At 66.3% G+C, this 57,671-nt stretch carries 51 protein-coding genes and 1 pseudogene (2 of these 52 cut by a window edge); 23 read left to right on the plus strand and 29 right to left on the minus strand.

Features of this window, described 5'->3' with window-relative positions; all coding sequences use genetic code 11:
* The 5 genes and pseudogenes from hcrB to aspS all read right to left on the minus strand — a co-directional run.
* Positions 1-575, minus strand: the 5' portion of a protein-coding gene (gene hcrB / locus IPM60_11715; protein ID MBK8908535.1) for a 4-hydroxybenzoyl-CoA reductase subunit beta. Its footprint begins 418 nt before the window's first position; the window shows 575 of its 993 coding nt (coding positions 1-575); its start codon is at positions 573-575; its stop codon lies beyond the left edge, outside the window.
* On the minus strand, positions 575-2,917 hold the full coding sequence (gene hcrA / locus IPM60_11720) for a 4-hydroxybenzoyl-CoA reductase subunit alpha (protein MBK8908536.1): 2,343 nt from the start codon (positions 2,915-2,917) through the stop codon (positions 575-577). Before hcrA ends, hcrB begins: the two co-directional genes overlap by 1 nt.
* Complete coding sequence (gene hcrC / locus IPM60_11725) at positions 2,914-3,420, minus strand: 4-hydroxybenzoyl-CoA reductase subunit gamma (protein MBK8908537.1); 507 nt, start codon at positions 3,418-3,420, stop codon at positions 2,914-2,916. The genes hcrA and hcrC overlap by 4 nt, the downstream gene beginning before the upstream one ends.
* 232 nt (positions 3,421-3,652) lie before the next feature.
* Complete coding sequence (locus IPM60_11730; GenBank protein ID MBK8908538.1) at positions 3,653-4,450, minus strand: putative sugar O-methyltransferase; 798 nt, start codon at positions 4,448-4,450, stop codon at positions 3,653-3,655.
* Positions 4,451-4,779: 329 nt separating this feature from the next.
* Positions 4,780-6,536, minus strand: a pseudogene (gene aspS, locus IPM60_11735) (aspartate--tRNA ligase).
* Between the two features lie 183 nt (positions 6,537-6,719).
* On the opposite strand from aspS, the gene IPM60_11740 reads away from it, so the two are divergent.
* The 4 genes from IPM60_11740 (at position 6,720) to IPM60_11755 (ending at position 12,911) form a co-directional block, all read left to right on the plus strand.
* The gene (locus IPM60_11740; GenBank protein MBK8908539.1) at positions 6,720-7,349 is read left to right on the plus strand and encodes an HAD family hydrolase; all 630 of its coding nucleotides are present in this window, start codon (positions 6,720-6,722) and stop codon (positions 7,347-7,349) included.
* 90 nt (positions 7,350-7,439) lie between these two features.
* The gene (rnd, locus tag IPM60_11745; GenBank protein ID MBK8908540.1) at positions 7,440-8,612 is read left to right on the plus strand and encodes a ribonuclease D; all 1,173 of its coding nucleotides are present in this window, start codon (positions 7,440-7,442) and stop codon (positions 8,610-8,612) included.
* A gap of 240 nt (positions 8,613-8,852) precedes the next feature.
* Positions 8,853-9,740 carry an SIR2 family protein gene (locus IPM60_11750; protein ID MBK8908541.1) on the plus strand — a complete coding sequence of 296 codons (888 nt, stop codon included), beginning with the start codon at positions 8,853-8,855 and terminating at the stop codon, positions 9,738-9,740.
* A gap of 2,265 nt (positions 9,741-12,005) precedes the next feature.
* A complete protein-coding gene (locus IPM60_11755) occupies positions 12,006-12,911 on the plus strand; it encodes a hypothetical protein (protein MBK8908542.1) in 906 nt (301 codons plus the stop codon).
* On the opposite strand, the gene IPM60_11760 is transcribed toward IPM60_11755, so the two are convergent.
* The gene (locus tag IPM60_11760) at positions 12,895-13,758 is read right to left on the minus strand and encodes an SDR family oxidoreductase (GenBank protein MBK8908543.1); all 864 of its coding nucleotides are present in this window, start codon (positions 13,756-13,758) and stop codon (positions 12,895-12,897) included. The two genes, IPM60_11755 and IPM60_11760, sit on opposite strands and share 17 nt — an antisense overlap.
* A gap of 118 nt (positions 13,759-13,876) precedes the next feature.
* On the opposite strand from IPM60_11760, the gene IPM60_11765 reads away from it, so the two are divergent.
* Positions 13,877-14,425, plus strand: coding sequence for a hypothetical protein (locus tag IPM60_11765; GenBank protein ID MBK8908544.1), 549 nt, complete (start codon positions 13,877-13,879; stop codon positions 14,423-14,425).
* Between the two features lie 31 nt (positions 14,426-14,456).
* Here IPM60_11765 and speB read toward each other — a convergent pair whose 3' ends face one another.
* Positions 14,457-15,416 carry an agmatinase gene (gene speB, locus IPM60_11770; protein MBK8908545.1) on the minus strand — a complete coding sequence of 320 codons (960 nt, stop codon included), beginning with the start codon at positions 15,414-15,416 and terminating at the stop codon, positions 14,457-14,459.
* Between the two features lie 389 nt (positions 15,417-15,805).
* Between speB and IPM60_11775 the strand changes: the two genes are divergently transcribed.
* The 3 genes from IPM60_11775 (at position 15,806) to IPM60_11785 (ending at position 17,809) form a co-directional block, all read left to right on the plus strand.
* Positions 15,806-16,240, plus strand: a complete 435-nt coding sequence (locus IPM60_11775) for a flagellar biosynthetic protein FliO (GenBank protein MBK8908546.1) — start codon at positions 15,806-15,808, stop codon at positions 16,238-16,240.
* Positions 16,237-16,998: a flagellar type III secretion system pore protein FliP gene (gene fliP / locus IPM60_11780; GenBank protein MBK8908547.1), complete on the plus strand. Its 762-nt coding sequence runs from the start codon at positions 16,237-16,239 to the stop codon at positions 16,996-16,998. The genes IPM60_11775 and fliP overlap by 4 nt, the downstream gene beginning before the upstream one ends.
* A 565-nt stretch (positions 16,999-17,563) precedes the next feature.
* Positions 17,564-17,809, plus strand: coding sequence for a helix-turn-helix transcriptional regulator (locus IPM60_11785; GenBank protein MBK8908548.1), 246 nt, complete (start codon positions 17,564-17,566; stop codon positions 17,807-17,809).
* Here the strand turns inward: IPM60_11785 and speE are convergent, their stop codons facing one another.
* The 10 genes from speE to IPM60_11835 form a co-directional block, all read right to left on the minus strand.
* Positions 17,810-18,670 (minus strand): polyamine aminopropyltransferase, encoded by an 861-nt coding sequence (speE, locus tag IPM60_11790; protein MBK8908549.1) that lies wholly within the window; start codon positions 18,668-18,670, stop codon positions 17,810-17,812.
* On the minus strand, positions 18,667-19,104 hold the full coding sequence (speD, locus tag IPM60_11795; GenBank protein ID MBK8908550.1) for an adenosylmethionine decarboxylase: 438 nt from the start codon (positions 19,102-19,104) through the stop codon (positions 18,667-18,669). Before speD ends, speE begins: the two co-directional genes overlap by 4 nt.
* Before the next feature lie 154 nt (positions 19,105-19,258).
* The gene (locus IPM60_11800; GenBank protein ID MBK8908551.1) at positions 19,259-21,568 is read right to left on the minus strand and encodes a hypothetical protein; all 2,310 of its coding nucleotides are present in this window, start codon (positions 21,566-21,568) and stop codon (positions 19,259-19,261) included.
* Positions 21,569-22,676: 1,108 nt separating this feature from the next.
* Positions 22,677-23,402: a hypothetical protein gene (locus IPM60_11805; GenBank protein MBK8908552.1), complete on the minus strand. Its 726-nt coding sequence runs from the start codon at positions 23,400-23,402 to the stop codon at positions 22,677-22,679.
* 20 nt (positions 23,403-23,422) lie between these two features.
* Complete coding sequence (locus tag IPM60_11810; protein ID MBK8908553.1) at positions 23,423-24,289, minus strand: hypothetical protein; 867 nt, start codon at positions 24,287-24,289, stop codon at positions 23,423-23,425.
* 27 nt (positions 24,290-24,316) lie between these two features.
* The gene (locus tag IPM60_11815; GenBank protein MBK8908554.1) at positions 24,317-24,703 is read right to left on the minus strand and encodes a chemotaxis response regulator CheY; all 387 of its coding nucleotides are present in this window, start codon (positions 24,701-24,703) and stop codon (positions 24,317-24,319) included.
* 117 nt (positions 24,704-24,820) lie between these two features.
* Positions 24,821-25,501, minus strand: coding sequence for a hypothetical protein (locus IPM60_11820; protein ID MBK8908555.1), 681 nt, complete (start codon positions 25,499-25,501; stop codon positions 24,821-24,823).
* An 81-nt stretch (positions 25,502-25,582) separates the two neighbouring features.
* On the minus strand, positions 25,583-25,975 hold the full coding sequence (locus IPM60_11825; protein ID MBK8908556.1) for a hypothetical protein: 393 nt from the start codon (positions 25,973-25,975) through the stop codon (positions 25,583-25,585).
* 4 nt (positions 25,976-25,979) lie between these two features.
* A complete protein-coding gene (fliM, locus tag IPM60_11830; protein MBK8908557.1) occupies positions 25,980-27,089 on the minus strand; it encodes a flagellar motor switch protein FliM in 1,110 nt (369 codons plus the stop codon).
* 133 nt (positions 27,090-27,222) lie between these two features.
* A complete protein-coding gene (locus IPM60_11835; protein ID MBK8908558.1) occupies positions 27,223-27,780 on the minus strand; it encodes a flagellar basal body-associated FliL family protein in 558 nt (185 codons plus the stop codon).
* A 286-nt stretch (positions 27,781-28,066) separates the two neighbouring features.
* On the opposite strand from IPM60_11835, the gene flgF reads away from it, so the two are divergent.
* From flgF to flgA, 3 genes are all read left to right on the plus strand, one after another.
* Positions 28,067-28,795 (plus strand): flagellar basal-body rod protein FlgF, encoded by a 729-nt coding sequence (gene flgF / locus IPM60_11840; GenBank protein MBK8908559.1) that lies wholly within the window; start codon positions 28,067-28,069, stop codon positions 28,793-28,795.
* Between the two features lie 61 nt (positions 28,796-28,856).
* Positions 28,857-29,642, plus strand: coding sequence for a flagellar basal-body rod protein FlgG (gene flgG, locus IPM60_11845; GenBank protein ID MBK8908560.1), 786 nt, complete (start codon positions 28,857-28,859; stop codon positions 29,640-29,642).
* Entirely contained in the window at positions 29,629-30,621 is a 993-nt protein-coding gene (flgA, locus tag IPM60_11850) for a flagellar basal body P-ring formation protein FlgA (GenBank protein ID MBK8908561.1), read from the plus strand. The genes flgG and flgA overlap by 14 nt, the downstream gene beginning before the upstream one ends.
* Positions 30,622-30,664: 43 nt before the next feature.
* Here the strand turns inward: flgA and IPM60_11855 are convergent, their stop codons facing one another.
* The 5 genes from IPM60_11855 to IPM60_11875 form a co-directional block, all read right to left on the minus strand.
* Positions 30,665-33,820 (minus strand): efflux RND transporter permease subunit, encoded by a 3,156-nt coding sequence (locus IPM60_11855; GenBank protein MBK8908562.1) that lies wholly within the window; start codon positions 33,818-33,820, stop codon positions 30,665-30,667.
* Positions 33,817-34,926 carry an efflux RND transporter periplasmic adaptor subunit gene (locus IPM60_11860; protein ID MBK8908563.1) on the minus strand — a complete coding sequence of 370 codons (1,110 nt, stop codon included), beginning with the start codon at positions 34,924-34,926 and terminating at the stop codon, positions 33,817-33,819. Before IPM60_11860 ends, IPM60_11855 begins: the two co-directional genes overlap by 4 nt.
* 301 nt (positions 34,927-35,227) lie before the next feature.
* Positions 35,228-36,067 carry an SDR family oxidoreductase gene (locus IPM60_11865; GenBank protein ID MBK8908564.1) on the minus strand — a complete coding sequence of 280 codons (840 nt, stop codon included), beginning with the start codon at positions 36,065-36,067 and terminating at the stop codon, positions 35,228-35,230.
* A gap of 342 nt (positions 36,068-36,409) precedes the next feature.
* Positions 36,410-37,063: a thioredoxin family protein gene (locus IPM60_11870; protein MBK8908565.1), complete on the minus strand. Its 654-nt coding sequence runs from the start codon at positions 37,061-37,063 to the stop codon at positions 36,410-36,412.
* Positions 37,063-39,273: a thioredoxin family protein gene (locus IPM60_11875; protein ID MBK8908566.1), complete on the minus strand. Its 2,211-nt coding sequence runs from the start codon at positions 39,271-39,273 to the stop codon at positions 37,063-37,065. Before IPM60_11875 ends, IPM60_11870 begins: the two co-directional genes overlap by 1 nt.
* A gap of 259 nt (positions 39,274-39,532) precedes the next feature.
* Between IPM60_11875 and IPM60_11880 the strand changes: the two genes are divergently transcribed.
* The 7 genes from IPM60_11880 to lepA all read left to right on the plus strand — a co-directional run bounded on the left by IPM60_11880 (position 39,533) and on the right by lepA (position 45,717).
* Positions 39,533-39,841, plus strand: coding sequence for a hypothetical protein (locus tag IPM60_11880; protein MBK8908567.1), 309 nt, complete (start codon positions 39,533-39,535; stop codon positions 39,839-39,841).
* 187 nt (positions 39,842-40,028) lie between these two features.
* Positions 40,029-40,388 (plus strand): CBS domain-containing protein, encoded by a 360-nt coding sequence (locus IPM60_11885; protein MBK8908568.1) that lies wholly within the window; start codon positions 40,029-40,031, stop codon positions 40,386-40,388.
* A gap of 309 nt (positions 40,389-40,697) precedes the next feature.
* A complete protein-coding gene (locus tag IPM60_11890) occupies positions 40,698-41,015 on the plus strand; it encodes a ferrous iron transport protein A (GenBank protein MBK8908569.1) in 318 nt (105 codons plus the stop codon).
* Positions 41,015-41,248: a ferrous iron transport protein A gene (locus IPM60_11895; GenBank protein ID MBK8908570.1), complete on the plus strand. Its 234-nt coding sequence runs from the start codon at positions 41,015-41,017 to the stop codon at positions 41,246-41,248. Before IPM60_11890 ends, IPM60_11895 begins: the two co-directional genes overlap by 1 nt.
* Positions 41,245-43,566 (plus strand): Fe(2+) transporter permease subunit FeoB, encoded by a 2,322-nt coding sequence (gene feoB, locus IPM60_11900; protein ID MBK8908571.1) that lies wholly within the window; start codon positions 41,245-41,247, stop codon positions 43,564-43,566. The genes IPM60_11895 and feoB overlap by 4 nt, the downstream gene beginning before the upstream one ends.
* A 7-nt stretch (positions 43,567-43,573) precedes the next feature.
* Positions 43,574-43,807 (plus strand): sugar metabolism transcriptional regulator, encoded by a 234-nt coding sequence (locus IPM60_11905; GenBank protein MBK8908572.1) that lies wholly within the window; start codon positions 43,574-43,576, stop codon positions 43,805-43,807.
* 104 nt (positions 43,808-43,911) lie between these two features.
* Positions 43,912-45,717, plus strand: a complete 1,806-nt coding sequence (gene lepA / locus IPM60_11910) for an elongation factor 4 (GenBank protein MBK8908573.1) — start codon at positions 43,912-43,914, stop codon at positions 45,715-45,717.
* Here lepA and IPM60_11915 read toward each other — a convergent pair whose 3' ends face one another.
* On the minus strand, positions 45,718-46,425 hold the full coding sequence (locus IPM60_11915) for a cytidylate kinase-like family protein (GenBank protein MBK8908574.1): 708 nt from the start codon (positions 46,423-46,425) through the stop codon (positions 45,718-45,720).
* A 247-nt stretch (positions 46,426-46,672) separates the two neighbouring features.
* On the opposite strand from IPM60_11915, the gene IPM60_11920 reads away from it, so the two are divergent.
* Entirely contained in the window at positions 46,673-47,281 is a 609-nt protein-coding gene (locus tag IPM60_11920; protein ID MBK8908575.1) for a DedA family protein, read from the plus strand.
* A gap of 5 nt (positions 47,282-47,286) precedes the next feature.
* Here IPM60_11920 and IPM60_11925 read toward each other — a convergent pair whose 3' ends face one another.
* From IPM60_11925 to IPM60_11945, 5 genes are all read right to left on the minus strand, one after another.
* The gene (locus IPM60_11925) at positions 47,287-48,051 is read right to left on the minus strand and encodes an alpha/beta hydrolase (GenBank protein ID MBK8908576.1); all 765 of its coding nucleotides are present in this window, start codon (positions 48,049-48,051) and stop codon (positions 47,287-47,289) included.
* Positions 48,052-48,135: 84 nt separating this feature from the next.
* Positions 48,136-49,947, minus strand: coding sequence for an asparagine synthase (glutamine-hydrolyzing) (gene asnB, locus IPM60_11930; GenBank protein MBK8908577.1), 1,812 nt, complete (start codon positions 49,945-49,947; stop codon positions 48,136-48,138).
* Positions 49,947-50,987, minus strand: coding sequence for a glycosyltransferase (locus tag IPM60_11935; GenBank protein ID MBK8908578.1), 1,041 nt, complete (start codon positions 50,985-50,987; stop codon positions 49,947-49,949). Before IPM60_11935 ends, asnB begins: the two co-directional genes overlap by 1 nt.
* Positions 50,987-51,865, minus strand: coding sequence for a glycosyltransferase family 2 protein (locus IPM60_11940; protein MBK8908579.1), 879 nt, complete (start codon positions 51,863-51,865; stop codon positions 50,987-50,989). The genes IPM60_11935 and IPM60_11940 overlap by 1 nt, the downstream gene beginning before the upstream one ends.
* Positions 51,862-52,821 (minus strand): glycosyltransferase family 9 protein, encoded by a 960-nt coding sequence (locus tag IPM60_11945; GenBank protein ID MBK8908580.1) that lies wholly within the window; start codon positions 52,819-52,821, stop codon positions 51,862-51,864. Before IPM60_11945 ends, IPM60_11940 begins: the two co-directional genes overlap by 4 nt.
* A gap of 223 nt (positions 52,822-53,044) precedes the next feature.
* Here IPM60_11945 and IPM60_11950 point away from each other — a divergent pair, with 223 nt between their 5' ends.
* The 4 genes from IPM60_11950 (at position 53,045) to IPM60_11965 (ending at position 56,863) form a co-directional block, all read left to right on the plus strand.
* A complete protein-coding gene (locus IPM60_11950; GenBank protein MBK8908581.1) occupies positions 53,045-54,214 on the plus strand; it encodes an SGNH/GDSL hydrolase family protein in 1,170 nt (389 codons plus the stop codon).
* Between the two features lie 193 nt (positions 54,215-54,407).
* Complete coding sequence (locus IPM60_11955; GenBank protein ID MBK8908582.1) at positions 54,408-54,842, plus strand: hypothetical protein; 435 nt, start codon at positions 54,408-54,410, stop codon at positions 54,840-54,842.
* A 22-nt stretch (positions 54,843-54,864) separates the two neighbouring features.
* A complete protein-coding gene (locus IPM60_11960) occupies positions 54,865-55,014 on the plus strand; it encodes a hypothetical protein (GenBank protein MBK8908583.1) in 150 nt (49 codons plus the stop codon).
* A 13-nt stretch (positions 55,015-55,027) separates the two neighbouring features.
* Complete coding sequence (locus IPM60_11965; GenBank protein MBK8908584.1) at positions 55,028-56,863, plus strand: carbamoyltransferase; 1,836 nt, start codon at positions 55,028-55,030, stop codon at positions 56,861-56,863.
* A 55-nt stretch (positions 56,864-56,918) separates the two neighbouring features.
* On the opposite strand, the gene IPM60_11970 is transcribed toward IPM60_11965, so the two are convergent.
* Positions 56,919-57,671, minus strand: partial view of a ferritin-like domain-containing protein gene (locus IPM60_11970; GenBank protein MBK8908585.1) — the 3' portion only. Its footprint extends 57 nt past the window's final position; the window shows 753 of its 810 coding nt (coding positions 58-810); its start codon lies off the right edge, out of view — the gene reads right to left on this strand; it ends in the stop codon at positions 56,919-56,921.

A 57,671-nucleotide genomic window follows, 5' to 3' on the forward strand; every position in this document is an offset into this window, starting at 1 on the left:
CGGTACAGGTCCGGCAACGGGATGACGCGGACGCCGTCGGCGGAGGCGATTTCGACCTCGGCGTCCAGGACGATCAGCGCCGGCGCCACGTCGCCGCTGTACGCCGCGAAGCAGGCGACGGTCTTCGGCGCCACGTGGCAGACATCGCCCTGGTGTTTGAAACAATAGTCGTTGCTGCGCCGCCACCACTCGCTCTGGTTATAGAACACGCAGCGAGTGTCGAGACAGAGGTTGCCGCCGACGGTCGCGACGTTGCGGTGGGTGCGCGCCGCCACCTTCGTTGCCGCCTCGACGAGCACGGGATATCGCGCGCGCACCTCCGGGTGCTCGCCGAGAGCAGTCAGGGTCACGGCGGCGCCGATGCGGAGACCGTCCCCATCGGCCTCGATTCGGCCCATCTCGGCGATCTCCGACACGTCGATCAGAGTTCCAGGTGCTACGATGCCGCGGCGGATGTTGGGCACGATGTCGGTGCCGCCGGCGAGCAACCGGGCTTCGGGGGCGTCGCGGCGGGCGCTTACCGCCTCCGCCACCGAGGCGGGGCGAATGAGCCGGAGTTCCGGCATGTACTCCATCAGGCCGCCCTCCCCGCCCGGCCTCGGCGCTGTGCGCGCTCCTGCCGCTCCATGGCGGCCATGACCCTGTCGGGCGTCATCGGTGTCTCCCGCATGCGTAGCTGGATGGCGTTGTAGACCGCGTTGGCGACTGCCGGGATGACGCTGGCAAGTGCGCCTTCGCTGGCCTCCTTGGCGCCGTACGGGCCGTTGGGATCGACGCTCTCGACGATCTTCACCTCAATGTCGGGGGATTCGACGATCGTCGGCACCCGGTAGTCGAGCATGTTGGCGGCCATGGGCAGGCCGTTGTCGTAGCGGGTTTCCTCGCTCAACGCCTGGCCGAGCCCCATCCACACGGCCCCCTGCACCTGGCCCTCCACCGACAGGCGGTTGAGGGCGTAGCCGCAATCGTGCGCCGCCCACACCTTGTCGACGGTGACGAGGCCAGTGTCCTCATCGACGCTGACCTCGGCGACCGCGGCGGCGTAGGAGTACGCCATCGAACTGCCGACCGCGGCGCCGCGGTACTTGCCGCCCTGGTAATCCCGCGGCACCGTAAACGTGCCCTTGACGGTGAGGGTGCCGGTATCGACCAGCGCCTCCTCCACCACTTCGTCGAACTTGAGGCCGCGATCCTGGCTGCCGGCGACCCGGTAGACTTCGCCAAGGCACTCGATGTCCCCGGGTTCGGCTTCCAGCTTGCGGGCGGCCGCGGCGACGAGCAGGCCCTTGAGGTTGTTAGCCGCTTGCAGGGCGGCATTGCCGACCATGAAGGTGACGCGGGACGAGTAGGAGCCATTGTCCTTGGGCGTGATGCGGCTGTCATTGGCGACGACGCTGATGCGGGACAGGTCCAGCCCGAGCACGTCGCCGACGATTTGGGCGAGGATGGTGGATGAGCCCTGACCGATGTCGGCGGCGCCGGTCAGGATGGTGATGCCGGCGTCGAAGTCGAGCTTGAGATTGACCACCGCGTGGGGCTCGCCCGTCCAGTGTACCGGTTTGGCGGCGCCGCTGACGTAGTGCGAGCAGGCGACGCCGAGGCCCTTGCCTTTGGGGAGGTGGCCGCGCCGCTCCCGCCAACCGGACGCTTCTTCGACATAATCGAGGCACTCCGGCAGACCGTAGCTTTCCACCATCAGGTCGTTGATGGTCCGGATCGGCGCCGTGAGCAGGTTGCGCCGGCGCATCTCGATGGGATCGAGGCCAAGGTCCAGCGCCGCTTCGTCGAGAACTGATTCGAAGGCGTAGCGGACGTTGACGGTGCCGTGACCGCGCATCGCCCCGCACGGCGGGGTGTTGGTGTAAACCCGGTAGCCGTCGTAGCGCACCGCCGGGATGTCGTAGATGGCGTTCAGCAGGGAGCCGGCGTAAAGGATGGTGACGATGCCGTAACCGCCGTAGGCGCCGCCGTCCTGCACCGTCTCACAGGCGCAGGCGGTGATGCGGCCGTCGCGGGTAACGCCGAGCTTGATCGTGACATCGGTGCGCGGCCGGCCGCGATGGGTGATCTGGGTTTCCTCGCGCGAGAGCTTGAGGCGCACGCGGCCGCGGGCCGCACGCGCGAGGAGGCAGGCAATGATCTCGAAATTGAGAGTCTCAGTGCGGTGCCCGAAGCCGCCGCCGATGAACGGCTTGACGACGCGGATGCGGGACGTGTCCATGCCGAGGCACTGGGCGACCTTGAGGTGCACGTAGTACGGCACCTGGGAGACGGTGTGCAGGGTCATGCGGTCACGCTCGGCGTCGTAGGCGGCGAGCGAGGCGTCCGGCTCCATCTGCACGTGGGTGACCTCGGCGCAGGTGTAGGTGCGCTCCAGGATCGTGTCCGCAGCGGCGAAGCCGGCATCCACGTCGCCGAACTGGTGGTGGACATCGCGCTCGAGGTTGCCCGGGCGGTTGCCGTGAAGGTCGACGGCGCCCGGCGCCCGCGCCGGCCTTGGCGTTGAATGCGGCGGGCAGTTCGTGCACGCGCGCATGCGGATCAGCGAGAGCGCGCGCTCCGCCGCAGCCTCGTCGATCGCGGCAACGGCAGCCACCGGATCGCCGCGGTAGCGCACCCGGCCCCGCGCCAGTGGGTATTCGTTCTGGGCGATCGGCAGAATCCCGAACGGCACATCGCAGTCGTCGCCGGTCAGCACCGCAACGACGCCGGGCACCGCCCGCGCCTCCGCCACGTCCACCTCGAGAAGGTCGGCGTGGCTGTAGGGGCTTCGGAGGATCCGCCCGACCAAAGCGTCGGCATGCGCGAAGTCTGCGGTGTATTCGGCGGCGCCGCTCACCTTCTCGACGCCGTCGATCAGCGGCACCCGCTCGCCGACCAGACGCGCCGGCCTGGTCGCGGTCAAACCTTCCGTCATGGGGTGTCCCCGGCGGCAGCGGCGGCGTGCACTGCCTCGATGATCTTGGTGTAGCCGGTGCAGCGGCAGATGTTGGCGCTGAGGCCGTCGCGGATCTCCGCGGTCGAAGGTGCGGGCGCGCGCCGCAGCAGCCCCTCGGCGGCCATGATCATCCCGGGCGTGCAGTAACCGCACTGGGAGCCGAGATACTCGTGGAACGCCCGTTGCAGGCGGGACAGACGCCCGTCGCGGGCCGCGCCCTCGATGGTCTCGATGCGATGACCGGCCGCACGATGCGCCATGGTGATGCAGGAGAGCCGCGGCTCATCGTCGATCAGCACCGTGCAGGCGCCGCATTCGCCGCCGTCGCAGCCCATCTTGGTGCCGGTCAGCCCGACCACCTCGCGAAGGTAGTCGATCAGCAGCACGTTGTCCGCGACTGCGTCCTCCCGCGCCCGCCCGTTGAGCGTTAGACGCAGCATCATCTTAGCCACCGGCGTCGCCTCCCCTCCTCCGCACTTCATCGGACGGGGGATTCGTTTGCCCCCCGAACATTAATTATATTATAGCATCGGACACTTCAACGCAACCGGAGTCGGCGCCGAGCGCGCGTGACCGGCTCGCTTCATGAACCGCCGCAGACGGAGGGAGGGGACGAGAGTGACCGGGTGTCACATCCGGGCGCCGGAGCGCGGACTCGCCGCGCTCAACCAGGGCGGGCGCGGTCCGAATTCATGGGTCGGGATTCGCCTGCGGCTATCCCGACCTGTGCTCCCGGAGTTCGAACAGATAGTGGTGAACAGGGTTGATGCCGTACTGCTGGACAACCGGGTCCGAGAATTTGGGTTCCGCGGCTTTCAGACGATAGCCATGCTGCTCGATGATGGGGGTGAAATCCTGCCCGTCCTTTGTTTTGAGGGCGTCGGTGTTCGGCACGATCATCAGATATTTGACGTTGTTCTTCGCAAGCAAGGACAGCCACCAGTCGATCGCCGGGAGCCTGCATTCCGAGAAACTGTGGACGTTGACCGCCACGTCCACGCGTGCAGCAGACACGGTGTCCTCGATCTCGTCGAGCGGAACGACCTTCGCCCTGTCGTCGAGCCTGCGATGCCGAAGGTAATGCTCGCAGACGAACGTGGAGACCGGCACGGCGTCGGTGCAGAGGTATCGGGAGATGTTGGGCAGGGCGCCGAGCATTCGATGTGCCAGCCGGCCGTATCCGGCCCCGATATCCAACACGGTCACGTCACGGCGGGACGAAATGCCAAGGTGCTTTTCGAGGAAATGGATTTCGACGATGGAGTCCAGAAGGTCGCGGGACACGCGCTTGTTGTCGATCTGAACGGTGTGGATGCCGAAGTCATCGTCTTCTTCGAGCTTGTCCAGTAAGCCGAGCGTGTCGATCGACCGGACGTAGTAGGTGGTTAGCGCGTAGACCATGATATTCATGCTCCACTTGCGCACCTGCCACACGTAGGCATTGTCACCCCGGAAATAGAGCATGTCTTCTGAACTGACGTGGTCGTCGGTCCACACCAGCGGAGTCGTCACCCGGTCGTCGAACGCGGCGTAGCGAGCCTGCAGTTCCCTGAGGCGCGCATTGTCGGGGACCCAGGTAGTCCGCCGCGCCTGCCGGTAGCTGCGCCGATCCGGACCGTCCGGCGGTCTGGTACGAGGCCTTCTGCCAGTCGTACAGCATCCGCTCGTCGACGATCACCTGGCCGAAGCGATGAAGCAAAGCGTTCAGAGTCGCGCGAGCCCGCGCTTTTAGCGCCCATGGATATCGTCTCCTGTCACCTTGCCACGAACAGCGGAGCTGTACAGGAAAGCTGACATATGGTTGCGATCAGGTTGCCCCCGGCTCGCACTGTTTTTCGGCTTCAGGGGTCAAGGCACAGGTGCGATTCGCTTGGCGCGCTGGGCATCGACGGTGGCGGCGCGCCCATCAGGAGGTCCTGGGCCTGCTGGTTCATCGGGAAGGCGATGACCTCGCGGATGTTCGGCTCGTCGGCGAGCAGCATCACGATGCGGTCGATGCCCGGGCGCCGAGCCGCCATGCGGCGGGCGCCGAACTGGAAGGCGTTGTAGAGGCCGCCGAAACGGCGCTCCACCTCGTCGGCGTCGTAGCCGGCGATCGCGAACGCCTTGACCATGATGTCCGGGCGGTGGTTGCGGATCGCGCCCGACGACAGCTCGACGCCGTTGCAGACGATGTCGTACTGGAACGCCTTGATCGCGAGCGGGTCCATCGTCTCCAGCGCCTCCATGCCGCCCTGCGGCATCGAGAACGGGTTGTGGCTGAACTCGATCAGGCCGGTGTCCTCGTTGAGCTCGTACATCGGGAAGTCGACGATCCAGCAGAACCGGAACGCCCCCTCCTCGAGCAGGCCCAGTTCCTCGCCGATCCGCTCCGCGCCAGGCCGGCGAACTTCGCCGCCTGCGTCTTGGCTGGCAGACGAAGAACACCGCATCGCCATCGCCGACCCCGGCCGCGCCCTCGGACGGGTCGATGCGCGCCGGCGTCGAGGTTCTTGGCGATCGGCCCCTTGGCGCCGCCCCTCGAACCAGATGTAGCCGAGCCCGCCTGCCTCGCCGCGCGCCCAGTCGTTGAGCTTGTCGAAAAGCTGCGCGGCTGCGGACCCTGCGCCCGGCGCCGGGATCGCGCGCACCACCCGCCCTTCTCGACGTTGCGCGCAAACAGCCCGAAGCCCGAGCCGCGAAAGCCTCGGTGACGTCGGCGATGACGAGCGGGTTGCGCAGGTCGGGCTTGTCCGGGCCGTAGCTGCGCATCGCCTCGATACGGGATGCGCGGGAACGGCTCCTCCGTCACCGTGCGGTCGCCGCCGAACTCCCGGAACACGCCTGCGAGGATCGGCTCCAGCGCGGCGAACACGTCCTCCTGGGTCGCGAACGCCATCTCGAAGTCGAGCTGGTAGAACTCGCCCGGCGAACGGTCCGCCCGAGCGTCCTCGTCGCGGAAGCACGGCGCGATCTGGAAATAGCGGTCGAAGCCGGACGCCATCAGGAGCTGCTTGAACTGCTGCGGCGCCTGCGGCAGGGCGTAGAACTGCCCCGCATGCTGGCGCGCTCGGCACCAGGTAGTCGCGCGCCCCTTCGGGCGACGACGCGGTCAGGATCGGCGTCTGGAACTCGATGAAGCCCTGCTCGATCATGCGCCGGCGGATCGAGGCGATGACCCCGCGCGGAGCATGATGTTGCGGTGCACCTTGTCGCGGCGGAGGTCGAGGTAGCGGTAGCGAAGCCGCATCTCCTCGCCGTATTCCGTGTCGCCGAACACCTGCAACGGCAGCACGTCGGCCGGCGACTCGATGTGGAACTCGTGAATGCGCACCTCCACCTCGCCCGTCGGCAGGCCGGGGTTGACGGTGTCGGCGGAGCGGCGCACCACCGGGCCGGTTATGGTGACGACGCTTTCGGGCCGCGCCCGCTCGGTCAGCGCGAACAGCGGACTGGAGACCTCGACCACGCACTGGGTCAATCCGTAATGGTCGCGGAGGTCGATGAACAGCAGGTTGCCGTGGTCGCGCTTGCGATGGATCCAGCCCGAGAGGCGGACGGTTTCGCCGGCGTCGGCGGGGCGCAGCGCGCCGCACGTGTGGGTGCGAAAGGGATGCATTGAGTTTCCTGATCCGGTTGCGGTGCATGCCGCGGCGCCCAAACCACACGGAAGCCTGCACAATGTCAAGCCGCCGCGTCTCGGCCGATCATCGGCGCATCGTCGTCGGGACTGAAAATCGGATGATCCGCCCGCCGTGGCCTGCTATGGGGTTGCGGAACCCTGTGGCGGAGAGGTCCGGCCATGACACCCGAGGCCGTGTTTCTCGATTTCGACGGCACGCTGGTCGAGTCGCTCGATCTGAAGGTCGCGGCCTTCCGCACGCTCTACGCGCCGTTCGGCCGCCAGATCGAGGACAAGGCGGCGGCCTACTATCGCGCCAACACCGGCATCTCCCGCTTCGTCCGCATTCGCCGCTGTCACCGCGACCTGCTCGGCGAGGACATCGCGGCGGATGAGTTGCAGCGGCTGAGCGACCGCTTCGGCCGGTTGGTCGAGGACAAGGTGGTGGCCTGCGACGCCGTTCCGGGCGCCCTCGCCTTTCTCGATCGCTACCGCGGCGTCCTGCCGCTGTTCATCGCCTCCGCGACGCCCCAAGCGGAGTTGGAGCGCATCGTCGAGCGGCGCGCCATGGCGGCCTGCTTCACCGACATCTTCGGCTCGCCGCCCGACAAGACCGCCATCCTCCACGACGTCATCGCGACTCACTGGTTCGATCCGGCGGCGGTGGTCATGATCGGCGACGGTCGCTCGGACTTCGACGCCGCGGCGGCCAACGGCGTCCGCTTCATCGGCCGGGTGCCGCCGGGGGAAACCGGCGTCTTCCCGCCCGGAACGACGACGGTCGCGGATCTTCGCGGCCTGGAGCTGTGAGCCTCTGGCGCCGTGGCCTCGGCGCCTCCAATACCCCCTGCAACGGCCACGCTTTGCGCAGCCGCCGTTTGACTGTATAGCGTTTGCCTGATGAGCCTGATTTCCGACACCGACGACCTCGCCGACTTCTGCGACAGCCTCGCCGGAAGCGCGTACATCACCGTCGACACCGAGTTCATGCGCGAGCGCACCTACTGGTCGCGCCTCTGCCTGGTGCAGGTGGCGAGCGCGAAGCAGGCCGTCGCCATCGATCCCCTCGCGGACGGCATCGACCTGGCGCCGCTGTTCGAGGTGCTCGCGGCGCCGGACGTTACCAAGGTGTTCCACGCCGCCCGTCAGGATCTGGAGATCTTCTATCAGCTGATGGGCAAGCTGCCGGCGCCGGTGTTCGACACCCAGGTCGCGGCGATGGTGTGCGGCTTCGGCGATCAGGTCGGCTACGAGACCCTGGTGGCGAAGCTCGCCAAGGCGCGGCTCGACAAGTCGTCGCGCTTCACCGATTGGTCGCTGCGCCCGTTGAGCCAGCGGCAGATCGACTACGCCCTCGGCGACGTAATCCACCTCCGGACCATATACGAGAAGCTCAAGCAACGCATGGGGTCCGACGGTCGCATCGCCTGGCTCGAGGAGGAGATGGCGGAACTGACCACCCCGGCGACGTACGAGATGGATCCGCGGGAGGCCTACAGGCGCATCAAGAGCCGGGGCGGCAGCCGCTTTCTCGCCGTGCTCCGTGAACTGGCGGCGTGGCGGGAGTTGAAGGCGAAGGAGCGCGACGTGCCCCGCGGCCGGGTGATGCGCGACGAGGCTTTGGCCGAGATCGCCCACCACGTGCCGACCACCAGCGAGGCGCTGTCGCGCACCCGCGGCCTGCCCCACGGCTTCGCCAACGGCGCCCAGGGCGCGGAGTTGCTGGAAGCCGTCGCCCGCGGCCTCGCCGTCCCCGACGAAGACTGCCCGCAACCGCTGGAGCGCCGGGACGCCGGCCGCGGCACGGCGGCGATCGCCGAGCTTCTCAAGGTGGTGCTGAAAATGAAGTGCGACGAGCACGACGTCGCGCAGAAGCTGGTGGCGTCCGCCGCCGACGTGGAAGCGATCGCGGCGCTGGGCGGCGACGCGGCCGTGCACGCGCTGACGGGCTGGCGCCGCACCGTGTTCGGCGACGACGCCCTCAAGGTCCGCGACGGCCGCCTCGCCGTCACCGTCGATGGCCGCCGCCTCAAGCTGGTGGACCTTCAGCACGCGAACAGCGGCACGAACTGAGCCGCTTCAGCTCGGGCCGACACTACCACTTCCCGTTACTGCCGAAGCACCGCAAAGCCCGCGCTGTGCTCACTACATCCCTCACACCGCGTTACTCCCGTGCTGGCAGTCTCTCGCGCGCCTTCCGCTCGACGTGGGCCTCGGTACATGCTGCAGAGCTATTCAACGCTTGATCCCCGGCCGCACCGGCGACACACTTTCGCGGAAACAAATTCCGAGTCCTCGCTTAGGATGGCGATTATGGATCTTGATGAAGCCATTGGTCATGCTCTCGATGGCAGAGCACTTCTTTTTGCAGGAGCTGGATTCGCGCAATGTGCGGTTAATGTGGACGGAAACACGCTGCCCACCGGCAACGAGTTAGCCAGTATTTTGGCCAAAGCAGCTGGTATGCCAGAAAGCGGTCACGGCTTAGATCTGATTGCGGAAGCGGCGGAGCGCAAGCTCGGGTCGTTAAAACTCACCGAGATCCTACAAAGCACGTTTACTGTACTTTCCATCGCAGAATGGCAGAAAGCCTACGGTCTATGCCCGTGGCACCGCATATACACAACGAACTATGACACTGTGCTGGAACTTTCGTTGCAGGCAAATGGAAGACGCACTCAGTCTCTATCCCTCGGCAATGATCCGAGCGCACTGCGAAGGTCTGCAACACACTGCGTGCATCTTAACGGCTCGATTGACCAGCTAACGCCGCGAACGCTGCGCGCGGAATTCAAGTTGACCAATACGTCCTATCTGTCGTTTCTGTTTGGCGAATCAACGTGGGGCCGGCTTTTTCGTCAAGACCTTCAAGCTGCGAGATCTATATTTTTTGTAGGCTACTCGCTATACGATCTGGACATATCTCGCGTGCTTTATGAGGACCACTCTATTCACCAAAAATGTTTCTTTGTGACCCGACCGAATCCTGACGAAATGGACTTATATACGCTACAGCGTTTTGGAAGCATCGTAGACATCGGGGCCGAGGCGCTCGCATGCAAAATTCGAGACATTGCGTCTACACACGTCCGAACTGAACAGGCACTGTATTTGACTTGTTTCCGCGGAGCGTATCACAGCCCTCCAGCGACGGCTGTGCGCGATCGCGATGTCATCGACCTTTGCTTTACGGGCAAATAAAACCGGATCTTGTCGCGCAAGGAGTAGACCTAGACGACGGGGAATACTTCATCTATCGCGAGCCCCTAGGGAAAACTCCGGGAAAATAAAAAGGGTGTTCGGCCGGCCTCCCTGGGGGGCCGGGCGGGGGGGGGGGGTTTGGGGCGGGGGGGGGGGGGGGAGAGGCCGGGGGCCGGGGTTTTTTTTTTTCTCTTGCCCTTGGGCTGGTTTTTTTGTGTGGGGGGGTGGGTGGGGGGGGGGTGGGGGGGGGGGGGGGGCCCCGTTTTCTCGGGGGGGGGGGGGGGGGTGGGGGGGGGGGGGGGGGGGGGCGGCGGGGGGGGGGGGGGGGGGGCGGGAGGGGGGGGGGCCGGTTTCCGTGTTTGGGGGGGGCGGTTTTGGGGGGTTCGGGGGGGGGGGGGGGATCCGGGGAGGGGCAGGGGCGGGGCCCGGATGGCGTCGCGTAGCCTGGCTCAGCCAGAGGCGGGGGTATGGAGAACGAGGCGGACCGGGGGGGGGGGGGGGGGGGGGGGGGGGGGGGGGGGGGGGGGGGGTGGGGGGCTGGGGGGGCGGGGGGGGGGTTTTTGGGTGTGCTGGGGGGGGGGCGGGGGGCTCCTGACTGCACGGGGGGGGGGGGGGGGGGGGGGGGGGGGGGTACGGGGGGGGGGCGGGGGGGCGGGGGGGGGGGGGGGGGGGGGGGGGGGGGGGGGGGGGGGGGGCGCCGGCCCGGGGGGGGTTGGGGGTGGGGGGGGGGGGGGGTTTACGGGCGGGGGGGGGGGGGGGTGGGGGGCGGGGGGGGGGGGCGGGGCCGGGGGGGGGGAGCAACATGTGCCCCGGAGGGGGGGGGGGGGGGGGGGGTGGGGTGGGGGGGGGGGGGGGGGGGGGGGGGGGGGGGGGGGGGGGGGGGGGGGGGGGGGGGGGGGGGGGGGGGGGGGGGGGGGGGGGGCGGGCGGGGGGCCCCGGGGGGGGGGGGGGGTGGGGGGGGGGGGGGGGGGGGGGGGGGGGGGGGGGGGGGGGGGGGGGGGGGGGGGGGGGCAGGGGGGGGGGGGGGGGGGGGGGGGGGGGGGGGGGGGGGGGGGGGGGGGCGGGGCGGGGGGGGGGGGGGGGGGGGGGGGGGGGGGGGGGGGGGGGGGGGCGCGGCGGGGGGGGGGGGGGGGGGGGGGGGGGGGGGGGGGGGGGGGGGGGGGGGGGGGGGGGGGGGGGGGGGGGGGCGGGGCGGGGGGGGGGGGGGGGCCCGGGGGGGGGGGGGGGGGGGGGGGGGGGGGGGGGGGGGGGGGGGGGGGGGGGGGGGGGGAGGGGGGGGGGGGGGGGGGGGCGGGGGGGGGGGGGGGGGGGGGGGGGGGGGGGCGGGGGGGGGGGGGGGGGGGGGGGCCCCGCCGGGGGGGGGGGGGGGGGGGGGGGGGGGGGGGGGGGGGGGGGGGGGGGGGGGGGGGGGGGGGGGGGGGGGGGGGGGGGGGGGGGGGGGGGGGGGGGGGGCCGGGGGGGGGGGAGGGTGGGGGGGGGGGGGGGGGGGGGGGGGGCCGGGGGGGGGGGGTTTCAGGGGCCGGGCGGGGGGAGGGGGGCCATTTATATTGTGGGGGGGGGGGGGGGGGGGGAAAATATTTTGGGCCCCACCAACGGTTTTGTTTTTTTGGGGGGGCCCCGGGGGGGGGGGAATAAGACGGGTTAGGGCGGTTTCCCTGCATTCGGGGGTAGCAAACGGGAAGAGCATGCTTTGCGAAGCCGTTTCCTATGGTCTCTATAAAATAGGGTTTAGGGTTTTCGAGTATGTGCGGTCTGGATCATTTTTGGCCCGCGAGGTGGCTGCGCTAAAGCGCATGGAAAAGAACGTATTGATTGTAGTCGAAGACTACCCAAAGCACTTCTCCTTGTTGGAGCAACTGGTTGTTGGAGATTCTACCGGCTTGCGGTTTTTGCTTACAGCGCGCACCTACTCGCACCTTCCCGCGTTCGGTAGGCTTGTTGGTATACTCGGGCAGCAACCTTTAAAGGATTTTTTGTTGCGACTCTTTAACAACAAGGGAGATAGAACGTGTTGATGCAGTTCTCTCGAAATTTGGTCTTTGGGGCTCTTCTACATCGGTAAATAGACACCAGCGTCTAAAGCATATTGAACAAAAATATCAAAGCCAGTTTCAGCAAATTTTGCTTGCGGTACTTCAAGCTCCACACGTTGCCCAGAAATTGCAACTTGTATTCGACGCAATGGAGGCAGCGCCTGCGTTGCAGACCCTTATAGTGTGCTCACTCGTACTTAGGCACATCAATGTGGAGCCCACACAGTGGAGAATGGTGGATCTAGTCGGTGCAGATATCTACAATAAATCTCGGACTGCAAGCCATGAGCAGGCACAGGAGTTTTGTGTCGTAAGCGGAGTTGGCGTACTTGTAAAGTCGGGGGTGTTTGCGCAGTTCATGCTGAGGCAGATGTGGGACTCCGGTGTTTTACTTGGTGCAATCTCTTCGATGTTGCGGAACGCAGTCTGTGCGACGGCCGATGATGAGGAGATGAGGTACATTGCACGTGATTTAATGCGGTTTAGTATGATAGAGGGCATTTTGCCGCCGGGGCGTAGACGAGAAGCCTTAATCGCGTATTACGAAGAGATAAAATGCGTGGGCGAATGTCAGCGGAATCAGTTCTTCTGGCTTCAGTATGCTATAGCGCGACTGTCGCTGCACGAGTACGATGCAGCTAGGAACTATTTGGATACCGCGTATAGCCTTGCGCGAAAGATTCCCGGATTCAACACCCGGCAGATTGACAATCAGTACGCGCGATATCTTTTAGAAAACGCTACGTACTCAAATGACAGGGCGAGATCTTTCTCGGTGTGGCTTGACGCGAACAAACTTTTGCTCATGCAGATGCGGAAAGAAAAGGACAACCACTACCCTTACAGGGTTGCCTCAGCTTATAAGGACTATATCGAGCATTTCGGAGAATCCTGGGATCGCCGCCAAATCGCTGCATTCAGGTCGGCTTGCAATACCGTCATCGGAAATATCGGGACCCTGGAGCGCCATTTAGCGGCTCATCCTCATGTTCAGCAGTGTAAAGCGGCGCTGCAAACGGTGGCCTGGCCTAACGTGGGGGTGGCAGCCTCCTATGTTAGCGGATCCGTGGAAAACCTCATCCAACTGCGGGGCCCGACCGGCCGCAATAATCGCACTCGGATTATAGCCCGGCTGTAGCGGTGGCGGGGTCGAGGCCGCAAAGCCCGGCGCTGATGTCCCACAGGCGGCGCTGGGCCGGTTCGTCGTAGGACGCGGGAGACGAGGGCTTCGGCCGGCATTTGTCGAAGTAGCGGCCGGTGACGTTCGCGACCTCCGGGGCGCTGGCCAGGAACACGCTGGTCCTGGCGCCGGCTTCGACGTCGATGGCGGCGAGGGTCGCGAGCGACCAGACGAGGCGCGGGATCAATCGGTTGCGGACGCCGATCTCGGTGGCGACGAAGCCCGGGTGCAGCGCGTTGACGGTGACGCCGGAGCCCTCCAGCCGTCTTGCCAGTTCATAGGTGAAATAGACGTTGGCGAGCTTGGACCGCTTGTAGGCCCGCAGCCGCCTGTAGGAGTGTTCGTTCTGCAGGTCTTCGAAGTCGAGGGACGCCCCGAAATGGGCGTCCGAGGCGACGTTGACGATGCGGGCCGGGGCCGCCGCCCGGATCGCCGGCAGCAGCAGGTGCGTGAGGTGGAAATAGCCCATGTGGTTGAGGGCGAACGTCATCTCCAGGCCGTCGGCGCTCATGGTGCGCCGGCCGAACATGCCGCCGGCGTTGTTGACGAGGACGTCGATGCGGGGATGCCGTTGCAGGATCGCGTCCGCCAGGGCGCTGCGCGCCGCTCCGGCGGACAAGTCGGCGGCGAAGAACTCGGCGGTGTCGGGGCCGCGCTGGCGCCGCAATCCCTCCGCCAGGGCCTGCCCGCGCTGCCGATCCCGGCCGACGATGACGACGCGCGCCCCGGCGTCGGCGAGGCGAAGCGCGGCGACGCGGCCGATCCCGCCCGTCGAGCCGGTGATCACGCAGGTCTTCCCGTTCATGGCCTTCGCTTCCGCCATTTCACCGGCTCCGCAACCTTTTGTTGACACCCGTCCGCTGCTCCTGATCCTTTTGTTCCGAGGGATCAACCCCATTCGGTCATACGATCGGATCATACGGATGGAGATGGCAAAGCGGATCGCTTGCGCGCTGCTCGCGGCGGCGGTTGTGGTGGTGGGCGCGGCGTCCTGCGATGACGCGCCGTCGACGATGGCCGTCCACCGGGTCGACAACCCGTGGAGCTTTGCGTGGGGCGTGCTGCGCCAGGGGCCGATGCTGGTCGAGATTCGCGGCGATCCTTTCGGCATCGACCCGGTGCGATTTCGCGACATCACGCTGAGCGCGATGACGGAGGGCGTTCAGCGGAACGACGCATGGGCGGTCACCACCGAACCGAGCCGCGCCGGCAGCCGGTCGCTGCGACTGGTCATGACGTTCAACGGCGCATCCACCGTCAGCGGCCTCGACCAGTGCCTCGGACGCTCCGCCGGAGGCGGGCCGCTGCACCGGGGGTTCGTCTGGGTGGTGGCGACGTTCTGTGATCGCCAGACCGTGCTGGCGAGCGTAACCGGCAAGATCGCCAGGACCGACGGCGCCAGCGACCCCAAGTTCGCGGCGTTGATCCATCAGGTCATGCTCGACATGTTCCAGTCCGAGCCTCGGCCCTAAGAAGCTCTGCTTGGTTCGGACTGGTTAGGGCTCACACCGCGGCGGCCTGGCGCTGGGCGGCGATCAGGCACAGGTAGTCGCAGGCGATGGTCGCGGCCGCGAGCGCCGTGATGTCCGCCACATCGTAGGCCGGCGCGACCTCGACCACGTCCATGCCGACGAACCGGATATCGCGGAGGCCGTGCACGATCGCCCGCGCCTGGGCCGTGGTCGGGCCGCCCACCACGGGGGTGCCCGTTCCGGGCGCGCAGCTTGGATCGAGACAATCCACGTCGAACGTCAGGTAGGCCTTGTTGGCGCCGACGATGCGGCGTATCTCGGCGGCGACGGCGTCGGCCCCGGCTCTCTGAAGCTGGAACGCGTCGATGATGTGGAAGCCATGATCCTCGTCGTTGCCGGTGCGGATGCCGATCTGGACCGAGCGCCCGGGATCGACGAGCCCCTCCTCCGCGGCGTGGAAGAACATGGTGCCGTGGTCGAGCCGCCGGCCGTCCTCGCGCCACGTGTCGGAATGGGCGTCGAAGTGGATGAGCGACAGCGGGCCGTGCACGGCATGATGGGCGCGCAGCAGCGGGTAGCTGACGAAGTGGTCGCCGCCGAGGCTGAGCATGGAGGTCCCCGCGGCGAGGATGGTTTCCGCATGGGCCTCGATCGCGTCGGCGACGGTCTCCGGACGGCCGAAGTCGAACCAGCAGTCGCCGTAGTCGACGACGGCGAGGCGCTCGAAAGGATCGAGCCCCCACGGCCAGGGCTTGCCCCAGCTCAACATCGCCGACGCGCGCCGCACCGCCGCCGGCCCGAAGCGGGCGCCCGGGCGATTGGTGGTGGCGAGGTCGAGCGGGATTCCGGTGACGGCGACATCCACGCCGGCAAGATCGCGGGTGTACTTGCGCCGCATGAAGCTGAGCGCGCCCGCATAGGTGGGCTCGCCGCCCATGCCGTTGAGGCGATCGGTCCGGAACGCCCGGTCGCCGCCGGATTTCTCTACCATGGCGTGCTCCTTTAGAAGTAGGTTATATTTTGACGATTGTCGAGCGCCTGCAGGGCTCCGTATGGGCTCTCTCCGGCCTCAAGATGCGCGCTGTACCGTTAATTGTTCGTTAGCCATGTTTCGCGACACTCGTGCGCCATGACCGATCCGCAAAGACACACGCCCCCTGTCGCCGACATTCATGGGTCAGAGCGCCTTGCCGTCGCCGTCTCCGCAATTCCGGCGTATGTGTACCACGCTGGCGCGGCATCGCCGCCGGTGCGGCGTACGCAGGAGCCGCCGGTGCGGCGTCAGCAAGAGCCGCCGGTGCGGCGTAAGCAAGAGCCGCCGGTGCGGCGGACGAACGATCCTGCGCCGCGAACAGACGGACCCGTCACGGAGACGCTGTCATGACCGACTTCATGGATAACGTTCAGCTCAACGATTACCTGCAGTACGCCCTCGCCCTCGTCTTCGTGCTGGCGCTGATCGGCCTCCTCGCGGCGCTCGCGAAGCGCCTCGGCATGGGCGGCGCGACGCCGCGGCGGCGCGGCCGCGACCGCCGCCTGTCGGTGACGGAAGCGCTGGCGCTTGACGGCAAGCGAAAGTTGATGCTGGTGCGGCGGGACGGGGTCGAACACCTGATCATCGTCGGCCCCAACTCGGAGACCGTTGTCGAAGCCGGCATCACGACAGCCGGCGCCGATTTCGCCAGCGCGGCCCGATCCGCCGCCGGTCGGGATCTGCAGGATCGCACGGGCCCGAGGACGCCCTCGCCCGCGGACCGCATTGGCCTGCAGCGCCCGCGTCCCGCCGCCGGCCGCGACTCGGAGACGCCCGAATGAGCCTTGCGCGCCGGTTCGTCATCGCGTTCGCCGCGCTCGCCGCCGGTCTCGGCATGGGGCTGATCGCGCTGGAACCGGCGGCGGCGCAGAGCCTGTCGCTCGACCTCGGCGACAGCGGCGGAGAGGCGACGGGGCGCATTGTGCAGATCATGGCGCTGCTCACCGTGCTGAGCCTGGCGCCGTCGATCCTGGTGATGGTGACCTCGTTCACCCGCATCGTCGTCGTGCTGTCGTTCGTGCGCACGGCTTTGGGCACGCAGAACACGCCGCCCAATCAGGTGCTGATCAGCCTCGCCCTGTTCTTGACCCTGTTTGTGATGATGCCGACCATGGAGCAGGCGTACGACACCGGCATCAAGCCGCTGATCGCCGGCGACATCGACGAGGAGCAGGCGTTCGAGCGCACCGTCCAGCCGGTGCGCTCATTCATGATGGACCACGTGCGCCCGCAGGATCTGGCGATGTTCGTGGACATGGCTCAGTTGCCCGACGGCGACGCACTTCAGGAGGCGATGCCGCTCCGCGTGCTGATCCCGGCCTTCATGGTGAGCGAACTGCGGCGCGCGTTCGAGATCGGTTTCCTGATCTTCGTTCCGTTCCTGATCATCGACATGGTGGTGGCCTCGGTCCTGATGTCGATGGGCATGATGATGCTGCCGCCGGTGGTCATCTCGCTGCCCTTCAAGATGATCTTCTTCGTGCTGGTCGACGGCTGGTATCTGGTGGTCGGCAGCCTGGTCCGCAGCTTCGGACCCTGAACGGCGCCCGGCCTTGCTTCATGCCGTCATTGGCGCAGCGTGCAGCCATCGGCGCGGCGGCGACGGGGGCGGATTGTGGATTGCCGCCCATGGTCTCCGATTAAGCACGCAAGGACGGCTTCAGGCCGATCATGCCGTGCTTCCTCGCATTTACCGCTGATGCTGGCCGCCGGTCGCTGTCCACCGTTGCGAGGCCGCCTTCGCCATGCTGAGCGCGGCATGGGAGGCGCGGCTGCAGCGCTCGCTGATTGTGTGAAACAGCCTTTGGACGGCGCAGCTTCTCTCCGCTGCCTGAGCCAGATTGACCCGTTCCGCGGCGAATTGGGCGCGGGCGATCACCATGTGGGATAACATCGGACGCCTCCGTTCTTGTCGTTGAACCGCCGCAACTCGTCTCCACAACGCGGGATTGAGCAGCGGCCTTGCCATATCCTTATTAGGATACGCACTCTGTGCGCCTTGTCAAGCAAAAGCGCACGGTGTGCATGTTGTTGCGCGGCAGCGGCGTTTGGGTTAAATGAGGCGCGCCGCGGGGGCGGCGGGGGACAGGGTGGAGGAGGGCCGGGTGCGGCCATCGGATTTCAAGCGCTGGAGGAAGTCGCTGCGCTTGTCACAAAAGGAAGCGGCGGATGCGCTCGGCCTGAAGCGCCGGGTGGTTCAATACTACGAAAAGGGTGAACGGGACGGCGACAAGGTCGACGTGCCGAGATGCGTACGGCTTGCCTGCTTCGCGCTCGCCGAGGGCGTCACCGACTACAACGGTCCACCGACAGCCTCGCCCGAAGACGATGAAGCGCGACAAGCGAAGTGATCAGGCTGCGTCCGCAGGAACCAATAGCCGGATGAACGGCGGCAGCACAAACGCTGCCCGATGCATCGCCGGCGAGTAGTGCCGGGTCGCCAGACCGCCGGCGGCAAAGCGGTCGCCCAGCACGTCCTCCGTTTGTTGGCGAAGCGCGGCGTCGTTGCTGGCCCAGCCCAACGTCATGTAACCGCCGACGTAGGTCGGCACGACGATCGTGTAAAAGCCGACGTCCCGGAAGTGCGCCTTGAGGCGCCCGTAGCTTTCGGCGACCTCCCACGGCTGGTAGAAGGGTACCCCGCACTGGGTTACCAGCACGCCGTCCGCGCCCAATAGCCGGCTGCAGTCGGCGTAGAACGCCTCCGTGAACAGCACCTCGCCAGGGCCCGACGGGTCGGTTGAGTCGACGATGATGACGTCGAACGGATTTTTGGCCTCGGCGATGTAGGCGATACCGTCTGCGATCCTGAGGTCGACGCGCGTATCGTCGAAGGCCCCCTGGCTCAACGCCGGCATCAACGCGCGGCAGGTCTCTACCACCCGCCCGTCAATCTCGACCATCACCGCGCTCTCGACCGGATGGCGCAGCACCTCACGCAGGATGCCGCCGTCGCCGCCGCCGATGATCAGCACCCGGCGGGCTTTGCCATGGGCGAGCATCGGCACATGAACCAGCATCTCATGGTAGATGAACTCGTCCCGCTCGGTGGTCTGCACGGCGCCGTCGAGAACCAGCACGCGCCCGAAGTATGCCGTCTCGACGATGCGCAGGTCCTGGAACTCGGTGGTCTCGTGGTGCAACTCGCGCAGCACCTCGAGACGCTGTTCGTAGCCGTGGGGGCGGTGGATGGTCTCGGCCAGCCAACTCACGAGAGGCGCCCGCGCCGGTGCTCCGACAGATCGACCGATGTCGGCCGGAAGGCGTCGCGGAGTACCGGGATCGAGCGCTGCGGATCGCACGCGCCGCACATGAACACGTCGATGGCAGCGAAGTCTCGCTCCGGCCAAGTGTGGATGCTGATGTGGGACTCTGCGAGGACCAGCACCCCGGATACGCCGCCTCCCTCACCGAACTGATGAAGGTGGGCATGCAGGATCGTGGCGCCGGCGGCGGTGGCCGCGGCCCGTAGGGCGGTTTCGATGCGTTGCGGATCCGTCAGGTTACTGGCGCCCCAAAGGTCGATGAGCAGGTGGCCGCCCGCGTATCGATGACCACCCTTCTCGATGAAAAAGTCTGGGCCAACCCGGATTTCGGACTCTGCGACCGCAGCCGCCTCGAATTCAACCTCGCCATCTCTGGGCATTCTGACCCCACCTCGCCATCATGTTGCATGGAAAGAGCCGGTAGATACAGGAAACCGGCACGGGCTTTCAAGTAGGACGCTTTCAAAAAATGTAAAGCGCGACGACCCCGGCGGCGCAATCGCCGCGCGGCGTCCGCAAGCGAGCAGCGGGGTCTCAGTTGATGGTGCTGAGGCCCTCGTGCTGCAGACGATCGCGGTAGGCGCCGAGAAACGCCTGGAAGTTCACGACGTCCTCGACGCTGTCGGATACAGCGGCCTGCAGCCCCGCCGGGCGATGGCGACCGTCCGCTACGACCAGGCGGAAGGCGGCGCGATAAGGGGACGCGTCCATGGCCGCGCCATGATCGTTGTCGAGCTGGCGGAGACGGTCGGCGTCGTCGGCCAGAGACCGGGCGACAGCCTCGTTCAGCACGAGGCGCGCTTGGCTGTCGTCCAGGGCCGCGCCGGGATTTGCGCCCGCCGCCGTCGCCACCTGTTCGAGGACACGGCCCGCATTGCGCCAATCCTTCATCCGCCAGTGGATGTCGGCGCGGATCAGGTCGGCGTCCGTGCCGTCGTCTCGGGCCAGCAGCCCGAGCGCCTCGTCGAAACGTTCCATCTCCGCCAGCGCCCGGGCCCGCAGGTGGCGGCGCTGACGCTGCAGGGGCTCAGGCATTTCGTCCGCCTCGGACGCCTGCAGAGCCTCCAGGGCCGCGTCGGGCTGGCGGTCGAGGAGGCGCAGGAGGGCAAGGCGAGCACCGGTGCGCGCCTTCTCCACGCCGTCCCGCAAGCGATGCCGAACCTGATCGTCGAGAAGGTCCGCGGCTTGGTCAAGGAGGTCGACGGCGGCCAGCCGGTCGGCTAGGGACTGAATGATTTGGTCGCCACTGTCGCCCGCCGGATTCAACTCCCGGAACTCGTTGAACAGCGCAATGGCCGACAGCGGCGCCACGTCGGCGGCGGCACCATCCAGAAACAGCCGCTCGAAGGTATCGGCCATCTGCCGAGTGATCTCCACGGTGTCGGGGTGGTCCGGGAATGACGAGACCGCTTGACGCAGTGTGCGGAGGCTGGCGGCGTCGTCTCCTTCGCGGTGGTACAGTTCTCCGAGGCGCCGCAAATACGCGAACTCGAACCCGTCGCCTCGCCAAGCGAACCGCAGTTTTTCCGCCTCTCGGATCGCCTGCTCCGGCGTCATCCCGCCCTGGTCGAGGCGGAGTTCGATGCTCGCCAGGGCGGCGCGCGCCCGACTGGCCCGGTGCGCCCCCTGCTCTGCTTCGGTCCAATGGGCGAGCGCCTGCGGGAAGTCGCCGCTCGCCTGCGCCAGCCGGCCCTCGAGGTAACGGTGGCGCCCCTCGCCGCCCGCACCAAGGTCCTCCATGGCCAATACATCCAAGAATCGCCGGGCGATCATCGCCTCTCCCCGGCCGATCGCGGATTCGGCGAGCAGGAACAAAAGCGGCGTTCGCAAGTCTCGGGGATAGGTCAGCGTCAGGGCGCCGATGTCGTGCAGGTCAGGCGCCCCAACCGGACGTCCATCCGCATCCCGCCCTCTCGCGGCGGCGAGCGCCACCTGCCACAGAGCAGCCTCGTCGCTTCCCGCCAGTTGAGGCTGCGCGAGGTTGCTTTCGGCCTCTGCGAGGCGCCCCATCATCACCTGCGCCGCGCCCCTGAGGAGAAGGAAGCGCGCGTCTTCGGCAATCTCCGGCCGGTCCTCCGCCACCACGTCGAGCACGCCGAGGCTTTCCGCAGCCTGGCCGGTCGCGAGGTAGAACTCCGCCAGTTCCACCCTGGGTTGCTCGCGCTCGCCGCCTTCTGCGGCTGCCGCAGCGCGCAACAGGCGCCGCCGTTCGGCGCCAAGACGCGCAAGCGGAAGATCGCGCCAGTGGTGGAGACCGGTGAGCCGGGTCAGGGCGCGGTCGGGCGCGAGGCGCGATCGGTTGCGCACGTCGTCGGGGACCGGGGACAGATGGAGACCGCGCTTGGAGGTGATCTCCACGCCGTCAACGGTGTTCACGATCAAATCATCGATGCGGGGGACGATGACCAGCCCCTGGCTGCTGACGAGCAGATCCAGCTCCGGATACTCGAACCCCCGCGCCAGTCCGTGGCCGACAGGGTACAGGGGAACGACGATCACCGTGTCCCCCACCTCCGGATCGGTGACGGCGATCGGCGCGGCGGGCTCCGACACGGCTATGACGATGGCGCCGCCGTCCGGAGTTTCCGGTTCCACCCTCGGCTCCAACGGGACTTCCGGCGTGGCCGCATGCTGCCCCAGTTCCAGGAGCCAATCCGAGCCGTCCCGAACGACCCGCACCGGCACGATGTCGCTCGACGGCGTCATGTGAAGGACGGTGGCGTTCTCCACTGGCAACCGGTCGATGTCCGCAAGCGCGGAACCGGCGAGTACTCGAACGGCGTCAAAATCGAGCGCCTCGGTGGTGCCGAACACCGCCCAGATGCGGCCGGCGCGCATGAACACGGCAGCGGGCGTCGGTTCCTTGAAAGGAAAACGCAAGGTGATGGGAGCATCTGCGGCGGCGTCTTGAGGTTCCGCCGGCGCTGCGTCCGGTTTCGTCTCATCCTGTGGGGCGACATGGTGTGCCGCCGACGGCGCGTCCTCTGTCGGCTGCGGGATCGCCGGCGGCTCCGGAGCCGGCTTCGGCTGATGTTCTGCTGTCCTGTCGGGCAACGGCGGCGAGCGAGGCTCCTCCGGGTGCGGCTCCGGTGCGGCGCCTTTCGGCTCGGCCGGCTCCGCTTCAGCTGCCGCCTCGGGGCGGTCTGGCTCGACTTGCGAACCGGCTGCCTCGGGGGCGGCGGCGGCGGCGGCGTGCGGGTGCCACGCGCGTAGACGTCGAGGACGACCTTGGGGCCGACCCGCATGTCTTCGACCCGGGAATCGGCGGGAACGGTCAAGCGCACTCGGGAACCGCTGGCATCGCTGTCGGCGGTGGCGGCGCGAATGTGCTTTGCCGGCGGCGTCTTAAGTCGCGCCACGCCGATGTTGGCCGGGCGGTCGAACGTGACCTGCAGCGCGTCGCCGCTGCGAGTGACCGTATAGGGGACCCGCTTCTCCCAGTCGAACACGATGCGGCTGAATTTTCCGTGCTCGCCGATGCGCACCCCGATGGCAGGCCCTGCGCTGTCGGTGTCTTGGGCGTCGCCGCTGTTGTGCGGGGGTGTGGGTGTGGGCATCTCTGCTTCGGCCGAACGCTCCACCAGGTCGATAAAGCCGACGCCATCGATGTCGTAGAAGACCAAAGTCACCGGGCGCTTCAAAGGCACCGTCACGGACCGCCCATCGGCTGCTCGCTGCGGCGGTCCGATGTAGCCGTCGAGAACTCGCGTGGCCGCGTCGAAGTCGAGGTTCAGCGGCTGGTCGAAGTGGATGACGAGGCGCCCGTTGTCCAGCGTCGCTTCGAAACCCACCGGGCGTCCCCAGTCGAAGCGAAGCCGCCCAGTCCCGTCCTCGACCGTGCCGGTGACCCTTGTGCCCGGCCCGCCCGTCGCCGGCTGCGCAGCGGCGGGCCCGGCCAGGACGCAAACCGCGGCATAGAGGACGACCAGGATCCGGCACCAGAAAGCGGTTGTCACCTGCGACCTCCTGTATCGGGCAGGATGGCGATATCGACGCTGTTCGCGGTCGCTCCGCCGCCAGCATCCACGCGTCCCACGGCGACAATGGGGCGATCGTCTCCGGCCCTGGCCAGGGCACCGGCAACGACCACCGCGCGCGCGACGGACAGCTCCCAGCCGGAGGCATAGAGACCGTCCGCCGTGCCGTCGGCATCGCCATGAACAGCCACAGACAAAGGGTTGCCGATGTTGCGGAGGCGGTTGGAGATTGCCGCCAGTGTCCGATCCGCCCCCGGCACAAGTTCAACTCCGCCGTTTGCGAACACTGGGTGCTGCGCAAAAACCAGCCTCAGGGTTTCCGGCTCGCGGATGATTCGGACCCCCGCCAGATCTGGATCGTCCGCCACGTTCGCCTCCAGGATCGTCCCCAGATAGCCCAAATCCGCGATGGGCGGGAGCCGGGTCAAGCGGCTGTTGCGGTGCGCGGTGGGAACGTCTGCGTCCAGCTCCGTAGCAACCTTGAACGACAGGGTCAGCGACTGCACGGTGGAACGCCACATGTCGCCCGGGATCCCGGTCATCGCAAACAGCATCACGAAGAACGACAGGAGCAGCGCGGCGAGGTCGGCGAAGGTCACCATCCAGGCAAGGCCGCGCGCGGCGTCCGCGGCGGGCGGTGGCGCGGCAAGCAGGTCGAGGCCTAAGGATGCGCCGGTAAGTGCATGTTCGGGCTTGGTCATGTTGGCAATGCTTGGCTCGATCAGGTTCGTCCCATCACATCCGCCTGAGCGCGCGGCGTGCCATTATGCGCTTCGGCGCGCGGCACAACATCGTGCGTGATGCGAATAACGAAGACAATCGTATGGATCGCCGCGCCGTCGCGAAGTCGTGCGCGCGGGGCGGCACGTTCGACGGCGATGGCGACGTCAGGCGCCGGCAGGCCGCGGGTTACCATGGCGCGCGCCGCCGCGCCAGCCTGGCGCAGAATCAGGCTCTCGGGAGCGGTCGACTCCGAAAGTCGCGGGTCGGCGTCGGACGCAGCAACACGCAGCGTTACCGTGTAGGGCAGGCCCGCAAGGCGTTTACTGACGCCGGTGACGATGGCATCGAGCACAGGGAGCCGCGCCTCCCGCAGGCGGACGCTGTCGCGGTGGAACAGCACGTCGAGCGGCACTGTCATTTCGAGCAAGCGGCCGACGGCGGTGATCTCGATTTCTGCAAAGCCGACACGGGTCGCGAACAACGCGCCGAGATCAGACTCCAATCTGCGTAAAGCAACCACGTCCCCCTCCTCGGAGCCGGCGGGATGGGGCAGCGTGTCGGCGGCGCGCAGACCATGAAACGCCGAGGCCAGACTCCGGATTACCTGGTCGGATCGTCCGCCGTTGATCGTCGAGTAGCTGACCATTACGATGAAGAATGCGAGTACGACAAGAAACAGTGCCAGCAGCAGCGTCGGGGTCGAGCCGCCGGATGCGGCAGGTTCATTATGCTCCGCCGGGATGGGCGCTGACGCGGCGAGCAGGCATCCGGCGGAACGCACGTCGAGGATGTCCCCGCTTCGCCCGGTGCGCGAATCGGCGGGATCGTTCGCCGTCGGCGGCAGCCAGTCGTCAGCAGCCGCCATCGTGCGGCTTGCCAAGGGGCCTAACCTCTAGAACGGCCCCAGGACCGACGCCAGCTTGGACTTCAGGGTTTCGGCGTTGAACGGCTTGACGATGTAGTTGGACACCCCGGCCTGCTTGGCGGCGACCACGTTCTCGGTCTTGCTTTCCGCAGTGACCATGATGAACGGGAGGTGACGCAGCCTGTCGTCGGCGCGCACTTCGCGCAGCAGTTGGAGCCCGGTCATCGGCACCATGTTCCAGTCTGAAATGACCAGCCCGAAATCCTTCTGCCGCAGCTTCATGAGCGCATCGGAACCGTCGGTCGCTTCGTCGATGTTGTTGAACTCCAGCTGCCGAAGCAGGTTGCGGATGATGCGTAGCATCGTCTTGTAATCGTCGACGATGAGAACCTGCATGTTTCGATCGACAGCCATCATATGCTCCCTGAACTGCACCCCCGCGCGCGGATCTAGATCGACATCCGGCCGCGCGCCGTGCTCCGCCCGGATGTATACTGATTATTGCGTGAGGGTGGTTTATGCAACCCTAACTTACGTGCCGCCGATGTTCAACCCCGCGGTCGGCAACTCCCGCTGGCGCGCCAGTTCGATGGTGATATCCTTGGCGCGGTCGGCGTTCATCTCCGCCATGATCGATGCGAGCTTGCGCTCCTTCATGCGGTCGGCGACCAGCAACAGGGTGTCCATGTCCAGTTGCTCGAAGATCCGCGCCGCGTCCTTCGGTTTCATGGTCTCGTAGATCTTGACGAGCGACAGAACCTTGGCGGTCTCCTGTTCGTCGTAGGCGCGGATCAACTGGTCAAGCACCGCCTTGAGATCCTTGAGTTCGGTGAGCTTGCGGTCGATCCCCGCCTCGGCAGCCTGCAGGAGCGCCTCCATTTCGACGACTTTGCGTTCGCGCGCGTCAAGGGCATTCCGGCGCTCGGCAAGCTGTTGCAGGACCTCAACCTCGCTGGCGCTGAACACCGGCTGCGCGTTTGCTGGGTCCGATTCATGTTCGGAAACGGCCGGCGGCGGCTCTGTCGGCGCCGGGACGCGGGGCGCAGCGCCGCTGGTCGCGGCCTCCCGAGCCTGTGCATCGGCGACGGTGATCGAGCCGGTCACAAGACCGCGCGCCTCAGTCCATGCAAGGTCGACCTTTACCGCAAGGCTCAGAGAGGCGAACACGATGACAACCGGGAGCAGACGGAACCTGCCGATCATGGTGCGCATGGACCGTGGCCTGAGCCAGATCATCGCGCCGCGCCGAGGGCCTTGAGCAACTCGCGTTCGGCATCCGAATACGGCTCAGTTTCAGAACTCGGCGCACGCGGCTCCGGTTTGGCGTTCATGTTGGTGGCCTGCCGCTTGATCTGGAGCCGGTCCCGCAGACGCTTGGACCGCCTGCCTCAGACGTTGTTCGAGACCGTCGGCGACCGCTCCTCCCCGCTCGACGAGGAAACGGAGATCGTCGCCGAGGGCCCGCGACTGCTCCATGCAGGCGTGCAGGCCGTCCATCGCCTCCTTGAGGTTGCCGATGACGTGATCGGCACGGCCCAGCGTTTCCTGGAGCCCGCCGGCAGCACCGTCCAACTGCTGCCGCTCACGCCGCAGCAGGGCAAGCTTGCGATTGAGCAGCGCCGCATAGGTGATGGTTACCGCGAGGAGCACGGCCAAAGCCAGATCAAGAGCGAGAGCCAAGGTCACGGATTTATCCTCTCTGCTTGCGATTGATCGGATCTTCCACCTGAACCGCGATGTGGCCGGCCTTGCGCCCCATCCGCCCGGTGAACAGCGGCACGTTGCCGCACCGCATGCGCACCAGCGAATTCGGTGCGGCGTTGAACATCAGCCGATTGCCGACCTGCAGATCGAAGACGTCCCTGAGGCGGATGGTCTTCTCGTCCATGACGGCGATGAGTTCCATCTCGGTCCGGAGAAGCTCTTCCGCCAGATGCGCTTCCCATATGCTGTCCCGGCCGAACTTCTCGCCCATGAACTGCTGCAGCAGCAGCTCGCGGATCGGCTCCAGGGTGGCGTAGGGGAGCAGAAGCTCGACCCGGCCACCGCGATCCTCCATGTCGACACGGAGCCGCGCCACGATAGCGGCGTTCGACGGGCGCGAGATGGCGGCGAACCGGGGGTTGGTCTCCAACCGCTCGAAATGGAAGGTCACTTGGCTGATCGGCTCGAACGCTGCGCTCAAGTCGGTGAGCATCACGTCCAGCAAGCGTTCGACCAGATTGCGCTCGATGGTCGTGTACGGGCGGCCCTCGACCCGCATCGCCGCCGTCCCTCGGCGGCCGCCCAGCAACACGTCGACGATCGAGTAGATCAACGAAGAATCCACGGTGATCAGGCCGTAGTTGTCCCACTCCTGGGCCTTGATAACCCCCAGCATCGCCGGCAGCGGGATCGAGTTGAGGTATTCGCTGAAACGAAGCGAAGCGATGCTGTCCAGCGACACCTCGACATTGTCGGAGGTGAAGTTGCGGAGGCTGGTGGACAGCAGGCGCACCAAGCGGTCGAACACCACCTCCAGCATCGGCAGGCGTTCGTACGACACGAGGGCGCTGTTGAGGATTGCCTCGATGCCGCCCTCGCTCGCGCGGGCGCTCGAATCGTCGAAGCCGAGGAGGCTGTCGATTTCGTCCTGATTAAGGACGCGGGCGCTGTTGCCTTCGGAGTGATCTCCGCTCTCGTTCAGGCTCCCCTCCCAATCGTCGGCGAGGCTGTCGGCGTTTCCGTTGTCGCCGCCGACGGAGCGCTCCCATTCCACGGCGAGCGCGTCCTGATCCGGTTCGTCTTCGGGTCCTGTCATCGTGCTCGTCTTCCCTCGACCGTGTTCAGGTCGTGCAGCGGCGCATTCAAAACAGCCGCCGTCGCTTCACGAAACTGTCTGTTTTTTTGCACATCTGGTCCACGCGATTGAGCCGTTGGAGCGGATCTTCGCATTAGTGAACGAACATCTCGGCGAACAGCACGTCGTTGACCCGCGTCGGCGCCACCGCCGCGCTTACCCGACGCAAAAGCTCCTCGCGGATCCGGTAGGTGCCCGCCGAACCCTGGATGTCTTCGAGACGCAGTTCGCGGAGGTAGACCTGAAAGCTGTCGGTGATCCGCGGCAAGCGCTGCTCGACGTACGGGATGTCCTCCGCCGAGGTCAACTCGAGTTCGGCGCGGAGCTTCAGGTACGTCGGCCGGGAACCTCGCGTGTTGAGGTTCACGACGAAGTGCGGGAGCGCGTAGAACACCGGAACCGCGGCTTCGTCAGCATTCTCGGCGGCGGTTGCGTCGCCGTGAGCCTCGCTCCCTGTGATCAGAGCAATGATCGGATCCGCAAGGCCGCTCACCCAGACACCGGCGACGCCACTAACCACCAGGGCCGCTGCCCCGGCAATCATGATGAGGCGCTTCTTTTTCCGACCCGCCTGAGCAGTAGTGTCGTCGGCTGCGTCGTCGCCGTCGCCGGCCGCGTTCGTCTCGTCGTTGTCCGCACCGATCCTTGCCATGCCGCGTCCTCAGCCCTTGCGACGGTAAGCGCCGCACGCCCACCCATCAGATAGGGCGACTGTAGGGCGACATGGTTAACAACGCGTTGCCGCGGCCGGCAGCGCGCGGCCTGCCGGCAACATCTGCCGGGCAAGCGCTGCCGGCGGCGGCGATCGTGGCGGCCGGCCTCGCGACATCATGGTTTCCAAACTCCTGCATCACGGCCGCAGCGGCGGCTGGCACGGGTCGTGCACAACCGGTCGTGCAACACTGGCCGCGTCGTCGTCACCGGGAACCGACCGAAGCATGGAAAACTCGATCTACATTACGCTGTCACGGCAGGGGGTGCTGCGCCGCCAGATGGACATCACCGCCAACAATATCGCCAACATGAACACCACGGGCTACAAGGCGCAGCATCCGGTGTTCTCCGAGTATCTGGTGCACAACCGCGACGACCGCGGCGCCCTGGGCGACACGCTGGCATTCGTCCGCGACGTGGCGACGGTGCGCGACACCAGCGAAGGCCCGATGCAGCAGACCGGCAATCCGCTGGACGTCGCCATCCAGGGCGACGGCTACTTCGTGGTCGAGAGCCCGAATGGCCCCCTCTACACGCGGAACGGCCGCTTCCGCATCGACGAGACCGGGCAGTTGGTCACCGAGCACGGCCACCCGGTGATGGCCGACGCCGGCGCCGTGATCGTCTTCGATGGCAGCGAGACCGACATCGGCATCGGCCGCGACGGCACGGTTTCGACCCGGTTCGGCGATCTCGGTCGGCTGCGCATCGTCCGCTTCGACAATCCTCAGGAACTGCAGGCGGTCGCCGGCGGCCTGATGACCGCCGACGCCGTGCCGGAGGACATGGAGAGCCCCAACATCCAGCAAGGCATGCTGGAGGGGTCGAACGTCGAAGGCGTGGTCGAGATGACCCGCATGATCGAGGTGCAGCGCGCCTACGAACGCGCCCGCAAGCTGATCGACAGCGAAGACGAGCGCATCAAGAAAATGATTCAGGAATACGCGCGGTAAGACGCCGCGATCGTCGCCTCGTGGGCCGGCAGCCCCGTTCTAGGAACAAGGACATCGACGCATGAAAGCATTGAACATCGCCGCCTCGGGCATGCTCGCCCAGCAGCGCAACGTCGAGGTGGTGTCCAACAACCTCGCCAACATCAACACCACCGGTTTCATGCGCCGCCGGCCGGAGTTCCACGACCTCCTCTACCAGAACATGCGCCGGGTCGGCTCCACCTCCGCGGATGACGGCTCGGTGGTGCCGACCGGGGTGCAGATCGGCCTCGGTGTCAAGCTCGCCGCCGTCTACCGCATCCACGCCCAGGGCAACCTGACCGCCACCGACAACCCCTTCGACCTCGCCATCCAGGGTGAAGGCTTCTTCCAGGTGCGCACCCCCACCGGCGAGACCGCGTACACCCGCGACGGCACGTTCCAGCTCAACGCCAACGGTGAGGTCGTGACCCACGACGGCTACGTGGTGCTGCCCGGCATCACCGTGCCGGACGACGCGGTAGACGTCACCGTGAACCAGAGCGGCGAGGTGCTGGCCAAGATCGACGGGCAAGTCGACCTGCAGAACGTCGGCCAACTGCAAACGGCGAATTTCCCAAATCCTGCCGGCCTGCAGGCGATCGGCAGCAACCTGTTGCTGGAAAGCGCGGCCTCGGGGGCGCCGTCGACGGGCACGCCCAGCACCAGCGGCTACGGCGCAATTCTCCAGGGCTTCCTGGAAACCTCCAACGTCAACGCGGTCGAGGAGATTACCAACCTGATCTCGGCGCAGCGCGCCTACGAGATGAACTCCAAGGTGATCCAGGCAGCCGACGAAATGATGGGATCCGTCAATGCGCTTCGCTAAGACCGCGGCACGGGCGCTGATGCTGGCGCTGTTGGTGATTGCAGGGGTGGATGCGGCTTTGGCCGCCGGCTCAGGCGAAGCCGCAGACGCGACCCTGCGGCCGGTTCTGGCGGAGAACGTGGTCGTCGTCTCCGACCGGGTTGTCCGTCTCGGCGATCTGTTCCTCAATACCGGCGAGCAAGCGCCGACGCCAGTGGCCTATGCGCCAAGGCCCGGCGGCCGCGCCATCTTCGATGCGCGCTGGCTTTACCGCACCGCGCGCGCCCACAAGCTCGAATGGCGTCCACTGTCGCGCAACGCCCGCGTGATCGTGGAACGCGACAGCACCGTGGTCGATCGCGATGAGGTCGAGGATCTGGTCATTGCAGCGCTAGCGGAACAGGGGATCGACACCGACAACCTGCAGGTGGAGATCCAGAACACGTCGTTCCGGCTGCACCTGGCCGTGGACTCGGCCGCTCTGCCCGTGATCGAGGATCTCACCGTCGACCAGCGGCGCGGCCGTTTCGCGGCGGTGCTGACAATGGTCGGCGGCGATGAGCGCGACCGCCGGGTTCGCATCAGCGGTCGCCTCAACGCCATGGCCGACGTGCCGGTGTTGCGGCGGCAAATTGACGGCGGCGACATCATCGCGGCGGCGGACGTGGACTGGGTGCGCATGCCGAGCCAGTCCCTGCAAAAGACCACCGTCCTCGCCGCAAACGATCTGGTCGGGATGACGCCACGCCGGGTGTTGCGCGCTGGACAGCCGGTGCGAGCGTCAGACGTACATCCGCCGGTGGTGGTAGAAAAGGGCCAGTTGGTGACGATCGTGCTGTCGACGCCAAGCATGATTCTCACCGCCCGCGGCCGGGCGCTGCAGGACGGCGCCATGGGTGAGCTCATTCGGGTCAGCAACACCCAAAGCAGCCTGGTCATCCAGGCCACTGTCTCCGCTCCCGGGGAAGTCATGGCCGGCGCCCCTGCCGCCGCTTATTAACAGCAACTGGCAATCGAGGAACTGCACGATCCCAGGCTCCGCTTTATTCTGCGGCGGAGCGGCGTTCGCTCAAGGAAGGTTGCAGGGGCTCAGGCTCGGTTTCCGCGGCCAGTTCCCTCTCCAGCCGTGCGGCGACGTGGCCCGGCGAGCCGGTGCGCCTTGCCAGCGCATGATAGGCGACCGGCACAACGAACAACGTGAACAGCGTGGCGACGATGATGCCGGAGAACACCACGGTGCCGATCATGGCCCGCGTCTCGGCGCCGGCGCCGGTGGAGAGGATCAGCGGAATGGCGCCGACGGCGGTGGTCACGGCGGTCATGAGGATGGGACGCAGCCGGGTCACCGCGGCCTCCATCAGGGCGTCGTCAAACCCGACGCCCTGATCGCGGAGCTGATTGGCAAACTCCACGATGAGGATGCCGTTCTTGGCGGCAAGGCCGACCAGCATGACGAGTCCAATCTGGCTGAACAGATTGATGGTGCCGCCGGTGACGAGCAACGCCAGCAACGCCCCCGCCATGGCCAGCGGCACCGACAGCATGATGATGAACGGGTGCACGTAGCTCTCGAACTGGGCGGCCAGAACCAGAAACACGACCACCAGCCCCAGCACGAAGACGAACGCGATCGAGCCGCCGGCGTCGTAGTAGTCCCGCGATTGGCCCTTGAAATCGATGACCGCCGACTCCGGCAAGTGCTCGCGCACCAGTTCTTGCAGATAGTCGAGCGCCTCGCCGAGGGTGTAGCCGTCGACGAGGCCGGCCTCGATGGTGATGGCACGCACACGGTTGTATCGGTTGAGGGCCGGGGAGTCGGCGAACTCCTCCAGCCGCACGACGCTGGCGAGCGGAATCAGAGCCCCTGAGCGCTCGGAACGGACATAGATGTGTTCAAGGCTGGCGGGCGTCCGATAGGCGTCGCGCTCGCCCTCCAGAATAACATCGTACTCCTCGCCATCGGCAATGTAGGTCGTTACCCGCCGGGAGCCGAGGACGGTTTCCAGGGTCCGGCCGATGTTGCCGATGGTCACGCCCAGGTCGCCGGCGCTGTCGCGGTCGATGACGACGCGAACCTGCGGCTTGGTCTCCTTGTAGTCGTAGTCGATGTCCTTGAGGCCGGGGTTGTCCTTCTCGATCTCGGCGAGCAGAATGTCCCGCCATTCCGCCAGCTCTCCGTAGGTGCCGCCGCCGATCACGAACTGCACCGGCTTCTGGATGCGGGCGCCGAAGCCCTGGCGCATGACCGTGTAGGCGCGGATCCCGGGCAGGTCGGCGACACGGCGCTGCACGTCCTCCATGATCGCGCCGCCGGTGCGGCGCTTGCCCCAGTCGTCGAGCACGAAAATGGCGATGCCGCCGTTGAAGTTCTGGACGTTGTCACCGAACTGCCGCGGCGCCCGCACCAGCATCCGGCTCACCTCGCCGCTCTCCACGAGTGGCATCAGGCGACGCTCGATCTCGTCCATGTACTCGACCATGTAGTCGTAGGACGCCCCCTCCGGCCCGCTGACGATGAGGAAGAATGCGCCGCGATCCTCCTTCGGCGCATGCTCGCTCGGGATGTGCATGAACATCCAGCCGGCGCCGGCCAGGATCAGCGCATAAAGCCCGGCGATGATGATCGGGCGGTGGAGACCGACCGACAGCGCCCGCCGGTAGGCCCGCTGCGCGCGGGCCGTCATGTGCTCGATGGCGCGGCTCATCTTCGACGGATCGGCGCCGGGACGAAGGATCTGCGACGCCAGCATCGGCGACAGAGTGAGCGCGACGATGCTGGAGAACGCCACCGCCGCCGCCATGGTCAACGCGAATTCGGTGAACAGGCGTCCGACGTCGCCCTGCAGAAACGCAATCGGCACGAACACCGCGATCAGCACCAGGGTCGTCGCTACCACGGCGAACGCGACCTGGCGGGCGCCATTGAAGGCGGCCACCAGCGGCGTTTCACCCTCGTCCATGCGGCGGTGGATGTTCTCGAGGACGACGATGGCGTCATCGACCACCAGACCGATGGCCAGCACCAGGGCGAGGAGGGTCAAGAGATTGATCGAGAACCCGAGCCCGTAGAGCACGATAAACGTGGCGATCAGCGACACGGGCACGGCGACGGCCGGGACCAGCATCGCCCGCACACTGCCGAGGAACAGGAAGATCACCAGGACGACGGCAGCTATGGCAATGAACAGCGTCTTGTAGACCTCGTCGATCGCGCCCTGGATGAATACGCTGGTATCGTAGCTCTGGCGGATTTGCATGCCTTCGGGCAGCATCTGGTTGAGGCGCTCCGCCTCGCCGCGGGCGTCGCGGGCGACCTGGAGGGTATTGGCCTGGGATTGCTTGATGATGCCGATGCCGACCATCGGCACGCCGTTGCCGCGCAGAAAGGTCCGGTCCTCGACCGCCCCGCGCTCGACCCGCGCCACATCGCCCAAGCGGACGAGGTACCCGCCGTCGCCTTGACCCAGCACCAGTTGCTGAAAGTCTTCCGGCGTCCGAAACGTACGCTGGACGCGGACCGTGAGTTGGCGTTCCCGGGATTCGATGCTGCCCGCCGGGAGCTCGACGTTGTCGGCGCGCAATGCGTCCTCCACATCGCCGACGGTGAGGCCGCGGGCAGCTAACGCCGTGCGATCCAGCCAAATGCGCATGGCGTAATTGAGGCCGCCGCCGACCCGCACCCGCGCCACCCCGTCGAGCGCCGAGAAGCGATCGACCAGGTAGCGGCGCGCGTAGTCGGTGAGCTCCAGGACGTTCATGCGGTCGCTGGCGAGGTTGAGCCACATGATGACATCGTCGTTGGAGTCGGCCTTCTGGATGTCCGGCGGATCCGCCTCGTCCGGCAGGTCGTCAAGCACGCCGGCGACGCGGTCCCGAATGTCGTTAGCGGCCGCATCCACGTCGCGGCCGACATCGAATTCGATGGTGATCCGCGACCGCCCGTCCTCGCTTGTCGAATTGATGAACTTGATGCCCTGAATGCCGGAAATGCGATCCTCGATGACCTCGGTGATGCGGGTTTCGACCACGTTGGCGGCGGCGCCGGGGTACGACGTGCTGATGGAAACGACCGGCGGGTCGATATCCGGGTACTCCCGGAGCGGCAGCCGGTCGAACGCGACCAGACCGAAGGCGATCAGCAATAGACTGATGACGGAGGCGAAGACCGGCCGCTTGACCGAGACGTCGGAGACGATCACGAGGCGCCGTCCCCGGCAGCGGCCTCTGGGCCGCGCAGCAACTGGGGCAGCGGCGTGTCGCCCTCGTCTACCGCGAGGATGGAGACGCGCTGCCCCGGCCGCACCTGGAGGGTGCCGCGGGTGATCACCTTGTCGCCTTCCCTGAGTCCGTCGACGATCTCGACCCGGCCAGGCCGGCGGACGCCAATGGTGACATCGCGGCTAACCACGGTGTTCTCCGCTGCCTCGTCGACCACCAGCACCTGGTTGCTCGCCCTGCGTGGGATCAGCGCCTCCTCGGGGATGAACATCGCCTGCCGCGGGTCCTTGAGCAGCTCGACAGTCATCAGCAGGCCGGGCTTAAGCAGGCTGTTCGGGTTCGGCAACATGGCCCGCACCACGATCGAGCGCGTCACCGGGTCGATGCGGGTGTCGATGCCCTCGACCTCACCCTCGAAACGCTGATCGCCGAACGGGGCCGACGTGGCGACAACGCCGAGGCCGGGAGCGAGCGCTCGCAGGTAGGCCGACGGGACCGAGAAATCCAGCTTGATAACGCTGAGGTCGTCGAGGGTGGTGATGACGTCGCCGGGCTCGACCAGCGTCCCGACGCTAACGGTGCGAAGCCCGATGACGCCGCTGAATGGCGCCCGGATGACACGGTCGTCGACCCTGGCCTCAAGCGCCGTGATGCGCGCTTCAGCCTCGCGCAGCGCAGCGCGGCGCTCATCGAGTTGCGCCGTTGCCGTGAACTGCCGCTTCTCCAACTGCAGCGAGCGCTCGTAGGCCAGCCGCTTCTCGTCGAGGATCGCAAGTGCCGCCTGAAGTTCGGCGTCCTCCTCCGCTTTGTCCAGCACCACCAGCACATCGCCTTTCGCAACGTGCTGACCGTCCTGGAAATGGATCTCGGCGATCTTCTCGGTCACGTTGGCGGTAATTGTGACGCTCTCGTTGGCGCGCGTCGTGCCGAGCGCTTCCACCCGATCGACGACCTGCTCCGAACGCACCGGCGCCACCACCACTGGCGTCGGCGCGTCTTCAAGGCCGCCATTCTCCTGAGCGGCCACGCCGGCGGCGGCAATAACAACAATGGCGAGAACGACGGCTGAGGACAGCCTTTGCAGCATACGCTGGGAGCCCTTTCCTGACGCGCCTCAGCGACCGCCCGTTCGCACCGGCGCTTCAGCATGCTTGCCCCGTGCCGGATATGGGACCCGCCACCGATACTGTAAAGTCACAACCGCGCCGCACCGGTGGCCGGGCCGGCGATGATAGTGCGTAGGGCGGGAAAAAACGCCATTGAAGTGGATATGCAAATTGCGGGAGCGGTGATTAAGTGCCGGAGCCTTCATCGGCCGGCGATAAGCGACGGCTGCGCAGGTCCGGAGTTGTCGGCCGCTTGGCTGCGTTCCGGCGCGAGAAGCTGCCTTAGCGCCTGCGGCTTGCCATCTTCGCCCAGTCGGCGTCGGTGAGGGCGCGGGCGAAGTTGAACTGGCCGGCGCCGGCCAGCCACTCGCCGCCGTCGATGGTCACCACTTCGCCGGTCACGTACGCCGACTGATCAGCCATCAGGTAGGCCACCAGGTTGCTGAGTTCCTCGTGGCGGCCGGGGCGGCCCAGGGCGTTGCGCGTCTCGAAGGTCTCCGCCATCTCCTTGTTTGGCACCAGGCGCTCCCACGCGCCTTCGGTCGGGAACGGGCCGGGGGCGATGGCGTTGAGGCGAATGCCCTTCGGCCCCCACTCCACCGCCAGCGACCGGGTCATCGCCAGTACGCCCGCCTTGCCCATCGCCGACGGCACCACATAGGCGGAGCCGGTCCAGGCGTAGGTGGTGACAATCGACAACACGTTGCCGGGCCGGCCCTCGGCGATCCACCGGCGGCCGCAGGCCAGCGTCATGTAGGCGGCGCCGTGCAGCACGATAGCGACGATGGCGTCGACGGCCCGATGCGACAGATCCTCGGTCCGCGCCAGGAAGTTGCCGGCGGCGTTGTTGACCAGGCCGTCGAGCGGCGCTTCGCTCCAGATCTCCGCGACCGTCGCCTCGACCGCCTCCGGATCACGGATGTCCAACCCCTTCCAGCTGATCCGGCCGCCGGTCGCCGCGGCCAATTCGGCGGTCGTCTCCTCGAGCACCGGCACCCGCCGGCCGCAGATCACGACCTCCGCCCCCAACTCCAGCAACCGCCCGGCGGTGCTCTTGCCGAGACCGGAGCCGCCGCCGGTGATCAGGATGCGCTTGCCTTTCAGAAGATCGGGGAGAAACATGGAGATGGCCTCGGCTGTCTTCGATTGAGTTGACGAACGGCGATGAACCGACTGTAGCGTGCCGGCAAAACCATGGGCAATGATATCATGGCACCAAGCACGGCGCGCCGCCCGCTCCTGCGGCGTCCAACGCGTCACGGTGCCGGATTACTACGCGTCCCCTCAACAAAGGCTCGCCCAACTATGCTCGCGATGGCGATCAGCGGTCCAACAACGCGCCAACGCGATGAGGCACAGCCGACGCCGCAATCAAGGCGACGCCGGATGCGGAAGTTCCGGGCTGCCGCGCAGTGTCTTCGACCCCGCTCGCGATTAGGCATCGACGCAATAGCCGGCCGCGGTTCACTTGTACTTGACGGAGCAGCCGTAGGGGCGGCTGGTCGGCACCTGCACGTCGCGGTCCGCCGCCAAGTCGGAGAGTGCAGTGGTCACGTAGTTGGTGGCGCCGGGAATGTCGGCTTGCCTGGTGGTCGGACGGTCATCGATGCCGCCCATGTAGACCAGGGTCCCGTCGGCGTCGACGACATACATGTGCGGCGTCGTTCGCGCGTCGTAGGCGCGGCCGACGGTGCCATCCGGGTCGAGCAGAATCGCTGTCGGCGCAGCGCCGCGGCTCTCCGTCAATCGGTTGGCCTCGACGCCGGAAACATGTCCCTGCGTGCCCGGCGCCGACGAGATAACCGACAGCCACACGATGCCGTCCGCTGTCGCCCGCTTCTGCAGCGCCTGCATGTTGCCGGCGCCGTAGTGCTTGCCGACATACGGGCAGTCATGGTTGGTCCATTCCAGGACGACCACGCGCCCGCGGTAGTCCGCCAATGCATGATCATTGCCGTTGCTGTCGGTCGCGGAAAACGCCGGCGCCGGTGCGCCCACCGTCGGCACCGCCCTCGCCGCGGAGGGACCGGCGGCCGTCGCCAAACCGACGGCAACTGCAAGAACAAGGACGCAAGTGCGCCTTGCAAGGAGGCCACTGGAGAGCCGGGTTTTGCGCATTATTTCTCCCTCCTCGCTGTCGTGGGGCCGGTTGCGGGTGAGACGGCGGCGTCAATTGCATCGACGACCATCGACTCGGTCAGCAATTGGGGGAGAATATGCGGCTGATCGTCGCCTGCGCCGTAGAGCAGGTACAAGGGCACGCCGCTGCGGCCGAAGGCGGCGAGGAAGCGCGTGATCTCGGGATCGCGATTGGTCCAGTCGCCCTTCAGGTAGATCACGCCCTCCTCTCGAAACAGGCGCGCGACACGCTCCGACGACAGCGCGACGCGCTCGTTGAGCTTGCAGGTGATGCACCAAGCGGCGGTGATGTTGACGAATACGGGCCGATCCGCGTCGCGCAATTCGGCGAGGCGCCGGCTCGAATACGGCTCGGCCGCCAGGCCGGCCGTTTCGGCCGCGGTCGGACCTGATGCCGGCATCGACGGTTCGACGGCGCGCAGCGACGCCACCAGGGCGAGAGCGACGACCGCGATCGCGGCCACCGCCGTCTTGCCGACAACGCCTGGTGCGCCCTCTGCGCCACCGATCGATCGGTGCAGCCACACGGCGAATGCGACGAGCACGAGGGCGGCGAGCGTCGCAAGCACGCCATCGGGGCCGGCCTGTAGCGACAACACCCACACCAGCCACGCCGCCGAGGCGTAGAGCGGGAAGGCGAGCAACTGCTTGAACCGCTCCATCCACGGTCCCGGCCGCGGCAGCCATCGCCCCAGACCCGGCATCAGGGTCAGGAGCAGATACGGCAGCGCCAGGCCGAAGCCGAGCGCGAGCATCACGGCGAGCGCGATCGGCCACGGGCGGGTCAGCGCGTAGCCGATCGCCGTGCCCATGAACGGCGCCGTGCACGGAGTCGCCACCATGGCGGCGAGGCTGCCGGTGAAGAACGACCCGACAGTTCCGGAACGCGACGCAGCGCCGGCACCCCGCCCCATTATGCCCGCGCCGATCTCGAACACGCCAGAGAGATTGAGCCCGAGCACGAACAGGACCACCGCCATGACGCCGACGAAGACGGGCGACTGCAACTGGAAGCCCCAGCCGAGTTGCTCGCCCCCGGCGCGCAGCGCGATCAGCAGCCCCGCCACCAGCCCCATGAACGAAAGGACACCGGCCGTGTAGGCGAGGCCGCTCAGCCGCCGTTGTCGCGCCGATGCCGAGGCGTGGCGAATCAGGCCCATCGCCTTCATGGACAGCACCGGGAACACGCACGGCATCAGATTAAGGATCATCCCGCCGAGGACGGCAAAGGCGATCATCGTCGTCAATCCAGGCGTCCCCGCACCCGTGGTGGCCGCCAGGCTCGACCTATCGGACGATGCGGTCGCGGCGCCCCGGAGGCCGCCGGCCAGGGTTGGCTCCGCCGCCAACTCCAGCGCCCGGGTCAAGGTCGCGCCCCCGGACCGCTCGGTCACGACAAGAACGCCCTCCACGACAGACGCGTCGGCGATGCGCTCGCCGCGCCTGGCGGTGAGCGACAGGCGGCCGTCATCGAAAGCGAAGACCGGAGGGATCGTCGGCTCGACAATGCCCCATTCGAACGGGAAAAACTGGGCATGGATGACGTTGGCGCCGACCGCGCCGGTGTCGATCGCGATGCGGATGTTTTCGCCGTCGGCGCCGAACCTGGCCGGCCACGGGCTTGGGAGCGGCAGGCGCTGGCGGGTTTCGGCAAAATCCTCAACGGCGCCAACGTCGGAACGCGTCGAGGGCTCTGTCGTCAGCGTCGTTTCCAGTGTCGCCGACTGCGGAATACAGATCTCGGCGCACACTAGCCACGTAGCTTCAGCCACCAGAGGCACGGGCGTCCCGGCCTGCCACGTGTCCGGCACGGTGATGGCCACCAGATGCAGGACTCGGCCTTCGTAGCCGAAGTTGATCAGTGGGCCATAGGGGATCGCTTGTGGATACGGCCACTGGATGTCGCCGGCACGCACGCCGTCGGGAAGGCGCCAATCGATCCGCGTCGGCTCACCGGAATCGCCGGGATTGCGCCAGTACGTGTGCCAGCCGGGGGCAATGTCGAAGCGGAGCGCCACCCACGCCGTGCCGCCGGGCCGCACACGCTCCGTCTCGGTGATCAGCGACGCCCGGACCTGCTCCGTCGCCACCTCGCTCGCCGCCAACGCACTGGATCCGCCGCCGACGAAGCCCAAGCCGACCGCGACAGTCAACACCGAAAGGGCAAACTGGAGGAGCGATCGCAGCATGTTCCCAACATTGTCGATTGCCGATAGCATCCGCAGTGTCGTCGGCGAAGGCACGTCCGTCAAGAACTATTGCGGAACAAAGGCGTCAAGCGGAACTGTGGCGCAGTGACCCGCGTTACCGGTGACAGTTCTGCCACACGGTTCCGACATCCCGTGGTGCCGTCGTTTTTCGCGTTGCGTGATCGCCGGGGCGGGGCTACCCATGCTGCAGTGCAAACGCTGCGCATGATGTCAACTTCAACCATCCGGGAGACCGACAATGACTCGTCTGAAGACTACTTTTGGAGCGTTGGCGCTTGTAGCCGGGCTCGGCCTCGTCGCCGGCTGTGAAGAGGAGGGCCCGGCGGAGAAGGCGGGCGAGAACATCGACAACGCCGCGGAGCAGACCCAGGACGCCGCCCAGGACGCAGCGCAGGAGACCAAGGACGCCGCGCAGGAGGCCACGCAGGAGACCAAGGACGCCGCCCAGGAAGTCGAGCAGAAGATGGAGGAGGCCGGTCAGGACGCTGAACAGGCCGGTGAAGAGACCAAGCAGGAGATGCAGGGCGAGCAGCCCAAGCCGCAATAACGGCATCCGGCCGGGGCCGGATTGGCTCATCCGGCCCCGGCCGTTCCTTTAGGCAAAGTAAAAGGCGTAGCCGGTAGTCCGAGCCGATAACATCGCCCCTGTGCGAACTTCCATTCACTTGATGATAGAGAAAAGGCGCTCCATGGTCGGGCAGTCAATATGTGACATCGTCGGTCGCCAGAACATCGTGACGCTGACGCCGGAGACTACCGTGCGTGCCGCAACGAAGGTCATGGCGAAGCACCGGATCGGTGCGGTTCCGATCACTGAGGCGGGGAAGCTCAAGGGCATATTCACCGAGCGTGATTTGATGAACCGCATTATCGCCAATGAAGTGGATGCGGATACCACCCGCCTCGGCGATGTCATGACGCCCAATCCGAAAACCATCGGCGTCACCGACGACATCGGCCACGCCCTCGAGCTGATGCTGGCCGGCGGGTTCCGTCACCTGCCAGTGATGCGCGACGGCACCTTGGTGGGCATCGTCTCCATCCGCGATATTCCGCCGGAGTACTGGGCCGCAAGGGACGCCGCCGAGAGATGACGGCCGCTGTGCGGAGATGACCAAACTCGTCCCGACGGCGCTCTTGATGGCAGCCACGTTCACTTAAACCGCAGATACGCGGCATGATTTTCGCCGCAGGGTTGCGTATTTCGGCAGCACGCCGCCCGCGCCGCGTCACGGCGCAGCCGCGGATGCAGGTGGCTGTCATCTGCCATCGTCTTCCTTTCACCGCCCGCGGCCCTTGATTTCGCGCTGGAACACCTTATGATTCCAGTGGTAGTTGTTGAGAATGGTTCTCATTTTCATCTTGACCAGGGCCGGAATGTCCGCTTTGATGGGGCAATGTTCATGTCGCCTAAGCCAAATCTTATAGCTGAAGGTCGCTCCGCAGGATCCCAGCGCTTTCCGTTGGCAGTCGCCGGCGAGGGAGAGCGGGTCCGCATCGTCGCCGTCGAGGCCGGGCGGGGGCTGACCGGGCGTCTCAGTGACATGGGGTTGCCGCTCGGCAGCGACATCACCGTCGTGCAACGCATGTCGGGGGGCAGATCGGGGGGCATGTCGGGCGCGCCGCTGGTTGTCGCCCGTGGCGAAGCGCGCATGGCTTTGGGTGCCGGCATGGCGCACCGTATTCTGGTGACGCCTGTCGATGCTCCTTCAGAGGCCTGATGCGCATCGGCGACCTGACGGTCGGAGAGCGAGGCCGCGTCCTCGGACTGGGCAAGGGAGAACGCGCCTACCGCCAGCGACTCCTCGCCATGGGATTGACGCCGGGGACCGAGTTCACGGTGACCCGGCTGGCGCCTTTGGGCGATCCGGTCGAGATCAGCGTTCGCGGCTACGCCATGAGCTTGCGCAAGGACGAAGCTGGGATGCTGTCCATTGAAAAGCTGGCGACATGAGTACCTTCACCATTGGCGTGGTTGGCAACCCCAACTGCGGCAAGACCACATTGTTCAACGAGCTGACCGGCGCGAGGCAGCGGGTCGGCAACTGGCCGGGCGTGACCGTCGAGCGCAAGACCGGCCACTACCGCAGCGACAATGCCGACATGCAAGTCGTCGATCTGCCGGGCGTCTATTCGCTTGGCGTGACGTCGCTGACATCGCTGGATGAGCGTATCGCCCGCGACTACATCCTGTCGGGCGAAGCCGACCTGATCGTCAACATCGTCGACGCCTCCAACCTCGAGCGCAATTTCTACCTCACCACCCAGATTCTGGAGATGCGCGTCCCGGTCGTCGTCGCGCTCAACATGATGGACGTGGCGCGGGACCGGGGGATCCGCATCGACGTCGCCAAGTTGGAGAAGCGCCTCGGCTGCCCGGTGGTGCCCGTGGTGGCGGCCCGCGGTGAAGGCGTCCAGGACCTCCGGCGCGCCATCAATGCTGCGGCGCGGCAACGGCGCGTCTCGGCGGTGGAGCTGGCCTACACCGACGAAATCGAGGAGGCCATCGCCAACATCATCCCCGTCGTCGCCGACGCCGCGGCAGCGCGCCGGCTGAATCCCCGATGGCTCGCCATCAAGGCCATCGAGGGCGACGAGATCGTCCAGCGCCTGCTCGGCCCGGACGCCCACGCCACCTTCACGCATGAACAACAAGCGCTGGAGGCGCGCGCCGGTGAGGACGTCGACATTCTCATCGCAGACGCCCGCTATGGCTTGGCGAATGCGGTGATGCAGGAATGCGTGCGCCGCACCGGCGCCGTCGGCCGCACCACGTCAGATCGCATCGACCGGGTGGTGCTCAATCGTATGCTCGGCATCCCGATCTTCTTCGCCGTCATCTATCTGATGTTCATGTTCACCATCAATTTCGCCAGCGCCTTCATTGATTTCTTTGACATTCTGGTCGGAACGTTGCTCGTGGATGGCGGCGGCGCGGCGCTGGCCTCCGTCGGTACGCCGGATTGGCTGATCGCGCTCCTCGCCGGCGGCGTCGGCGGCGGCATCCAAACCGTGGCGACCTTCATTCCCGTCGTCGGTTTCCTCTATCTGTTCCTGTCCGTGCTTGAGGACTCCGGCTACATGGCGCGCGCCGCGTTCGTCATGGACCGCTTCATGCGCGGCGTCGGGTTGCCAGGAAAATCGTTCATCCCGCTGATCGTCGGCTTCGGCTGCAACGTGCCGGCGATCATGGCGACGCGCACCCTGGAGAACCGCCGCGACCGGGTGATGACTGTGATGATGGCGCCATTCATGTCGTGCGGCGCCAGGCTTCCGGTCTACGCCCTGTTCGCCGCTGCTTTTTTCCCGGTCGGCGGCCAGAACCTGGTGTTTGCGCTCTACCTCATCGGCATCGGCTTCGCGGTGTTGACCGGCGTAGTGCTAAAGACCACCCTCTTGCGCGGCGAGACGTCGCCGTTCGTCATGGAACTGCCGCCCTACCACCTGCCAACCGTCAAGGGCGTGTTGCTCCGGACCTGGGACCGGTTGAAGACCTTCCTGTTTCGCGCCGGAAAGACGATCGTCGCCGTGGTCGTCGTCCTCAGCTTTTTCAATTCCCTCGGCACCGACGGCTCGTTCGGCAACGAAAACACCGACCGTTCGGTCCTCGCCGCGATCGGCAAATCGGTCACGCCGGCGTTCGCACCAATGGGCATCGAGCAGGACAACTGGCCGGCGACGGTGGGCCTGTTCACCGGCATCTTCGCCAAGGAGGCGGTGGTCGGCACCCTCGACGCCCTCTACTCGGCGCTGGCGGATGACGAGGCCGGCGGCGAAGAATCCGCGCCCGGCATCCGCGACAACATCGCCGCGGCATTCGCATCGATCCCCGCCAACCTCGCCGCCATGGTCGACAGCTTCGCCGACCCGCTCGGCCTCGGCATCGGCGATACTTCGACGACGGACGTCGCCGCGGCCGAACAGGCGGTGGCGGCCGGCACCTTCGGCGCCATGGCCAGCCGTTTCGACGGGACCATCGGCGCATTCGCTTATCTTCTGGCCGTGCTCTTGTACATGCCGTGCGTCGCCGCCGTCGCCGCCATCTACCGCGAAACTGGCGGCGCCTGGACGACATTTGCAGTGCTGTGGACGACGGGGCTCGCCTACGGCGCTGCGGTCGCCGCCTATCAGATCGGTACCTTCGGCCGCCACCCAGCTTTTTCGTCGGCGTGGATCCTGGCGATCGTGCTGGTTTTTTGTGCGGCGCTGGCGACGCTGCGCTATCTCGGCGCGCGGCCTCCGCGCCACGCGGTCGCCGCAGCAGCGGAGTAGTGGTGCGATGATACTTTCGGAACTGAAAGGCTATCTCAGCAAACGCCGCCGGGCCCCTCTCGCAGACGTCGTCAACCGTTTCGGGGTCTCCCCCGACGCAGCCCGTGGCATGCTCGAAGTATGGGTGCACAAGGGCCGTGTCCGGCGTCTCGACAGCGAGGCCTGCGGCGGTTGCTGCGGTTGCGGTGAGGGCCAGCCGGAAATCTACGAGTGGCTGGACGACCGGGGCTCGCGAGCCTAACAGCCTCGTCTCGTCTCGTCCCGTTGCGACTGACCGGACCTTCCCTCCTCCCTTTCAGTGCCCGGCAGTGGAAGTTTCGGCTCGGTGGTGATAGAAGCGCGGGCATGACCGACCTCTCCCGCATCCGCAATTTCGCCATCGTCGCCCACATCGACCATGGCAAGTCGACCCTCGCCGATCGTTTAATCCAGCACTGCGGCGGGCTCACCAACCGCGAGATGCGGGAGCAGGTGCTGGACAACATGGAGATCGAGCGCGAGCGCGGCATCACCATCAAGGCGCAGACCGTGCGTCTCACCTACACCGCCGCCGACGGCGGCGAGCCGTATGTTCTCAATCTGGTCGACACCCCCGGCCATGTGGATTTCTCGTACGAGGTGAGCCGCAGCTTGGCGGCGTGCGAGGGATCGCTGCTCGTCGTCGACGCGACGCAAGGAGTCGAGGCGCAGACCCTCGCCAACGTCTATCTGGCCATCGACGCCGGCCACGAGATCATCGTAGCCCTCAACAAGATCGATCTGCCGGCGGCGGAGCCGGATCGCATCCGCACCCAGGTGGAGGACGTGATCGGCCTCGACGCATCCGAGGCGGTGGCGGTCTCGGCGAAGACCGGCGTCGGCATTCCGGAACTGCTCCAGGCTCTGGTCAGGCGGGTCCCGCCGCCGGTCGGTGACGCCAGGGCGTTTCTCACGGCGCTGCTGGTCGACAGCTGGTATGACCCTTACCTCGGGGTCATGATTCTGGTGCGCATCAAGGACGGGCGGCTCCGCCGCGGAATGCGCATCCGCATGATGTCGACCGGAGCCGTGCATCAGGTCGAGCAGGTCGGCACCTTCACGCCTAAGCCCACCCATGTGGAGGAACTCGGGCCTGGCGAGATCGGCTTCATCACCGCCGGCATCAAGGCGGTAGCCGACACAGATGTGGGCGACACCATCACCGACGACCGCTCTCCGGCCACGGCGGCGCTGCCCGGCTTCAAGCCGTCGGTGCCGGTGGTGTGGTGCGGGCTCTATCCGGTCGACGCCGCCGACTTCGACGCGCTCCGCGAATCCCTCGGCCGCCTCAGGCTGAACGATTCGAGCTTCCACTACGAGGCGGAGACCTCGGCGGCGCTCGGCTCCGGTTTCCGGTGCGGCTTTCTCGGCCTCCTTCACATGGAGGTGATTCTCGAACGGCTGCAGCGGGAGTTCAATCTCGACCTGATCGGCACTGCGCCGAGCGTCGTCTACCGTGTCGTCCTCACCGACGGCAGCGAGGTCGAACTGCACAACCCGGCCGACATGCCCGACCCGGTGAAGATCGAGGCGATGGCGGAACCGTGGATCCGCGCCACCATTCTGGTGCCGAACGACTACCTCGGCGCAGTCCTGCAGTTGTGCACCGAGCGGCGCGGCGAACAGATCGAGCTCACCTACGCCGGCAGCCGGGCGATGGCGGTCTATCGCCTGCCGCTCAACGAGGTGGTGTTCGATTTCTACGACCGCCTCAAGTCGCTGTCCCGCGGCTACGCCAGCTTTGACTACGACATGGACGGCTTCGCGACGGGCGACCTCGCCAAGGTGGCGATTCTGGTGAACGGCGAGCCGGTGGACGCGCTGTCGTTCATCTGTCATCGCGATCAGGCCACGTATCGCGGCCGCGCCATCTGTCAGCGCCTGAAGGATCTGATCCCGCGCCACATGTTCAAGATTCCGCTGCAGGCGGCGATCGGCGGTCAGGTCGTAGCCCGCGAGACGATCAGCGCGTTCCGCAAGGACGTCACCGCCAAATGCTACGGCGGCGACATCACCCGCAAGCGCAAGCTCTTGGAAAAGCAGAAGGCCGGCAAGAAGCGGATGCGTCAGTTCGGCAAGGTCGAAATTCCGCAGAGCGCCTTCATCGACGCTCTCAAGGTCGGCGAAGGTTGATCAGGGCAGTCGACCGGCCTCCATCGCTGCATCGCGCAGGTGGCGGTCGAAGCCGCGCGCGCGCACGGCCGCGAGGACGATCTCGACGATGTCGTCGAGATGACGGAAGTTGTCGGTGTTGATGACGATGTCGAAGGTCGTAGCATCGTCGTAGCGGGCATGGAACAGCTCCCAGATGAACTTCTCGCGGCGTTTGTTGGCGTTCTGCACCTCGCGCTTCGCGTCCGTGTAGCTGATGCCCCGTTCCTCCGCGAGCCGTGACGCACAGGCCTCGATAGAGCCGACGATGCGCACCCTCAGCACATCACGACCGGCCAAGACCAGGTGGCCCCCGCGCCCGACGATGACGCCGCCGGTGTGGTAGAGGCCGCGGATGATGGTGGTCAGGAACTTGAGATACTGGTCCCGCGTCAGATGCTTGCCGAACACGGCCGAATAGATCCAGGTGTCGACCGCATCCAGCTTCTCGGTCAGCGCCTGGATCAAGTTCCTGCTGACGTTGGCTTCCGCGGCGATGCCGTCCAGGATCTCGCGGTCGTAGCACTCCAGATCGAGCCGATCGGCCACGGCGTGCGCCACGTCGGTGCCCCGCGATGCGATGGTCCGAGAAATGGTGATGACCGGCTTGCGGAGGCTGCGCGCCCGTTGCGGCGGCTCCTCCAGGGCGCGGATCATTGCGTCGATAACGGCTTGCGCGTTCACTGCCATGGGTGTTGCTCCCCCTTCCAGCGCCTTACATAACACCCCTGATCGCTAGGGGAAAGAGTGGTCGGACGAAGCACCGGTGCGTCCTGACCAGGCGCATGCAACCACGAACAGCGACGACGCTCACGACCTGAACTTCTGGAACTCCCGTCGAGCTGGTCCGTTGCCGGATGGCACCGGTACACGAGCCGGAGTCTATCTCGCCGATCCCGGGATGCGTCGCATCCTTCGACCTCGCAAGGGAGACACCATGTTCGACTGGATCATCGATCAGGTGCGCGACGGCGGCTACGTCGGTGTCGCGTTGCTGATGTTCGGCGAGAACCTGTTCCCTCCGATTCCTTCCGAGTTGATCATGCCGTTGTCGGGGTTCAGCGCGGCATCCGGTAAGATGAACCTGTTCCTGGTCATTCTTGCCGGTTCTGTCGGCTCTTTGCTGGGCGCCCTGTTCTGGTATTTCGTCGGTCGGTGGATCGGCAGCGAGAACTTGACGCGCTTCACGGTACGGCACGGCCGCTGGTTGACGTTGACGCCGCAGGACATCGACACCGCTTGCGCGTGGTTCAACATCCATGGCGGCAGGGCCGTATTCTTCGGCCGCCTCATCCCCGGCGTCCGCACGCTCATCTCGGTGCCCGCGGGTATCGCGCGCATGCGTCTCGGCGGCTTCCTGATATGGTCCGCGTTGGGAACGGTCCTGTGGTCCTCCATCCTGGCGGTAGCCGGCTACCTCCTTGAAGACCAGTATCAGAAGGTCGCCGGTTGGATTGGTCCCGTGTCGAACATCGTCATCGCGGTGCTCGTCCTCTGGTATCTATACCGCGTCGCCACGTTCCGCCGCCGAGTGCCGAAGACGTGAGCCCGTCAGGCTTGGGAGAGGAAGCGCCCGAGGTCGGCAGTGAAGCGGCGGGGGTCGGCGATGTGAGGCGAGTGGTCTGCGCCCTGGTAGACGATGAATTCGGCGTCGGGAATGCGGCTCCTGACATACTCCCCGGTCTCGACGCCGTAGAAGTTGCTTTCGGAGCCGTAGACGAGCAGGGTCGGCACGTCGATGCGGTCCAGCACCGGCCGATAATCAGCGAGGGTCAGGCTTTCCCAAATGCTGATCAGCGGCTCGGGATTGACGGTCATCAGGTAGGCGCGGAGCCGCCATAGCCCGTCTTCCGGATCTTCATAGCGGCGGCGCGCGTTACGGTTGCGGCCGTGGGCGACCAGTTTCATCACTGTCTCCACGAAATCCCGCCGAAGCTCGGCGACGAAGTGCCGGTCGCGCTCCGGCGGCCAGTCGTAGTAGATCCCGAACCGCCATTCGTCGTCGGTGATGAGCCGCGGCGACTGGTCGATGATGCAAAACCTGGAAATTCGAACGCAGCCGTGGCGGCCGATATACTCCCAGGCGGTCAGCGCGCCCATCGAGTGGGCGACGAGAGCGGGCCGCTCGAGGCCGAAGTGGTCCAGCATCAAGCGGAGGTCTTCGGCCATGCGCGCCACGGTCGTCGCATCAAAGCCATCGACGGCATGACCGCCGTGGCCGCGGGCATCCCAGCGGTAGACGGTGAACGACGCTTCAAGGTCCTTCAGCAGCGGCGTCCATACCCGGAAGTTGGAGGCCCATTCGTGCAGTAGCACCAACGGCGGTCCGGTTCCGGTGACGGCGACGTGAAGGACTGCCCGTCATCGGTGGTGAAGGTTTGCATGCTGCGGTTCCCAAACTCAGGAGGCGAGAGTCTCGAACACGTCCGCGCCGGGCGACCGGCGAAGGATGTGGCGGTGGTGCCACAACGCGTAGAACAGCAGCGCCCAAGCCGCCTTGCCGGCGCGCCGGTCGCCCGCCTCGGCTTTAGCGAACAGGCCGAGCGCGGCATGGGGCCGGCACGCTTCTGCCACTCCCGGCTGCGCCGCGACCAGCGGTCCCAGCTCCGCAGCGCGCCGCGCGATCCACGTCCCCACCGGCACCGTGAAGCCGCGCTTGCGCGCCGTCGCCTCCGCCGGCGGACAGGCGGTATCGAGCCACTGCCGCAGCAACCGCTTGCCGAGCCCGCCGCTCACCTTCAGCGAGTCCGGCAGGCGGAAAGCGAAGTTGGCAAGGGTGCAGTCCAGCAGCGGCACGCGACCCTCGACGCCGTGCGCCATCAGGCAGCGATCGAGCTTGTTCAGGAGATCGTTGGGGAGCCAGTCGGCGCAGTCCACCGCCTGCAGGTGCTGCAGCGGCGAGCGTTCCGGATCGGCCACCGCCGCATCCGTCGCGGCAAGGCCGTCCCGCCATGACCTGCCATCCCGCAGGACGCCGAGGCCGTCGAACGTACCGCGGGCACGCATGGGACGACCGCCGAGCAAGCGCGAGCGCAGGGCGCGGCGGTAGCGGCCGTAGCCGGCGAAGATTTCGTCGCCGCCCTCGCCGGTCAGCACCACCTTGATGCCGGCCGCGCGCGCGGCGGCTGCCAGCTTGTAGGTCGGCAACGTGGCATAGTCCAGTGCCGGATCGTCCATGCACGCAGCCACCGCCGGAAGAAGAGTCCAAAGGTCCTGCTCATCGAATTCCACCTGCACGTGTTCTGCTCCGACCGTCTTGGCGACTGCACGAGCGCGCTCGCGTTCATCTTCGGCGTCCGAGCCCGGGAACCAGGCCGTTAACGCCAGCACCGGCCGGTCGTTCAATTCCGCCATGACCGAGAGAACCGCCGACGAGTCGACGCCGCCCGAGAGGAACATGGCGTAGGGCACGTCAGACCGCTGGTGGACGCCGACGCTGTCCCGCAGTTCCGCCTGCAGGCGGTCGAGCGCCTCCTTTTGTGCAATGGGAATCGGGGCGCCGGTGGGAAGCGCCAGGCGTCTGCGCCGGTCGACGATGCGCCCCTGCTCGACGACGATCGTCTCCCCCGGAAGCACCCGCTCGATCCCGCGAAACGGTGTCCGGCTGCCGGTGGTGAATTGGAGTTGCAGCAGTTCGTCGCGGACGTCCGGGAGCAGCGCCGGTTCGACGAGACCGGCAGCAATCAATGCCTGAGGCTCGGACGCGAATGCCAAGCCGGCGGCGGTTTCGGCCAGGTAGAGCGGCTTGATGCCGAACGGATCGCGGGCGAGGACGAGGCGCGGGAATTCGTCGCTGTCGTGGCGCGGATCATGGATGGCGATGGCGTACATGCCCCGCAGGTGGTCGGCGAACCCGTCGCCATGGCGGAGATAGAGCTGAAGCGGCGCTTCGCAGTCGGAGCCGGTCGCGAACAGGGCCGCGCCCATTTCCGCACGGAGCGCCAGGTCATTGTAGATCTCGCCATTGCCGACCAGGGCGACCCAGCCGTCGCGATCGTCGTCATCCGCATCCCCGGTCGCCGCATAGAGCGGCTGATCGCCTGTCTCGAGATCGACGATGGCGAGTCGCGTATGCACCATGCCGACGTTGCCGGATACGTATCGGCCGCGGCCATCGGGGCCACGGTGGGCAAGGGCGGCGCTCAAGGTTTTCAGCACCTCCTCCCCCGGCGGGCGTCCGTTCCGCGTCATCATGCCGGCTATGCCGCACATCAGCGCGGCCCATCCCTTGAACCCGCGACCATCTCGAAGAAGCGCCGGTAGCGGGCGACAACCTTGGCTTCGGTGTAGCTTGCTTCGAACGCCGCACGGCCCCCGGCGATCAGGCGCTCGGTGAGAAGAGGGTCGCGGAACACAGCCCGCGCGGCACGAGCGAGTTCGATGGCATCGTCCACCGGCACCAGCAATCCGCTCGCACCGTCGGTGATCAACATGCCGGGCCCCTGGCTGGCGGCGGCGATGACCGGCACCCGCTGCGCCCACGCTTCGAGAACGACGTTGCCAAGCGGCTCGTGCCGCGACGGACAGACAAGCGCGTCGCAGGCCGCCAACAGCGCCGGGACATCGTCGCGCCAGCCGAGGAAGCGCACGCGCGGCTTGACGCTGGTGCGCTCGGCTAAGGCTTCCAGGAACGCCCGCTCGGGCCCGTCTCCGGCAAGCCACAGGTAGGCGTCCGGCAGGCGCCCCATAGCCTCGATCAGCACGTCGAAAGCCTTGTTCCTGTGCAGCCGTCCGAGCCCCAGAAGCAACGGCGTCGTCTCGGGTGTGTAGAGCGTGCGGCGTGCGACCGGCGGCGCCGGCGCTTCGTCCGCAAAGTTCGGCAGGTAGTGCACCCGGTCAGCGTCGAAGCCCTGCTCGACCAGATGAGCGACGATGTCTTCCGTATTGGCGACGAGGTGGTCGCACGCTCGATAGTACTTGAGATCGTAGTAGCCACCCAGACGGCCGACGTGGACGAAGTCGCCGGACGGACACAGCATGGTGGCCCGATTCATCCAGGTCATGACCACGTCCGGCTTGAAGGCGCGGATTTCCCGCCGCAACCGCCAACGGGTGCTGAGATCCAGCGGGCCGCCGAACGGCAAGCGCACCGTCCCGACGCCTTCGGATTCCAGCTCGGCGGCGCGCGCCCCTGCATCGCGGACGATGGCGCGCACCTCCAATCCTGCCCTCGCCAGGGCCGGAACCAGGCGCTGAAAGAACGCCTCCGCGCCGCCGCGCTCGGCGCCCGCCATGACCTGGATGGTTCGCATCAAGAGCCCGCCGCCGGTCGCCCGCTACCATTGTCGGTCGTCGGCTCGTCCCGTCGCAACTCGGTCTTTCGCAGATCGGCGGCAGTCACGTTGGCCTCCTCAAGGCTCGGCTGCTCAAGACTCGGTCCCTCGAGGGTCGCCTTGAGGTAGGAGAGCAACGGATATAACCCGGCGCAGAGGGCGATCAAGAAACCCCAGTTCCCCTCGCGGTACCCCTTGCGCCCGACGTAACATTTGAAGAAGCGTGAGAACAGTCGCCGGACATTGGCGGAGAGTGATCCGACGTCGCCGGAATCGCGAAGATCGCTGGCGCGAGCCGACGTGTAGCGGTCGAGACGCAGGATCATGTCGGAAATGTTGCGATCGACGCGATGCTCGATCGGGTTGTTTAGTCGCGGACCTTGGCGACCACGTAACGCAAGGCGCGGGTGCACCCGCTGATCTCCCCAGGACTTGGCGGACTTGCGAAACAGCCGAGGCACGGCAGCCGTTCCGAAAGAGCCTCCCCAACCCCAGCGCACCAGACGCTCACCGATGTAATTATCTACGGGAATCTCGTGCCAATCGAACGGCGACGCGGCGACGACGGAGCGGACCTCCGCCGCCAGCGCCGGGGAGATGCGCTCATCCGCGTCCACCTCGATCACCCACGCGCTGCGGCAAGCGCTGATTGCGGTGTTGCGGCGAGGTCCCTCGTGTGGCCATGCGCCCGCAATGATGCGAGCACCTTGGCGCTCGGCGATGGATGCGGAGGCATCGGTGCAGCGATCGAGCACCACCACGATCTCGTCCGCAAAGGTGAGCGACGCGAGGCAGGCTGCGAGGCGCTGTTCCTCGTTGCGGGCGACCACCAGCGCCGAGAGCGGCCGCTCGCTCATGCTGCCTTCTCAAGCCGTCGCCACAGCGCGGCGGCCGCAGTCGCCACGGCATCCGGGGTCAGACCGTCCATCAGGGTCTCGGCATTGCGATGATCGAAGCCCGCCGGAAAGAGGTCCTGGTACTCGGCCGGCGGTCGCACGGTCGCCGAATGCTCGCCCCAGGGGGCATACAGCTCTTCGCGGCTCGGCCCGAACAGGCCGAGCGTCGGGATGCCGGCAGCGGCGGCGAGATGCATCAGCCCGGAATCGTTGCCGACGTAGAGAGCGGCGCGTTGCAAACATGCGTAGACCTCCAGGAGCGGCAAGCGGCCGACAAAGTCGAGACGCCGCTCCGGCGGTATCGCGTCGATGACCGGCCGCGCCGCATCCCGTTCGTCGGCGTGTGCGAAGATCGCCACGCGAGCGCCCTCAAGGATGCCGCCGGGCCCGGTCAGGCTCTCGATGAGGGTGACGAAGTGGGCCGCGCGCCAAGTCTTCGCTGCCCAGTTCGCGGTCGGACCAACAGCCAATACAGGCGCGCCTTCAGGAATCAGGCTGGCTGCGCGCCGAAGCTCGGCATCCGTTGTCCAGATGTGAGGTGCCGGCGGCCGCGCCTCGAGTCCGAGGACCCGCCCGAGAGACACGACGCGATGAACATCGTCTCGCGGGCGCCCCATCCGGCACCGCCTTCGCGCGGCGAGCAGATAGCTCCACGGCGTGTTGCGCAGGTCGATCACCATATCCCACCGGCGCCGCCAGCACGCAGACCACATCCCGAGCCAATGCGTGGAGAACCTGCGTTTTTCCAAAGGGATGATGCGTTCCAGCCCCGGTACGGCGGTGAACAGTGGCGCCGCTACCGGACCACACACCACCGTCACGCCGATGCCGGGGTGGCGGCGCAGGACATGGTCCAGAAGTCCGGTCGACAACACGGCATCGCCGATGCGCGTATAGGTGATGAACAGGATTCGCATGCATCCATGGTCGGCGCCGAGCGCCCGCGCCTCGGCAATATGAAAACAAGCCGACAAAGCAATCCTTCATTAGCCTGCGACCAGCTTGAAGCACTAGCATGGGCGCGCATCAGTTGCCAAGCCCGCCACCGGCCGTCGGCAGGCGGCGAGCCGTCCGCGTTCGACCACTCCGCGCTGGAATTGTGGAGAGCAGTTGCCTACCATTGCGTGGGAATCCAGCGGCATGAAGAAGATCATATTCTGGTTCGTGTTGGTCGGCATGACGGCGCTGTTCGCGGAGGCGGGCGCGGCGTTCGTGCTTTTTCACTCCGGATCCTTGCGGTCGAAGCAGGTCTATATCATCGACTATTCCGACGGATCGTCGGCGCTGGTGCAACTGGGAAAGAAGGTGCTCCGGAGGGCGAGCCTTCTGCAACGCGGCGGCGCTTTGCACACCGTTTCCGTCTCCAGCGACCCTTCCCCGCTCTACATTTACGACGAGACCCTCGGCTACACGATCGCGCCCGGGCTGTACCGGGTCTCCCTCACTAATCTGCGGGAGGAGCCGCCTGATCTTTACAAGTTCTGGGCCACGGTCGAGCCAAACGGGTCGAGAGCGACATCCCACGTCCCCCATTGCGCCGAGCGCACGGTATGGGTTTTTGGCGACTCGGTCGTATGGGGGTGGGGAAACAACGACGAGCAGACCTTCCCCTGGCTGTTGCAGGCTCGTTATCCGCACACCCGCTTTATCAATAACGCGCAGAACGGCTACGGCACGATCCACGCCCTGGTGCAACTGCGCTCGCTCGCCGGGCGGATCGACGCCGACGACCTCATCATCGTCGGCTATCAGAGCTACTTGAACAGGCGCAACGTGGCGTCGCCGAGCCGGCTGCGGGCAATCGATACTGCGCGATGGTCTGTGCACGACGCCGAGCGGGCCCGGCACCCTTACGGCGTGCTTGAGGACGGCCGGTTGCGCATCGAGTTCGTGGGCTTGAGTTGCGCGAGCAACGACGGCTGGTGCGACCAGCCCGATCCTCCGGAAGACGAGATGGTTGCGGTCAGCAAGGCAATATTCGCCGAGATCCGGGCGCTCACCGACGCGACCCTGGTCGTCGCCTACATGGAAGGCGAAGACGACGATCCGGTGATCGCCTTCCTTCGTGAACAGAATGTTCCGGTTGCCGACGCCCGGCCCAACGCAAGGGTCTACCAGGTCGACGACTTCGAGCCGTTCGACTCCCATCCCGGCCCGCTCGCCCAGTACCACTACCACCGCAAGATCGCGCAGTTTCTGGAAGAGAACGACTATCTGGATCGCTCCGCCGCCGGCTCCGCAGCCACCGGTCTGCGGGCTGCCGGCGAACCGAGGCCCCCTTGCGATGTGGACGCTGGGGCATACCGTTGAAAGCCGGAGGACCATGTCCCGTAGAGGAACCACATCGCGTTTGTTCCGCAGGAAAGACAACTGGTCAGATCTCACTGCAAATTCTCCCGCAGCGCACCCGACAAATCCTGTCCTGGATTGAACTTCTTCCGATCAGTAGCAAAGGCCTGCGCCATGCTTGGGATTTGGCAGCTCGTGGCATAGACTGGCCGTCATGGCGGAGCAAGAGGGACTTCATGAGGATTACCGGCGGGAAGTTCGAGTCCGCAGCGGCTCCGACCGGGCGTTCGGGCTGGTGTTCTCTGCGGTATTCGCGATCATCGGCGGCTGGCCGCTGATCGCAGGGGACGAGCCGCGGTGGTGGGCGGTTGTTATTGTCGCCGTTCTGCTGCTGGTGGCGCTGATCCGCCCGACACTGCTGGCGCCCCTCAACCGGCTGTGGTTCCGGTTTGGTCTGCTGCTGCACCGGATTGCTTCTCCGATCATGCTCGGGCTCCTGTTCTTCCTGACGGTGACGCCGACCGCCCTCATCATGCGCGCTCTTGGCAAGGACCCCCTCCGGTTGCGCATGGAGCCGGACGCGTCCACATACTGGATTGAACGCACGCCGCCCGGCCCCGATCCGGCGACGATGCCGAAGCAGTTCTGAAAGCTATGCAAGCGGGTGCCGCATGAGCTTCCTTGCCGAACTCCTGGACTTTCTGAGGGTGCGCCGCAAGTTCTGGCTGGTGCCGATCCTCATTATGATGATGCTGTTCGGCGGGCTGATCGTGCTGACCCAGGGCTCCGCGGTCGCGCCGTTCATCTACACGATTTTCTGAGCGGCCGGCGCTGATGAGAATCCTCGGCGTTTCCGCCTTCTATCACGACAGCGCCGCGGCGCTGATCGAGGATGGGCGGATCATTGCAGCCGCCCAGGAGGAGCGCTTTACCCGCAAGAAGCACGACCCCGGTTTCCCCGAGAACGCCATCCGCTTCTGTCTGAAGCACGCTGGTGTTCCGCTCGCCGCGATCGACCATGTCGCCTTCTACGACAAGCCGTTCCTCAAGTTCGAGCGCCTGCTCGAAACCTATGTGGCGTTCGCGCCGCGCGGGTTCACCTCGTTCCGCATGGCAATACCGGTCTGGCTCCGCGAAAAGCTCTTTCAAAAGGATCTGCTGCGGAAGGAATTCAAGACATTCGACGCGGACTTCGACTGGAAATCGAAGCTGTTGTTCGCGGAGCACCATCAGAGTCACGCCGCGTCGGCGTTCTTCCCGTCGCCCTTCCACGATGCCATCGTGCTGACCATGGACGGTGTCGGCGAATGGGCAACGTCATCGGTGGCGTTGGGCCGCGACAACCGTCTGGAGGTCTTGAAGGAGATCCACTTTCCGCACTCGCTCGGCCTGCTCTATTCCGCCTTCACCTACTACACCGGCTTCAAGGTCAACTCCGGCGAATACAAGGTGATGGGCCTCGCGCCCTATGGCGAGCCGCGCTACGCCCAGGTCATTCTAGACACTCTGATCGACCTCAAGGACGACGGCTCGTTCCGCCTCGACCAGTCGTACTTCAATTACTGCACCGGCCTGACCATGACCAGCGACCGCTTCGACGCCCTGTTCGGCGGGCCGCCACGAGCCGCCGACGAGCCGCTTGAGCAGCGGCACATGGATGTCGCAGCCTCGATTCAGGCCGTGACCGAGGAGGTGGTGCTGCGCATCACGCGAGCCCTGGCAAAGGAGGATCGGTCGCGCAATCTCTGCCTCGCCGGCGGCGTTGCGCTCAACTGCGTCGCCAACGGCAAGGTGCTGCGCGACGGCCGCTTCGAAAACCTTTGGATCCAGCCGGCAGCCGGCGATGCCGGTGGCGCTCTCGGAGCGGCACTCTGCGCCTACCACCTCTACAGAAACCAGCCGCGGATCGTCCCCAACGACCTCGACGCCATGGGGGGGGCCTTCCTCGGTCCGTCGTTCACGCAAGTGGAGATCGAGGAGCGCCTGAGCAGCGCCGGCGCGCGCTTCCGCGTCGTCGCGGATGACGCTGTGATCGAGGATGCTGCCCGTGCTCTCGTTGACGGCAAAGCGGTCGGCTGGATGCAGGGACGCATGGAGTTCGGACCGCGGGCGCTTGGCGCGCGCTCGATCCTCGGCGATCCGCGCTCACCGACCATGCAGAAGATGCTGAACTTGAAAGTAAAATACCGGGAGTCGTTCCGACCGTTTGCGCCGTCGGTGCTGCGCCAAGACGTGGCCGACTGGTTCGAGATGGAGGCCGACAGCCCCTACATGCTACTGGTGGCCGGCGTCGCCGAGAGCCGCCGACACGCCATGACGCCTGAAGAGTCGGCACTGTTCGGGATCGACAAGCTGAACGTGCCGCGCTCGGAGATCCCGGCCGTCACCCACGTGGACTATTCGGCCCGTATCCAAACGGTGCATCGCGACACCAATCCACGCTACCACGCCCTCATTTCGCGCTTCAAGGAGTTGACCGGCTGTCCGGTCGTCGTCAACACCAGCTTCAACGTCCGCGGCGAGCCGATCGTCTGCACGCCGGAGGACGCGTTCTACTGCTTCATGGGAACGGACATCGACGCGTTGGCGGTCGGCAACTGTTTGCTCGACAAAGCCGACCAGGACGCGGCCCTCAAGCGCGACTACAAAGGCGCATTCGCGCTCGATTAACCGTCTCGTTCGCACGCAGCCGTCCGCGCGAGCCTGTTCGGCTGGCGCAACGGGGTCACGCCGCCTGAGCCCGGCGCGCGTAGCGTTGCATCAGGGTCCACGAGAGACGCGTCAGCCAATCGCTCAAGCGGCCGTTCGGGTTAAGCCCCGCCGGTTTCAGCATCATGCCGACCGCCCGGCGGATGTGGTCCTGCCGATAGCAGGCGATGGCGCGCGCAGCATAGGCCTTCGCCGCACGCCGGCGGTCGTAAGGTTGTTCCGGCGTATTGGCGCAATGGTAGGCGTATGCCAACTCGTCGTCCTCAACCTCGCTGTTGCGCCGGATCACCACCATCAGGCGCCGCGCCCTGCTTAGTCGATCCTGCTCCTGGTAGCGCCGCATGTTGTCGTAGAACAGCTTGTAATGGCGAAACTCATCACCGGCGATCTTGTGGCAGATGAACTTGAGCACCGGCTCCGCGGTCGCGTCGCGCAGCGCAGAGTAAAGGGAACTGGTGCCGGACTCTACCACGCAGCGGGCCACCAACTCCCCCGCCCGCGAACCGCGCACCGAGGCATCAACGTCGATGGGGATGCTGTAGCAGTCGCGAAACATTTGAAAGCTCCGTCCATAGTCGAAGCTCGGATCGGCCAGTTCCGCCCAGCGGCCGAGGGCGTCGCCGTGCTGCACTTCCTCCTCGCCCCAGCGATCGATGTCCGCGCGGAAGGCGAGGTCGTCCCCGAACACGTTGTAAAGGTAGGAGACATAGTCGGCGGCGTTGCGCTCGACCAGAGAGGCCGCCTTGACCACCAGCAACATCTCCGCATC

The sequence above is a fragment of the Rhodospirillales bacterium genome, from assembly GCA_016710335.1.
Classification (GTDB): domain Bacteria; phylum Pseudomonadota; class Alphaproteobacteria; order Rhodospirillales; family Defluviicoccaceae; genus JADJXQ01.

Coding starts and splice junctions, on each gene's coding strand:
- IPM60_11815 (MBK8908554.1), bottom strand. CDS start 24,703: ATGGCTGTCGATCGAAACATGCAGGTTCTCATCGTCGACGATTACAAG.
- IPM60_11965 (MBK8908584.1), top strand. CDS start 55,028: ATGAGAATCCTCGGCGTTTCCGCCTTCTATCACGACAGCGCCGCGGCG.
- IPM60_11920 (MBK8908575.1), top strand. CDS start 46,673: ATGTTCGACTGGATCATCGATCAGGTGCGCGACGGCGGCTACGTCGGT.
- IPM60_11960 (MBK8908583.1), top strand. CDS start 54,865: ATGAGCTTCCTTGCCGAACTCCTGGACTTTCTGAGGGTGCGCCGCAAG.
- IPM60_11755 (MBK8908542.1), top strand. CDS start 12,006: ATGGTGGATCTAGTCGGTGCAGATATCTACAATAAATCTCGGACTGCA.
- IPM60_11820 (MBK8908555.1), bottom strand. CDS start 25,501: ATGCGCACCATGATCGGCAGGTTCCGTCTGCTCCCGGTTGTCATCGTG.
- feoB (MBK8908571.1), top strand. CDS start 41,245: ATGAGTACCTTCACCATTGGCGTGGTTGGCAACCCCAACTGCGGCAAG.
- hcrC (MBK8908537.1), bottom strand. CDS start 3,420: ATGAAGTGCGGAGGAGGGGAGGCGACGCCGGTGGCTAAGATGATGCTG.
- IPM60_11760 (MBK8908543.1), bottom strand. CDS start 13,758: ATGAACGGGAAGACCTGCGTGATCACCGGCTCGACGGGCGGGATCGGC.
- fliP (MBK8908547.1), top strand. CDS start 16,237: ATGAGCCTTGCGCGCCGGTTCGTCATCGCGTTCGCCGCGCTCGCCGCC.
- IPM60_11955 (MBK8908582.1), top strand. CDS start 54,408: ATGGCGGAGCAAGAGGGACTTCATGAGGATTACCGGCGGGAAGTTCGA.
- IPM60_11870 (MBK8908565.1), bottom strand. CDS start 37,063: ATGCGCAAAACCCGGCTCTCCAGTGGCCTCCTTGCAAGGCGCACTTGC.
- IPM60_11915 (MBK8908574.1), bottom strand. CDS start 46,425: ATGGCAGTGAACGCGCAAGCCGTTATCGACGCAATGATCCGCGCCCTG.
- rnd (MBK8908540.1), top strand. CDS start 7,440: ATGAGCCTGATTTCCGACACCGACGACCTCGCCGACTTCTGCGACAGC.
- IPM60_11805 (MBK8908552.1), bottom strand. CDS start 23,402: ATGACCAAGCCCGAACATGCACTTACCGGCGCATCCTTAGGCCTCGAC.
- IPM60_11880 (MBK8908567.1), top strand. CDS start 39,533: ATGACTCGTCTGAAGACTACTTTTGGAGCGTTGGCGCTTGTAGCCGGG.
- fliM (MBK8908557.1), bottom strand. CDS start 27,089: ATGACAGGACCCGAAGACGAACCGGATCAGGACGCGCTCGCCGTGGAA.
- IPM60_11775 (MBK8908546.1), top strand. CDS start 15,806: ATGACCGACTTCATGGATAACGTTCAGCTCAACGATTACCTGCAGTAC.
- IPM60_11865 (MBK8908564.1), bottom strand. CDS start 36,067: ATGTTTCTCCCCGATCTTCTGAAAGGCAAGCGCATCCTGATCACCGGC.
- IPM60_11740 (MBK8908539.1), top strand. CDS start 6,720: ATGACACCCGAGGCCGTGTTTCTCGATTTCGACGGCACGCTGGTCGAG.
- flgA (MBK8908561.1), top strand. CDS start 29,629: ATGCGCTTCGCTAAGACCGCGGCACGGGCGCTGATGCTGGCGCTGTTG.
- flgG (MBK8908560.1), top strand. CDS start 28,857: ATGAAAGCATTGAACATCGCCGCCTCGGGCATGCTCGCCCAGCAGCGC.
- IPM60_11895 (MBK8908570.1), top strand. CDS start 41,015: ATGCGCATCGGCGACCTGACGGTCGGAGAGCGAGGCCGCGTCCTCGGA.
- lepA (MBK8908573.1), top strand. CDS start 43,912: ATGACCGACCTCTCCCGCATCCGCAATTTCGCCATCGTCGCCCACATC.
- IPM60_11750 (MBK8908541.1), top strand. CDS start 8,853: ATGGATCTTGATGAAGCCATTGGTCATGCTCTCGATGGCAGAGCACTT.
- IPM60_11835 (MBK8908558.1), bottom strand. CDS start 27,780: ATGGCAAGGATCGGTGCGGACAACGACGAGACGAACGCGGCCGGCGAC.
- IPM60_11890 (MBK8908569.1), top strand. CDS start 40,698: ATGTCGCCTAAGCCAAATCTTATAGCTGAAGGTCGCTCCGCAGGATCC.
- IPM60_11875 (MBK8908566.1), bottom strand. CDS start 39,273: ATGCTGCGATCGCTCCTCCAGTTTGCCCTTTCGGTGTTGACTGTCGCG.
- IPM60_11765 (MBK8908544.1), top strand. CDS start 13,877: ATGGAGATGGCAAAGCGGATCGCTTGCGCGCTGCTCGCGGCGGCGGTT.
- asnB (MBK8908577.1), bottom strand. CDS start 49,947: ATGTGCGGCATAGCCGGCATGATGACGCGGAACGGACGCCCGCCGGGG.
- IPM60_11935 (MBK8908578.1), bottom strand. CDS start 50,987: ATGCGAACCATCCAGGTCATGGCGGGCGCCGAGCGCGGCGGCGCGGAG.
- flgF (MBK8908559.1), top strand. CDS start 28,067: ATGGAAAACTCGATCTACATTACGCTGTCACGGCAGGGGGTGCTGCGC.
- hcrA (MBK8908536.1), bottom strand. CDS start 2,917: ATGACGGAAGGTTTGACCGCGACCAGGCCGGCGCGTCTGGTCGGCGAG.
- IPM60_11950 (MBK8908581.1), top strand. CDS start 53,045: ATGAAGAAGATCATATTCTGGTTCGTGTTGGTCGGCATGACGGCGCTG.
- speB (MBK8908545.1), bottom strand. CDS start 15,416: ATGGTAGAGAAATCCGGCGGCGACCGGGCGTTCCGGACCGATCGCCTC.
- speD (MBK8908550.1), bottom strand. CDS start 19,104: ATGCCCAGAGATGGCGAGGTTGAATTCGAGGCGGCTGCGGTCGCAGAG.
- IPM60_11945 (MBK8908580.1), bottom strand. CDS start 52,821: ATGCGAATCCTGTTCATCACCTATACGCGCATCGGCGATGCCGTGTTG.
- IPM60_11860 (MBK8908563.1), bottom strand. CDS start 34,926: ATGCTGCAAAGGCTGTCCTCAGCCGTCGTTCTCGCCATTGTTGTTATT.
- IPM60_11810 (MBK8908553.1), bottom strand. CDS start 24,289: ATGGCGGCTGCTGACGACTGGCTGCCGCCGACGGCGAACGATCCCGCC.
- IPM60_11940 (MBK8908579.1), bottom strand. CDS start 51,865: ATGAGCGAGCGGCCGCTCTCGGCGCTGGTGGTCGCCCGCAACGAGGAA.
- IPM60_11905 (MBK8908572.1), top strand. CDS start 43,574: ATGATACTTTCGGAACTGAAAGGCTATCTCAGCAAACGCCGCCGGGCC.